The organism is Psychrobacter sp. AOP7-C1-14 (genome assembly GCF_052376135.1).
In the GTDB taxonomy this organism is placed as follows: domain Bacteria; phylum Pseudomonadota; class Gammaproteobacteria; order Pseudomonadales; family Moraxellaceae; genus Psychrobacter.
The window spans coordinates 115,344-162,758 of the sequence record NZ_JBQSVH010000005.1 but is presented as its reverse complement, the minus strand read 5'-3'; the positions used below and the strand labels follow the sequence as shown (position 1 = coordinate 162,758).

Below are 47,415 nucleotides of genomic sequence, written 5' to 3'. Positions count from 1 at the left end.
GCTAAAACGACTATGGCAAAAAATGCAGCTATTTCTGCACTGATAGCAGGTATCGTGTTAGCCGCCTCATCGGTCAATGCTGCCCCTGAGGTCGCTATTGGTTCATCTAACAGCGGTAGCACTACTATGGTCGAGCAATATTCTGATGGCAATACTGCTACTATTACGGCGACACCAAGCGGTATCACTATGCAAGACGGCATACCGTATGCGGTGACTCAGGTGACCACTGTCCTACGTTATGTCGTACATCAGTCTTCTGTTGTTTAAGGTATGGCGACCGTTACTAGCGTACCAGTGACCAATCGAACGACTAATCGCGTCACTAAAGTAGATGTGATTACCACACCTGCCAGTAGTGTGGTGCAAGTACTACCTGTCTCAACCAATGTCACCCCGCCAGTGATTATGCAGCAGCCAGTGACCAATCAAGTAACGACAACGACGACAACTTTAGATACGTTGCAACTGTCCCCTACTTTTAGTACACCTGACGTAGTCAATGCCAACACTAAAGTCATGAAAATTCTAAAAAATGCTGATGGACGTGAAATTGCCGGTCCTGCCAATCATATTACCTCAGGCGATGTGATCGAGTATCACACCACGTATACCAATACCACGGCACAGCCGGTCAACGATATCAACGCCATAATATCACTACCAAGTGGTGTCCAACTGGTCTCGTTGAACAGTCCTCTACCGACACTTGCCACCACTGACGGTAACAGCTATAAAACCATTCAACAAATTGGCAATACGGTGGCCATACAAGAAAACTACTCTGATCTGAAATGGAACTTAGCAAACCTTAACGCCAATGGTAGTCAAACCGTCGTAATACGTGCCAAGGTACAATAAAGCTGAGATTTCTGCGTATTATAATTCAATAGTTATTAGTATATGTAAAAGGTTTTGTGGACTAGCTATCTAGTCAGCAAGACCCTTTTTAAAAATAGTTCACTGATTATGATATAAATAAATGTGTGTTGATTTAACATTCACCTCGTACTGATATTGGTTAAAACATTTTATTACGTATGTTTATACCACTAAGGAAGATGAATAATGAGCATCCTATCTATTAGAATACTTTTATTCATCCTTATTCTTATCGGCATATTTGTTGTATTTAAAGCGATAAAATTGTTTAAGAATGCATTCAATGGCGTTAAATTATTGACGCTGCCGTACAATGATAACCTAGGCCTATTCACTGTTACAAAATCAGGCGTCTATGCAATCTGGCACAAAGGCCCTCTTTTCAAAAAAACGCCACTACCTCAGTTTAGACCACATATCCGCAATACCGCTACTGATAAAGAAGTTAAGCTTAACCACTCAATACTGTCTCCGCGCTCAAGCAATTTCCAAACTGGAAAAGTTGAGCTTTTCACTTTTAAGGCGGAAGTTGGTCATTACGAATTGACCCTGGTACCAGGATCAATTACTTCAAGATTTCAAGTAATGATAGGAGGCGCCATACCGTTGGCAGATATTGATTTAAGCCACTACTCTATTGAGATTCAAAAAAGCCAAGCACAGATACTCACGATACTATCCATTCCTCTCTTATTGCTTGGTATTACAAGTATTATTGGCGGTTTGGTCATTAGGTTATTGGCTGAAAAAGTATTCATATAACTTCAAATCATATCCAAAGATACAGACCCTTGTGACGACAACCGTTGTCGCATATCATTTTAACTTCACCTATAAATACAATGACTTAGCGATAATTTTGGTAAAATAACCCTTCATCAATTAATTGGTAAAACGCGACTTATGGCAAACATCAATTATGAAAGATTACAAGGCAAACTCAATATTTTGGCTGATGCTGCCAAGTATGATGTCTCTTGCTCATCCTCCGCTGGTACTCGTAAAAACCAAGGCGGCGGACTAGGCGATGCCTCAGCAACGGGGATCTGCCACAGCTATACCGAAGATGGCCGATGTGTCAGCCTGTTAAAGATTCTTTTGACCAATCACTGCATTTACGACTGTGCTTATTGCACCTCGCGTAAAAGCAATGAGACGCCGCGTGCCGCGTTTAGTGTCGAAGAAGTCGTCGATTTAACCATGCAGTTTTATCGCCGCAACTATATTGAAGGGCTCTTCCTCAGCTCTGGTATCTTTAAAAGTGGTGACTATACCATGGAGCGACTGGTCGAAGTCGCCAAGCTCTTACGTACGCGCGAACGTTTTAATGGTTATATCCATCTAAAGACCATACCAGGCGCGTCAAAAGAACTGCTGCTAGAAGCAGGGTTATACGCGGACCGTTTGAGCGTCAATATCGAGATTCCGACTAAATCAGGATTGGCTTTGCTTGCACCAGAAAAGTCACATGATCAATTAAAAGCACCGATGGAAACGGTAAAAGAAGAAATCATCACTATTCGTGAAAGTCGTAAAACCCATAAAAAAGCGCCTAAGTTCACGCCAGCAGGTCAGACTAGCCAAATGATCGTTGGTGCCAGTAACGAGACTGACTTGCAGGTGATTCAGCTATCGAGTCACTTCTACAAAACGTATGACCTCAAGCGTGTTTACTACTCAGGTTATGTACCGATGCTTTCTGATAATCGTCTGCCAGCGATTGGCACACCTGTGCCGATGGTGCGAGAGAACCGTCTGTATCAGGCGGATTGGTTAATGCGCTTTTATGGTTTTGGCGCGCATGAGATTGTAGAGCCAGAGTCGCCGTTTTTAGATTTAGACTGTGATCCAAAGCTTGCGTGGGCGATACGCCATCGTGAGCATTTCCCAGTTAACATCCAGACAGCGACTTATGAGATGATTGTGCGTATTCCTGGTATCGGTACAAAAACCGCCAAAAAAATCGTCAAAGCTCGTAAATTCAATCAGTTGACGATATACCATCTCAAAAAAATGGGCGCTGCGGTCAACCGCGCCAAATACTTCATCGCAACCACTGGCAAAAATGAACACCTTGCTCATTTGACGCGCGATAATTTCCGTCAGTATGTATTGGCTCAAACGCAGACTAAGTTTACAGATCAGCGTAGCGGGCAGTTGGCTTTATTTTAGAATTGTTCTAGATAGCCTGTGCTAGAGAAGATTGCCATCTCGCTACTATATCTATGCTAGAAATACAGGATAAAACATGTCAACACTTATGCAAAATGACTCTTACGCTGTCGGTCAACTGACGCCTAGCATTGTACTGTATGAGCCTAGCTTTGAAGGTTGGCTGAGTGCGGTGTTCTATGTCTATGCCAACCGCCTACAAAACGATATATCACTGAAGCTAACCGCTCAAGATTGCTATAGGCCCTCACTCATTGCTCAAGCAACCAGCGTAGCAACGGATAAAGATAAAGCCGAGCGCGTCCTCACAAAACTGAATAAGCTACTAGGACGCTCAGGTATGCGAAATATCTTGTGGGGGTTTTTGTCAGAGAAAGAGGATATCGGTACGACGTTATTCCACGTGGTCAAATACGCTATCGACTACCCTAGCCGCCATATCATGCAAGATCTTGGCAATTTAGATGTTCTCGAATTAGTACAAACAGTCAAATCCGTTGGCCGTGAAAAACATCGCATGGAGGCGTTTGTACGTTTTGAGCATACCACTGACGATATTTATTTTGCACGTGTAGAGCCTGATTTTAATGTACTGCCACTGATCGGAGAACACTTTCGTCAGCGTTATCAAGATCAGCATTGGGCAATCTATGATATCAGTCGCGGATTTGGCATTTATTATGATAAAAGTAATAGTACGTTGTCACGACCAGCAAAGCTACAAACCATCACCGATCTCGATGATGCAGTCTTGCGCAATCCTGCCAGCATCCATAGCGAGAACGAACAACGCTATCAAAAATTTTGGCAAGGGTACTTTACCAACGTCAATATCAAAGAGCGCAAAAACCCTAAACTACATAAACAATACTTGCCACAACGCTACTGGAAATACTTGAGTGAAAAGCAAATGCTGCCTAATGCTGAGCATTTACAAAAAAAGCGTTAGTGGTTTTTAGTATTCGTTAATCTATGTCTTACACTTATATATTCTAAAACCCTGCCTATCTGACCTCATCTTTTTATCTTGGTGGTTGAGTTTTAGTCGCTTTTCACTGACAATAGCAAATTGATATTACTAACTGGTGACCAACGCTATTATGAAAGTTATGCGCTTACTGTCGTCTCTAAAGCATGATGAATCCGAGCGCGGCATTTTTCATCTTGGGCGGGCATTGGTCAAAAATGAGCATACTTCTATTATTGTCTCGAGTGCCGATGAAGACAATGATTTGGTTAGACGTCTCAAGCGTGATGGCAATATATACCATCAGCTGCATGTGAATAAAAAGTCTTGGCTAGCATTGCTACAAGTCTCTGCACTGCGACATTTGATAGAAAAGCACGAACCTGATGTCATCCATATACACTCGCGTACACCTGCATGGATACTGCATTTGGCATTGCGCCGTGCACGCGTCAAACGCTTTCCCAAACTGGTCTCGACCATGTATGGTTTTTATCCTATTAATAAGTACTCTCAAGCCTTGCTCAACGTTGATACGATAATCACTGTATCTGATAGTGTCACTCAATACTTAAGAAAAGGACTACGCATCGAGGACCTAGAGGACGTAGACCCTAAAGTCATCACGCGTATTTATCGCGGCATCGATACTCGGCGCTACCCTTATCGTCATAACCCTTCCGTCTATTGGCTACGCCATACCTTCGCTGAGTATCCTGAGCTTGAGCACAAAAAATGGCTAGTATTTCCAACCGTCATCGGTAATGAGTATGGACAAGAATGGCTCATTGATATCTTGGGCAACCTGCAAGAACAGTTCCCCAATATTCATGTCATTATTATGGATGAAGACTATAAAGATGGTGATGTCGCTCATGAAGACTTTCGCCAACGTACCAACAGCTTGGGACTTGCTAAACGCATCACTTATGTAGGTAGCAAACGTAATGATATGCGGGAATGGCTATCGGCGGCCAATATTGTCATGGCACTGGCCAATGAGCCAGAGTCAATCGGTATCAACGCCCTACAGGCCATACATCTAGGTACGCCTGTCATTGGTTGGGATCAAGCAGCCTTTAGCGAGATTTTACAACCGCTTTATCCACAAGGACTGGTCAAAAAGTACAATGCCAATGCGCTTTGTAAAGCAGTTAGAAATCAGCTGGAGAGTGTGACTCGCCCTGAAATGACCAATAAATTTACCATGCGTGAGATGATTGATAAGACGCTTGAGGTATATGAAGGTTTACATAAGGCAGCACTAGCGGAAGAACAAGCGGAGGCAGATGCAATAGCAGTGCGAAGAATTAAAAAAAGCCTCAAGAAAGCGGCCAAACCCGCCCTGAATGTTGCTGTCAAAAATATTGAACCTGTTGCTAAAAATCCAAAAATAAAACTGACGAAAGAAAAACCGAGAAAAGCAGATACTACGACAGATTGAACGCAAAAAAAAAGGCTACTTTCATCGCTGAAAGTAGCCTTTATTAAAATGATCCTTCTAAATATTGAGTGTTGATGAGTACTCAAACCAATAAGCCAGTTTAGTAAGTCGCTGGAGTATGCGCGCTGATAATGCGAGTAATGGCATTAGTTGGGTTAATAAAAGTATGAGGCAGACAGGTTTTAATCACGTAGCTATCGCCTTCATTTAACAGGTAAGTAGTATCATCAATACGAATGATAATCTTGCCTTCGATCACGGTACCTATCTCCTCACCTTCATGAGAAATCCTATCTTCAGTCGAACTATTCGGCTGGTAAACCTCTATCAAAAACCCTAAATTCTTGATCGGACTACCATTAAATACTTGTTTGATAGAGACTCGACTGTTTGGCTCACTGATTTCTACCAAATCTTTTGGCGTAACAACGACTCTGTCTTTACGTTCTTTCCACTCGTCACTAAAAAAAGTATTTAGGTCAGAATCGAGCACTTCCAATATTGCTTTTAGCGTATTAACAGCAGGGCTAACCTTATTACGCTCGATAGCACTGATGGATGTATTGGTCAATCCTGCTAATCTCGCCAATTTACGCTGCGAGAAACCTTTAGTAAGACGCAATTGGTTAATCTTTTTACCAATATTCTCTTCAGGCTTTTCTAACTCTTGAGTATTTTCAAGCATATCCTGCTCTTCAGGAGAACACGCTTCTTCATCGTTGATGTCATCATCGATACTGGTATTAGTATCGATGTTGTTATCAGGATTTTGTTTGACTGGCATAATGAATAAATTCCGTAAATAAAAATTTGGAAAAACCATCTTGGGCATAATTTAGTTCAGGATGCCATTGTACACCAATCATAAACGGATGTTTTGCTAAGCTGATTGCCTCTACTAATCCATCACGTGCGACTGCCTCAACAAATAACCCCTCACCCACTTTATTGATTGCTTGCTTATGTAACGAGTTGACATGCCACTCCTCACCAAATGCTGCAAGCTTTCCTTCAGGCTGGATGATGACATCATGTACTGGCTGATATTGTACTTCGAGCGGTTGCGTGTTGTCTTCTAGATGCTGCTCATAAAACCCTTCTATTTCACGCCAATCTGGGTACAGTGTTCCAGCAAAATGCACGTTCATCTCTTGTAAGCCACGACACACTGCTAATAAAGGTGTGCCAGACCTGGCTGAATAATCTAATAGCTTAAAACTCAGCTCATCACGATTTAAATCTTGCTTTTCTTCTACGTGTGTCGCGCCATAACGTGTCGGCGCAACATTGCTATAACTTCCTGTCAATAATATACCATCTACTAGCGACATCAATGTCTCAAAGTTTGCTTCATCAGCAGCGGTATAAGGTAATAATACTGGGTTCCCGCCATAGTGTTGTATGGCATCGATATATTTTTGATATACCGCTTGTGCTGGTTGACCATCAACCATCTTATGGCATGACACGATAGCGATAATTGGCTTAGTAGTAGACATATTCTTTCCCTAGATATGATATCCGAACCTATATGTCCAGATGGTGTAAGTATTTACTTAACCAAAATTTAGCACAATATCTCATTAAATGTAAACTATAAACTTCACCAACAATTATTTAAGCCATTATGAGTTATATAAATTACTTTTAGATAAATAAAAATAAATATTGACAACTATAAACTTCATCCATATATTAAAAGACATATTTATGACACAAAACAATTTTTATACATTGTGCACATTAACAGATAGCTTTCTGAAATTCGCTAAGCACTGAATACTAAGTATTTAATATTGTTAGTTAAATTATAAAAGCCAACCAAAATCGTTTGAAACTGACAGGGATAGAAGAGATGACAACGAATAGTGAAACTATAAGTACGGCAACAAATAATACCGAGTATGTTTATATTGCGGCGGGTGATATCAACGGGTTACTTCGCGGTAAACGCATCCCATATAACCAAATGGGAAAAGCACAAAATGGCGATATTCGATTACCACTATCTATTTTAGGTGTCGATATTTGGGGTGCTGATGTTATTGAATCTTCCCAGTGTAATGGTGACATCGATGCCATTGCTCGCCCTACTGGTCGTGCTGCTTCTCCGCTTCTGAATACCAGTGCACCATCATCTCTGCTACCTGTTTGGCTTTATACCGAAGACAATGAGCCTTACTACGGTGATGCTCGCCACGTCCTGAATTTCATTAGCAACAAATTCAAAGCGCTTGGTTTGACACCTGTCATGGCAACCGAGCTAGAGTTTTATTTGGTTGACTATACTGAGGGAGAGACACCCAAGCCACCTATCCGTCCCAAGAGCGGCTTGAGATTGAACAAAACCTCTATTCTTAGTATCAATGATTTATTACAATTTGATGAGTTTTTAGACGAAGTCTATGCTCAGTGTGAGAAACTCGATATCCCTGTTGATGCTGCCTTGGCAGAAAACGGCTGTGGTCAGTTTGAGATCAACTTACTACATGTCGATGATCCACTAAAAGCCGCTGACGATGCGATACTATTCAAACAAGTCGTCAAAGCAGTCGCTGCTCGTCGCAAGCTTACCGCCACTTTCATGGCCAAACCGTTTGGTTTACAGTCAGGTAATGGCTTTCATGTACATTGCAGCTTGTTAGATAAAGACGGTAACAATATCTTTGACGATGGTTCAGATGAAGGCTCGGATATGCTACGTCATGCCGTCGCTGGACTACTGAAGACTATGTCAGACTGCACATTACTGTTTGCACCACACGTCAACTCTTATCGCCGCTTTGCACCAGGTACCTTGGCGCCAAATAATGTGTCATGGGGTTATGAAAACCGTACAGCAGCGGTACGTATCCCAGGTGGAGATTCAAGAGCACGCCGTATCGAACACCGTGTTTCAGGCGCTGATGCCAACCCTTACTTAGTCTGTAGTGCAGTACTAGCAGGCATGCTGTATGGTATCGAAAACAAACTAGAAGCCCCAGATCCAATCAACAGCATTACTTATAATGATGAAGACCTTAAAACCTTGCCATTAGATTGGTTATCAGCCATTCGTCAGTTTGAAAACAGCGACGTCATTGATGCACTATTCCCAAGCGAGATGATTGAACTTCTGATTGCCGTTAAAAAGCAAGAAGCCATGCGCTTTGCTCAGCAAGTCACCAATCTTGAATACCTCACCTATTTACAGGATGTCTAATATGTCAAATAGCAAGCCGTCTAACAACACGCGCAATATTCCACACTACTCAGACAATGGGCAATATCCTGATAGCTATTATGCTGCCAGTCGCAATCCTAAACCAGATAGACCGAAGCTAGAAAATGACATTCATGTTGAGATTTGCGTGGTCGGCGGTGGCTATAGTGGCTTATCAACGGCGCTGCATCTCATGGAGACAGATCACGAAGTGGTCGTACTTGAAGGCGCACAGATCGGTTGGGGTGCATCAGGTCGCAATGGCGGTCAGATTGTCAATGGTCTAAATGCCAGCTTGGAAAAAATCAAAAGCTCTTATGGTCAAGAGAATGCCGATTTTGTCGGTCAGCTTGTGACTCGCGGTGGCAAAATCATTCGCCGATTGATCAAAGACTACGATATCAGCTGTGATCTGAAAGAAAAAAACATCTTTGCCGCCTTAAACAACGGGCAGTTAAGAGACCTACAAAAAACGCATGCACTGTGGGAAAGCCATGGTATGCACGACCGTGAAATGCTCGACAAATACGGCATGCAAGAGCACATCAAATCAGATGCGTATGTGGGCGGCGTTATCGATCATTCAGGTGGACACTTTCATCCACTAAACCTTGCGCTTGGTGAAGCAGCTGCCATTGAATCACGTGGCGGTACTATTTACGAAAACACCTTAGTCGTTGATGTTGAATATGCTGATGACCATATCAAGGTCATTACTGAGTTTGGTACGGTCACTTGTAAACAAGCCGTTATGTGCGGTAATGCGTACTTAAACAAAGTCATTCCTAAACTGACTGATCGAGTTATGCCAGTATCAACGCAAATTATTGCCACCGAACCATTGGGTGATTTGGCCGATCAGCTGCTCCCTACTGATGTTTGTGTTGAAGATGTCCGCTATATCCTTGACTACTATCGTCTGTCAGCAGACAAGCGCATGTTGTTTGGCGGCGGTACGGTCTACGGCGGTCAAGATCCCTCTGATATCACTGCCAAAATCAGACCCAACATGAATAAAATCTTCCCAGAGCTGCGTGATGTAAAAATTGACTATGCATGGAGCGGTAACTTTGCGCTGTCTTTTTCACGTGTGCCGCAAATGGGCAAGCTACATGATCGAGTATATTTTGCCCATGGGTATAGTGGTCACGGTGTGACAGGCTCGCATCTGTTTGGACAGATACTAGCCGATGCTATCAATGGCAACACAAAAGAGTTTGATACATTTACGAAAATTCCTTGGATTCCTTTCCCTGGTGGTCGCGCACTACGAGTGCCCTACTCTATGATGGGGTCATGGTGGTACGCGCTAAAGGACAAGACTGGCATGTAAACACATGATCAACCTTGCATAAAAGCGGACGATATACTCAACGCTTTTCTCATAAAAACTACTGTTGCACTGACCTATCACAGTAATGGATTGCTGTGATAGGAAGCTTGATAGAAAGTTGTTTCGCTACTCTCTATCGAGCATCAACCACAAAATAGAGTTTGTTTTAAAAAATTATGTTCTATAGGGAGTGTAAACATGAACATGAAACTCAATGATGCTGTCGAAGGGCACTATCATAATAAGCGAGTCTTTCTCACCGTAGTAGTAGCCGCTGTTATTTATCTAGCCTTTGCTTGGCTTTCTATGAGTCGCGGCCCAGATGAATCTTGGGGTGCTTTGTCCTTATTACCCACCTTATTAGTATTAGTCACCGCTATCATCTCTAGGCGTCCTTTTGAATCTATGATCGCAGGCTGCGTCGCTGGCCTCGTTATGCTCAACCCATTCGATTTAGTTTCCCCTTTCGCAGATAATATCTCAGCCGTACTCGGTAACGAAACCATTATTTGGATCGTACTCGTTTGTGGTCTCATGGGTGGTCTTATCCAGCTCCTTGAAATCAGTGGATGCTTAAATGGTTTTAGTGAATGGCTACAAAAAATCATCAAGTCGCGTCGTCAGTCGTTATTGGCTACTTTTGCGTTGGGCGTTGTGGTATTTATTGATGATTACTTGAACTGCTTGGCGGTATCTACTTCCGTTAAAAAGCTCACTGACGTCTATAATGTCTCTCGCGAAAAGCTCGCCTATATTGTCGATTCAACCGCCGCTCCTATGTGTATCATCGTGCCTATCTCGACTTGGGCAGTTTACTTTGCAGGTCTACTAGAAGAAAATGGCGTAGCGGCAGATGGCGGCGGTATCGGACTTTATATCAGCGCTATTCCTTACATGGCCTATGCATGGTTTGCGCTACTCATCGTATTTTTAGTGGCTTACGGTATCCTAGGCGACTGGGGGCCAATGAAACGAGCTGAGAAACGCGCCAAAGCTGGCAACCCTGTTCCAGAGGCTTTCGTCGATGAGCAGTTAGTTTCAAATGTTAAAGCCAAACGCACGTTATCGTTCAAAGCCAATATCGCTAATTTTGCTTTTCCAATGATTCTGTTGATTGTCTCGACCATCTACTTTGAAGTTGACCTGTTACGCGGTGCACTATTAACCTGTTTTGTGACGGTTGTTATCTATTGGATGCAAGGTATTTTAAGCTTTGAGACACAAATGGAGTCTATCTTTAAAGGCTTTAAAGTCATGCTCTATCCTCTCTCGACCGTTATTGGTGGTTTCTTTTTGAAAGCCATTAACGACGAGCTTGGTATGACGATGTATGTCATTGACGCTATCTCACCGCACATGACGGTCATTATCTTCCCTGCGATTATTTTCGCTGTGATGGCTTTCTTAACTTTTGCGACCGCATCAAGCTGGGGTCTGTACGTGTTGGCGATGCCGATTGTATTCCCAATATCACTCGCCCTTGGCGTGAGCACACCACTTATGATTGGCGCCTTGTTATCGGCTTCATCGTTCGGTAGTCATGCGTGCTTCTTTAGTGACTCATCGTTACTTGCTGCGCAAGGTGCTGGCTGCTCTCCTATGCAGCATGCCTTTACCCAATTCCCTTACGCATTGTTAGGAGCAGTACTAACTGTCTTCACTTTCTTAGGATTGGGTTATATGATGGCTTAAGCGTATAAACTTGTCTAAAATTAGCTTAACTATGGTTACGCTATACACTAACGAATGATGGGAAATTGTTCGTTAGAAAATACAAATCACCATTTACCTATAGTATTACCTATCGATCAATAAAAGGATTCAAATCATGCGAAACGTTACTGTGGCAACCACTCAGATGACATGCGGTTGGGATATCCAGCAAAACATTGCAACCGCGACTGACTTAGTAAAAAAAGCGGCCAATGATGGTGCCAATATTATTTTGCTACAAGAGTTGTTTGAGACGCCCTACTTTTGCCAAGTTCATGATTTTGACTATTTCAAACTAGCAACCTCAGTCGAAGATAATGCCGCTATCAATCACTTTAAAAAACTGGCAAAAGAATTAGAAGTGGTATTACCCATTAGTTTCTATGAAAAATCAGGTAATACCTTTTTTAATAGCATCACTGTCATCGATGCCGATGGTGAGATATTGGGCACTTATCGCAAAACGCATATCCCAGATGGCATTCCTTATGCCGAAAAATTCTACTTTACCCCTGGCGATACAGGGTTCAAAGTTTGGCAAACCAAGTACGCTAAGATTGGCGTGGGTATCTGCTGGGATCAGTGGTTCCCTGAATGCGCTCGTAGCATGGCATTGATGGGTGCCGAGTTGCTGTTTTACCCGACTGCTATTGGCGATGAGCCAACGCTTGGCATCGACTCAAAAGGCCATTGGCAGCGCTGTATGCAAGGCCATTCTGCAGCCAACCTGATGCCAGTTATTGCTGCCAATCGCATTGGCACTGAAACTATCAGTCAAAATGGCAATGACAGCACGATGCAGTTCTATGGTAGCTCGTTCATTACCGACGGTCGCGGGGAGATTATAAAGGAAGCGTCAGCAGATACGAGTGAAGTAATGAGTATGACCTTTGACTTAGATCAACTGGCTATCGAACGTCAAGAATGGGGGGTGTTCCGTGATCGTCGTCCATCAATGTATGGCACGCTGCTCACTCACGGTTAACTCGATTTGCGTTTCTTTAGTTTACTCTCATTATTTTTATAGTCGCTCGTGTACGATAAGGTGATTTTATGTCTATATTACTGACAGACTCAACCCCGCAGCAAGATGGTTTTTATATGCCAGCAGAGTTTGAGCCCATACAAAAAGTCTGGATGGTCTGGCCATACCGTGCTGACAACTGGCGACAACAAGCTGTCCCTGCAAAAAAAGCTTATGCTGATGTAGCATTGGCGATTAACAATTTTTGTGAAGTCGGCGTGCTGGTCAATCCTGACGACTATCAGCAGTGCCGCGATAGCTTACCTGATGATATCAACGTCATCTCTATGCCTAGCAACGATGCGTGGGCACGTGATACCGTTCCGACGTTCTTAATCAATGACGCAGGTGAGCTACGTGCTTGTGATTGGACATTTAACGCATGGGGCGGAGACTATGACGGTCTCTACTCACCATGGGATGACGATGATAAGCTCGCAGAACGACTGTGCGAGCAGCTAGATATTCCGCGTTATCGAACGGATAACTTCGTTATGGAAGGCGGCGCGTTTCATGTTGATGGTGAAGGCACGGTTCTGACCACGCGTATGTGTCTGCTAAGTCCGGGGCGCAATCCACATCTTAACGAGCAGCAGATTGAGGACAAATTAAAAGCTTATCTTAATGTTCAAAAAGTGCTCTGGGTTGATGATGGTATTGACCCTGATGAAACTACAGGTCACATTGACGATATTGCCTGCTTTGCACGCCCGGGTGAAGTGGTTTGCTTGTTCACCGATGATCCTGAAAATCCGTTTTATGAAGCAACGCAAAAAGCCTATAAGCAGCTCTCAAATATGACCGATGCAAAAGGCAGAAATCTAAAAGTTCATAAGCTTTGCTGCACCCAGCAGCCAGTGACCTTGCCTGACGATTACGATATTGTCCAATCTGATGATGCCAAACCACGTCTGACAGGTGATGTCTGTATTGCCTCATATGCCAATTTTTTGATTTGTAATGACGCGGTCATCGTACCGCAATATGATGATATAAATGATGCACTCGCCATCGAACAGCTTGAAAAAGTCTTTCCTCAACATCAGGTAGTGGGAGTACGAACAAGAGAGATTGTATTTGGTGGCGGTAATATTCACTGTATTACGCAGCAGCAACCAAAACCATCAGTCAAAAGTAACAACTAAAACTATTCAGTAAAAGTGTTCGTATAAAAAGATAAACCCAAATGGACGATAAACTCAATAATATTTTAAAATAAAGGACACAATATGAGCGACTATCAGGTTAATAACCCAGCCACTGGCGAAGTAGAAGCCACTTACCCTACTGCCACTGAACAAGATATCCAACAGGTCATTGAGCAAGCCGACAGCGCTTATCAAGACTGGCGTCACGTCTCATTAGATGAGCGCAGTGCACTACTGCATAAAATCGCTGATATCTATCTTGAGCGTCAAGATGAACTATCACGCATCGTCGCCAATGAGATGGGTAAACCCGTTGCACAGGCAAAAGGCGAAATCGGTCTGGTTGCTGATATTTTTCGCTACTATGCAGACAACGCTGAGCAACTGCTAGCACCTAGCACTATTGACGTCGATAGCGGATCAGCATCGGTAGAAAAACACCCTGTAGGCGCGCTTTTAGGCATCATGCCGTGGAACTATCCACATTACCAAGTAGCCCGTTTTGTCGCGCCAAACTTTATGGCGGGTAACACGATTATCTTAAAACATGCACCGCAGTGTCCAAAAACCGCAGAAATTATCGTCGATATCTTTAAAGATGCTGGCGTACCTGAGGGTGTCTATAACAATATCTTTGCGACCAACGAGCAATCAGCGACCATCATCAACGACGCACGCGTACAAGGTGTCTCATTAACAGGTTCTGAACGTGCTGGTCAAGCCGTGGCAAAAGAAGCTGGTGGCGCACTCAAAAAAGTCGTTCTAGAATTGGGTGGTTCAGATGCCTTTATCGTTGCAGCTGATGCCGATATCGAGCAAGCGATACAAGGCGCTATCTCTGGTCGTTTCGGTAATACTGGACAAGCCTGTAACGCAGCCAAGCGTTTGATCGTTATCGAATCAGTCTATGATAAATTTGTTGAAGGCTTTACCAATGCAGTCAGTAACATGACTTTGGCTGACCCGCTTAAAGAAGATACGTTCATTGGCCCAATGTCGTCAAAAGCTGCTGCGGTCAATTTGCAGTCGCAGCTAGACAGCGCTATCCAAGCAGGGGCGACGGTATTGGTAGAAGGTGGCATGGAGAAAGACAAGCCTGGTGCTTGGTTTAAGCCTGCAGTACTGACAGATGTGACTGAATCAATGGACGTATATAGTGAGGAGCTGTTTGGTCCTGTAGCAGTCGTCTACAAAGCAAATGACATCGAACATGCTATCAAGATTGCCAACGATGTGCCTTTTGGTCTAGGTGCGTCTATCCAAACGCAAGATACAGCGCTGGCTGCTGAAATTGCTGACAAATTAGAAGTGGGTATGGTTACTATTAATGCACCTTCTGGTTCTGAGGCTAATACGCCATTTGGTGGTGTTAAACGTTCAGGTTTTGGCCGTGAACTTGGTACCCTTGGTATTACCGAGTTCTTAAACTATAAGCTTATCCGTGATAAGTCTTAATAGATTAAACTTAGTTGAATAAAAAAAGCCTAACGTTTGACGTTAGGCTTTTTTATGGGACGATAATTAAAGTAAGTTTACTTTTTATATGGATTTTCTTTTAACCATTGCTGATTAGCCGTTTTTAGCTCGCGCAGCTCATGGTCCATAATGTCTTTACTTTTGCCAGGATGCTTCATCGTAGCATAACCGTACAACACCCCGCCAAGTACGATCCAGCCAAGGAAAATCCACCACTCAATCGGGACGAGTGCTGATGGCATACCTGGTAAATAAAGCGTGAGCATACCAATACTTAGGATAATAGTGATAATACCCACCAGTTTACCTGCTGGTACTCTAAATGGACGTACCATATTAGGCTCACGGTAGCGCAGTACTAGGAATGACATAGCCACACAGGTATAGGCAATAACGATACCGAACCCACCAGCGTCTACAATCCATACCAGCATTTTACGACCAAACAATGGTGCAAGTGTCGCTAGACCACCGATCAATAAAATCGCATTGACGGGTGTGTTATATTTCGGATGCAGCTTGCACAAAAACTGTGGCAACATATGCGTTTTACCCATAGCATATAGCAGACGACTACCACCGATAAGAAACGCATTCCAACTTGATAGAATACCTAGCACACCACCAATAACCAGCAACGTACCAGCCCATTGACCATTCCAAGCGTTGGTCATCGCATCAGCCGTTGCCAATGTCGAATCTTGCGCTTGCAATAGCGGTAAAGTCTTACCCACACTCCAAGCGACAGCAACATACCATAGCACGGCAATGATGATAGAGACGATCAAAAACTTGCCGATGTTCGGGCGAGATAGGTTGATCTCTTCTGCTGCTTGAGGAATGACATCAAAGCCAACGAATAAGAACGGTACCATCACCATCACAGTCATAATGCCGCCCATACCGCCAATAAAGTTAGGCGCTTGTACAGAGTTAGAGGTTTCAGGACTAAATAGTAATGCACCCACGAACAGTAATACACCAACAAGAAAAATACCGACTACTGCTGTTTTTTGGAACCATGCACTGACTTCCATACCACGTATGTTCAGCCAAGTGACAATCACTGAGCCGAGCATACCGACGCCTACCCAAGTGGCATAAACATCCCAACCAGCAATATTCCAAAGATATCCTTGGCTATAATTAGGAATGATATATTCGACGACGGTGGGCAGCGCTACTGCCTCAAAAGCGACGACTGAGAAATAACCAAACAAAATACTCCACGAGCAAATAAAGGAAATATTAACCCCTAGCGCTCGATGGGTATAAGTATGCTCACCACCAGTAATTGGCATAGAAGCAGCAAGTTCAGCATACGTCACACCAATCAAAACAACTACCAGACCGCCTACCAAAAAGGCGCTAATTGCGCCCCATATACCTGCTGAGATGATCCAACTACCCGCCAGTACCACCCAGCCCCAACCAACCATAGCACCAAATGCCAGTGCAATGATATCGAACACCCCTAACGACTTTTTTAATTCAGACATAACCTACTCCTTGTCTGTGTTTCATCCGTGTAAACCTTTTATAGTTACACTATTTTTGTTAAATGGGATAATACCCATCATATTTGTTGTATCTGTCGCGTCGCCGTAAAATTTAGATTTGCCATCGGTATAGTATTCAAACAGCAAAAACAAAAACGGCGTCTTGACTTGCAAGGCGCCGTTAAAAATCTCACTCAAAGTGAGTGTCATAAGAAGAGCAACCTTGCCGTTATCTTTCATACAATCTTTTAACCAATATCGGTACCTGAAATAGCTGTACTTGGTTAAAAGCGGTCCATCGCTAAAATAAATGACACTCAATACTTTTTATGCAGTTAGAATACCTTTGATGATATCAAGGCCTTCTTGTAGCACTTCATCTTCAACTGTCAATGGCACCATCACACGGATCGCATTGCCATACATACCACAAGACGCTAATAACAAACCTTGCTCAAAAGATTTTTGTTTAAGGTTAGCAGTGGCAGCAGCATCTGGCTTGCCTTCGCTATCCACTAAATCAAATGCTAGCATGGCACCTTTATAGCGAACGTTGCCAATACTACTTAGGTTTAAGCCTTTTAAGAATTCGGCAATGGTATCGCCAATCACGACACTGCGTTCGAGCAAATTCTCTTCTTCAATCACTTCTATTACAGCCAATGCTGCCGCTAACGCAATCGGGCTACCAGAGTACGTACCACCCAAACCACCCATTTGCGGCGCATCCATAATATCAGCGCGACCAACCACTGCTGATACAGGGTAACCACCAGCCAAACTCTTAGCTGTGGTCATTAAGTCTGGCTCAACACCCAACTGCTCGCCTGCAAACAAAGTACCCGTTCTAGCAAAACCACATTGGACTTCATCAAAAATCAATACAATACCGTGCTCATCACAAATTTCACGTAATGCTTTAGCAAATGATGGCGTGACTTGATGGAAGCCACCCTCACCTTGAATAGGCTCAATAATTATTGCAGCCACTTCACTTGGGTCAATATCTGCCTGAAAAATCATATCAAGGCTATGTAGCGCTTGTGCTTCTGTGATGTTCAACTCTTCAGCAGGGAACAATGCGTGGAACACAGGACCAGGCATTGGGCCAAAGTTCTTTTTGTACGGTAATACTTTACCAGTCAAGCTCATGCACATTAGCGTGCGACCATGCCAGCCACCAACAAAAGAGATAACGCCTGGACGACCAGTTTTGGCACGAGCAATTTTGATCGTGTTCTCGACCGCTTCAGCACCAGTGGTCAAAAATAGCGCTTTGGTTGGACCGCTGATAGGTGCTTTTTCACACAGTTTTTCTGCAAGATCAACATAGCTTTCATAGCTAACAATTTGTGCAGCAGTGTGCGTGAATTTGTCAACTTGCTCATGTACACGTTGAGTGATTTTTGGATGACTATGACCCGTATTTAATACCGAGATACCACCGATAAAATCAATATAACGCTTGCCTTCAACATCCCAAATCTCTGAGTTTTTTGCTTTTTCTGCAAAGATAGGAAAGGCAACCCCAAGTCCTGTTGGTAAAACAGCTTTACGACGGGCAAGTAATGCTTCGTTAGTGGTTTGGGTGTTCGTAGTCATCAGAATGTCCTTTTTTCATGTGGTGTTGGTTGTATTAAATTCATTACTATCAGTATTGCTGTGATTGGTACTCGTATCATTAATACCAATCACAATGACTAGCTACTATTAAAATGTGCTTTGTACGTTAGCTATCGTTATATTAGCTAACGTCAGAACACCAATATTTGGTCGTAATATAATCTTCGATGCCATATTTTGAGCCTTCACGGCCAAAGCCAGACTGCTTCACACCACCAAATGGCGCAACTTCTGTAGAAATCAAACCAGTGTTGTGTCCAATGATGCCGTACTCTAAGCCTTCAGTCACACGCCATGAGCGAGCATAATCACCACTATAGAAGTAAGCGGCCAAGCCATAGATAGTATCGTTAGCAGCACGAATAACTTCTGCTTCGTCTTTGAAGGTAAAGATGGTCGCAATTGGTCCAAAGATTTCTTCAGAAGCGATGTCCATATCACTGCTAATATCTGTAATAACCGTTGGGTTATAAGTCAATTCTGAAGCGTCATTGACACTACCGCCAGTGACCAGTTTTGCGCCTTTATCCAGTGCGTCTTTTAATAAGGCTTGGACTTTATCTAACGCTTTTTGGTTGATAAGAGGACCGATATCTACGCCTTCTTCTAAACCGTTACCTACTTTTAACTCAGCGACTTTTTTGACAAAGACCTCTAAGAATTTATCTTTAATGCTGTCTTGAACGTATACGCGGTTAGCGCAAACACAAGTCTGACCAGCATTACGATATTTAGAAGCGATTAAGCCGGTAGCCGCTTTTTCTAGATCCGCATCATCAAAGACGATAAATGGCGCGTTGCCACCCAACTCTAATGACAGTTTCTTAATAGTTGGCGCACATTGTGCCATCAACGTACGACCTACTTCTGTAGAGCCTGTAAATGACAATTTATGAATGCGTGCATCACCCGTTAAGATGTCACCGATGGTTGATGATTTTCCTGTCACAACCTGAATAACACCAGCTGGGATGCCCGCTTGCTCTGCCAATACACCTAGTGCCAATGCAGAATATGGCGTTTCGGTAGCAGGTTTGACGATAATCGTACAGCCTGCTGCTAGTGCAGGAGCAACTTTACGCGTGATCATCGCAGCTGGGAAGTTCCAAGGTGTGATAGCTGCGCAAACACCAACTGGCTGCTTGAGAACAACATGACGTAGCTGTGCGCTATTAGCTGGAATCACATCGCCATAGACACGCTTGCCTTCTTCAGCAAACCAGCGAATAAAGCTATTAGCATAACCCACTTCACCACGTGATTCAGTAAGCGGTTTGCCTTGCTCAGCGGTCATAATGATGGCCAAATCTTCTTTATTGGCATCGATCAGATCAGCCCACTTTTGCAATAACTCTGCACGCTCTTTGGCTGTTTTTGCTGCCCAGTCTGCTTGGACATCATGAGCATAAGCAACTGCTTCGTTGACATCTTCTGTCGTGAGGCTTGGTACAGTACCAATAAGGTCGCCGTTAAAAGGATTATTTACATCAAGCACAGCGTCATCACTAGCAGCATGCCAGCCGTCTTTAATGAAGCAAGATTGTTTGAGTAAATCTGGATTTGATAACTGCAGCGCGTGTGACATGGTGACGCTCCTTGTCATATAGGATGTGTTTATAAGAATGGGTACAATGGTCAGTCGTAAATAGTTATTGATAATTTATTTTTTGTTCAATATACTGAACACGTATTCTATATACGAGACATCATTATAAGAACGATATGACGTGATTTGCAACCTTTAATCGCATTATTTTGAAAATTATCTTGTACTTTTTTATTTTATTTCACTTTATAGGTTATTTATGAGTTCGACTGCCGTGCCTGCGCTAGATAAAACGTTTCAGATTTTGGACTTGATTACCGATAGCTTACAGCCTTTGACAGCGGCTCATATCGCAAAAGAACTTGGGCTACCGCGTAGCTCCACTCACAATATTTTGCAAAGCCTACTCGCCAAGCATGTCATTTATAAGGATTCTGAAAGCCGCTTTTATTTAGGTTCGTATTTGATGTATTGGGCAGGCAAGTACGAGCAGCAGCAAGGCGTTGTGCAGTTGTTTAAAGATTTGATTGTGCAATATCCAGTACTGCTTCAGCACACCGTAACTTTATCGAAGCTTGATTTGGGAGAAGTGGTATTTTTGGCTTGTCATGAGTCGCCTGAGCCGCTTGGTTTTACTTTTCGTGCAGGCGTTCGCGTACCTGCGGTATTTTCTGCGACGGGTAAAGCCATGCTATCGACATTATCGATGGACGGTATCAAATCGTTGTATCAAGATACATTTCCAACGCCTATGACTCAGAATGGTGTCAGTAACTTTGCTGATTTGGCTACCGAGCTTGCAGCGATACAAGAAAGCCGCGTGTCTCTCGATGATGGACAGTTGCGCGATGGGATGTACTGCTTGGGCACCCATATCCGTAATGCCTCAGGCAATGCGGTCGCTGGTATGGCCGTGAGTTTTTTGCAAGGAGAGTATGAATCTAAGCGGGCTGAGGTCAGTGCGGTATTGATTGAATTGGCCGAACAAATCGAGCTGCATTTAGGCTTTACGGCGAACTGATAGCTGATAGAAAATAGGTCGCAGAGTTTTCTGCTGCATTCTGAGACCCGTTCTATCTGCTTTTCATTTTATTATTACTGAAGCTTTTAAGCTGTCAGCTGTCAGCTGTCAGCTGTCTTGATTATTTATAACACTTATCGTTGTAAATATACGGCTGTCAAAGCGCTTTCAAACAATCCCATCGGCTTTTAGCTTAGCAATCATCTTACTGTCATAACCCAAATCAGCAAGTGTGCTGTCAGTATGTTCACTCAACTGCGGTGGTGGTGAACGGTAGCTGACAGGTGATCCGGACAATTTGATAGGATTTCCGAGTGCGCGTACTGGACTGCCTTGCTCAGTGAAATTTACAATCATGTTGCGGGCTTGTGCTTGCGGCATGGCTAAGGCTTCCGCCACATTATGAATGGCTCCGCATGGTATGCCAGCCTGATCTAAAACCTTTAACCAATAGGTGCGAGACTGCTTAGCAAATTGCTTCGTTAGTTCGCCACACAGCAGTTCACGATTGGCAACGCGTTGTGGGTTGGTCGAAAAACGCTCATCAGTATGCCAATCAACTGCGAGCACGTCACACAGTTTGGCGAACTGATTGTCATTACCACAGGCTAAGATAAAGTGATGCTCGCCTTCACCGGCAAATACTTGATACGGCACAATATTAGGGTGCTGATTGCCCAATCTTGGCGGTATCTTATCGGATGCTAGATGATTCATACCAACGTTAGCGAGCATGGCAAGCGCACTATCAAGCAGTGCCACATCGACGTGTTGCCCAACACCAGTATGTTGACGTGCCAGCAGTGCCGCCTGAATACCAATCGTCAGTTGCAAACCTGCAAATAGATCAACAACTGCTACGCCAACCTTGTGTGGTTCGCCATCGCTTGGACCCGTGATACTCATCAGTCCTGATAAACCTTGGATAATATAATCATAACCAGGCCGCGCAGCATCAGGACCTGTTTGACCAAAACCTGTCAATGATGCATAAATCAGCCGCGGATTGTCTTGCTTTAGACTGTCGTAATCTAGACCGTATTTTTTCAGTCCGCCCACCTTAAAATTTTCGACCAAAATATCACTCTCGGCAATTAGCTGCTTGATAATAGTTTGCCCTATTGGCGTAGTGATATCTACCGTCAGTGATTTTTTATTGCGGTTAATGGTCGCATAATAAGCGGAGGTGTCGTCGCTAAACTTTGGCGGCGCCCAATGCCGCGTTTCATCACCGATATGCGGACGCTCAACTTTGATGACTTCAGCACCGAGGTCGGCCAATACTTGCGTACAAGAAGGCCCTGCCAACACTCTCGACAAATCGAGCACCTTGATACCATGCAATGCACTCTTTGGCATATTAGCCATATCTGTCATATCTGTCATGAGACTCCCTTACTCTGTCGCGTATTTTTTGACTTTTAATCATAAAATTGTTATTCAGGATGTAATTGCTAAGTAGTTACATCCTGAATAACAACTGAAAAACGTACGCTACTGTTTATGCTCTTTTAATAAAAAGCCAAGCAGTCACGTACGTCATAAAATACAGTTGTACCAAACACTATTAGCTAAAAACGCTTAAAAGAACGCTTGAATACCTGTCTGCGCGCGACCTAGGATAAGCGCATGGATATCATGTGTACCCTCATAAGTGTTGACCGCTTCTAAGTTCATCACATGACGGATGATATGGAACTCATCAGAGATACCGTTACCGCCATGCATATCACGAGCAATACGAGCGATATCAAGCGCTTTACCGCAGTTATTACGCTTAATGAGTGAAATCATCTCAGGCGCAGCGTTGTTTTCATCCATCAAGCGACCGACACGTAGTGCTGCTTGCAACCCTAAGCTGATTTCCGTTTGCATATTAGCTAGTTTTAACTGTACAAGCTGCGTTGCGGCGAGCGGACGACCAAACTGCTTACGGTCTAGCGTGTATTGACGAGCCGCTTTCCAGCAGAATTCAGCCGCGCCCATACTGCCCCAAGCGATACCATAACGGGCTTTATTCAAACAACCAAATGGTCCTTTTAGACCACGAATATCTGGGAAAGCATTGCCTTCAGGGACAAATACTTTGTCCATGACAATCTCACCCGTGACTGAGGCACGTAATGAGAACTTACCTTCGATTTTTGGTGCAGATAATCCTTTCATGCCTTTGTCTAACACAAAACCACGAATCTCACCCGCATCATCTTTTGCCCATACGACAAACACGTCGGCGATAGGACTGTTGGTAATCCACATTTTATTACCAGTCAGCTCGTAACCACCATCGACTGTGCGCGCACGTGTCGACATTGATGAAGGGTCAGATCCTGAATCTGGCTCAGTCAGACCGAAGCAGCCGACGTACTCACCTGTCGCAAGCTTTGGCAAATACTTTTCTCTTTGCTCTTCAGTACCGTACGCCCAAATAGGATGCATCACGAGGCTTGACTGCACACTCATCGCTGAGCGGTAGCCCGAATCAACGGCTTCTACTTCTTTTGCAATCAGACCATAAGCAACACTCGATAAGCCAGCACAGCCATAACCTTCAATCGTGACACCTAGCAGACCCATTTCACCCATTTGACGCATGATATTACGATCGAAATTTTCATTGCGGTTGGCTTCGATAATGCCAGGCATCAGCTCTTTTTGAAAAAACTGACGGGCGCTGTCTGTGACCATGCGCTCTTCTTCCGTGAGTTGGTCACGTAATAAGAAAGGATCTTCCCAATCAAAGCGTGGGCTGGTAGATGTTGCCATGTGGTTCTCCTTGGTATCAGTCATCCTGACTGACGAATAGTGATTGATGCGTCATTCGGCCTGACAGGTCATTGACTTTATTATTCCGCTATGCGAAACTTAGTTTCATAAATTAAAACTATTTAACCAAACTTTCGCCGCGCTGTAAACCTTTATTAAAAAAAGATGAGTATAAAATGACAAAACCCTTATCAACATCTACTCCACTATTAGAAAAAATACATGGAATCATGAATCAAAATAAAGGAGAAAGTGATCGACAGTTCGTCACAGCACTAGGTCGTGGACTGACGATACTCGCAGCGTTTGAACATGATGAACGGCTCACCCATCAACAGCTATGTCAGATGACAGCACTACCAAAGGCAACCGTTACTCGCCTTATTCATACCTTAACGACGCTTGGGTTTTTACGTATCACTGAGCACGGACAGTACCAATTAGGTAGTAGCGCTGTGCGCCTCAGTGCAACCGCATGGAGTCGTCACGATATGGTGGCAGCAGCTGAACCATTATTACGGCAGTTCGCTAGTGAAAATGAAGTATCCGTGAATCTAGCGACTGAAGTCGAAGGAGAAATGCGCTATCACGCTTGTTGCCGTAGTCCTGCTCGCCTATCGGTCAACTTACAGGTTGGCTCAGCGGTGCCCGTTGCACGCACTGCCATTGGACGGGCTTTTTATGCGGCAAGCTCGCAAGCTAGGCAGGCAGTCATCATTAGTAATCTGCAAGAGAATTTGTCTATTGAAGAATACGACCATGCACAAAGTTCTCTAGCCAGCGCGGCAGAGCATTATGAAAAGTATGGCTATACCGTGTCTGATGGGGATTTTTCTACTGACATATTGGCAGTCGCGGTTGGCGTGTTTGATGTCGCCACGGGGCAATATGCTTACTCGCTCAATGCCAGTGTGCCGAGTGCCAACTGGGAAGCGGATGAGTATGCTGCGATGATAGTGCCAAAATTGCAGGCATTGGCGGAGCGGATTGGTGGTGGGGTTTAGAAGAGAATAAACAATAAAGCTCTAGCACAGGTATTTTTACTTAGCAATATGGCAATGTGAACTAAAACTGGTTTGCCCTACACATAATCGTTATTTAAAAAGAGTAACTTTAATACCCCTAAGCGAATATAGATGCGGTAAACTAAAGTATGAGTGATAAATCACCTTTCACATTGAACCATTTAATAATTATTTTTGTATGAGGAAATACCAATGATAAACATGAACGATATGTTAGGCGCTGTAACTGGCGGTGATAATGCCGACAACAATGGCTTATCAGCATTGATTAATAGCGCAAAAGATATCAGTAGCGATGACATTCAAAGATATCAAAGCATGTCAAAGTCTGAGCTATTAGATGAGATTAAAAACTCTGAGCACAGCGCAACTGTTATTGCCTTTATTAAAGATCTGATAGCGAAGAAATTCAACAGTTAAGCCAGTGATAACTAAGTACTAAAGCATTAAGTACTTATCTATCAAGTACTTATCTATCAATAGCACCGTTTTATTGGGTTTAAAAAATATGCGCCATACGGTATTTTTTAAACCCTTTTATTTGGTATACAAGTGAATATCGATCGAATGCTTGCAAGCAGGCTTTGCGCCCGTCGGTGGTGGTGGCGAATTTACCACACGAATCATCAGCCAATATACCAAAACCCAAGCATGGCTGCTTGAGCAGTTTCTGCCCGCTCAAATTACTTTTGACACTATTAATAACAATCAAACTTTAGTGCGAATTATTTGCTAAAGCTTATAAAGGGACATCCTTATTTTATAAATAGTGATTAATAGGACTTTATTAGGATTAAGGTCACGCCCTAGTATTACTGCCCTGTTACCCATTGATACCGACGTAATGATGTCATACGTGTATGATGGACGCGATAAACGTAAGCATCTTATCTATATCAATCATTACTATTGAGCCTCGTTATGCCTGAATCTCGTACCAATCTAAACCCTGAACCCAAAACCAGTTCGCCGTATTTTATCGGATTATTGCTCCGCTACAGCACGTTTGGCGCGGCGATTTTAATTCTATTAGCGGGTTTATTATTGGCAAGTTGGTGGCTGATTGTGATCGGTGGTTTGGCTGTGGCACTTGGTATCTATGATTTGATTCAGTCTAAGCACGCGATATTAAGCAACTACCCTGTCGCTGGACATATTCGCTATGTATTGGAAGACTTCCGTCCTGAGATTCGCCAGTACTTGCTTGAAGACGATAAGGAACAAGTACCGTTTTCACGTCAGCAGCGCGCGCTAGTATATCAACGTGCTAAGAATGTCAGTGATACCAACGCCTTTGGTACGTTAGATAATCTCTATACTCATGGTAAAGAGTGGTTTTTGCAATCAGCCATCAGTGCACCACTAGAAAACAAAGACTTTCGTATTATGGTCGGCGGGGAGCGTTGCCAGCAGCCACATGATATGTCGGTATTTAATATCTCTGCGATGAGCTTCGGCAGCCTATCAGCAAACGCCATCATGGCACTTAATCAAGGCGCAAAATTGGGCGGCTTTACCCATGATACGGGCGAAGGCGCAATCAGTCCCTATCATCGCAAATTCGGTGGTGATTTAATTTGGGAGTTGGGTACAGGTTATTTTGGTTGCCGTGATAATGAGGGCAATTTTGATCCACAATCTTTTGCTGAAAAAGCCGTTGATCCTCAAGTTAAAATGATTGAAATCAAGCTTTCACAAGGTGCCAAGCCTGGTAAAGGTGGCGTCCTTCCCTCTAGCAAAATCACGCAAGAGATTGCCGACACACGCCAAGTGCCTACGGGTCAAGACTGCATCTCGCCCTCTTCGCATACTGCATTTAGCACCCCGCGCGAGCTGGTCGCTTTTTGGCAGCAGCTGCGTGACTTATCTGGTGGCAAGCCTGTTGGCTTTAAGCTATGTATTGGCCAGCCATGGCAGTTTATGGCGATTGTCAAAGCAATGATAGAGACAGATAACTATCCTGACTTTATTGTTATTGACGGTGCAGAAGGTGGCACAGGTGCAGCGCCCGTCGAGTTTATGGACAACGTCGGCATGCCAATGGTCGAAGGTTTTTTGCTGGTGCACAATACATTAGTTGGTGCAGGCATCCGTGACAAAATTAAGCTTGGTGTCAGTGGCAAGATCGTATCAGGCTTTGATATTGCACGGATGATTGCGCTAGGTGCAGACTGGTGTAATTCGGCACGTGGCTTTATGTTTGCAGTCGGCTGTATTCAATCGCGCTCTTGTCATACCAACACTTGTCCAACGGGTGTAGCTACTCAAGACCCTTACCGTCAAAAGGCGCTCGATGTTCCGAGTAAAGCTGAACGTGTTGCAAGCTTCCACAAAAACACGCTAAAATCGCTTGCCAGTATCGTAGGCTCGGTTGGCTTGCAACATCCTAGCCAATTGCAGCCATACCATATTGCACGCCGCTTAGACGACGGACAAATCAAGCTGTTATCCAAATTCTTCTATTTTGCTGATGAATGTGCTTTACTCGATCATAGCGCACGCGCCGACATCTTTAACCAAATGTGGGTCATGGCAAATCCTGATAGCTTTTTAGCCAATAATGATGCGCTTATTGCTTATAATAAGGACTCGCGTGACAAAGGCAAAGAGACAAATGCGCCAACAGAGCACAGTGCTGCTTATGGTTCTGAGCCATCAACTGCCAATGGTGGACATTTAATTGGTAATGTGAATAATACAATCCGTGACTTCCCGCCTACTAGTGACTGACTCAGTGCCTGAATCGTTGTCCTTAAAAAGTAGTGATGAATGTGCGATTGAGCAATAGATAGTACCCAACCTCAAATAACTTATACATTAAAAGACGCGTGATTGATGCCAAGTTCTACTTTTACCTTACCGTTAACGGCGATGGTGCTTACATTAGGCCTGAGCGCTTGCCAGCAGACAAACACTGAAGTAGTTAGTAGCGATACCGACAGTTGGTCATGTCAGACTGAAGACACGCCTTTTGCCTACAGCGTTTGCCGTGTGGATACTACTGCTTTAGCGAGCGAGCGTTATTCATTACAACTGTTTTGGCAATCTTCTGATAGTAACAAACCTCTGCTAACTTTTGATGCGTTATTGGCAACATTACCAAACAATGAGAGTCTGAACTTTGCGATGAATGCAGGCATGTATAATGAAAATTATGCGCCGATTGGCTATACCGTCATCGAAGGTAAAGAAGTTAAATCGCTAAATACAAAAGAAGGTGGCGGTAATTTTCATCTATTACCTAATGGGGTGATGTGGTGGGACAAAGCTGGTAAAGTGCAAATTACTGAAAGTAATGCGTTAAATGAGCAGCTGAACAATGGTGATGTGCAACCTTGGTATGCGACACAATCTGGCCCTATGTTGGTCATCGATAACGAAATACACCCACAGTTCAACCCCAATAGCAGCTCGGTCAAACTGCGCAATGGTGCAGGCGTTTGTCGTGACGGTAGTATACAGCTCGTTAATAGTGATGAGCCCGTGACCTTTTATCAGTTTGCAGAACTATTCAAAGATAAGCTAGGTTGTTCAAATGCGCTATTTTTGGATGGTGGTATTGCCTCAGCGCTGTATGCGCCTAGTATCGATAAGCAAGATAAAAAGGAGATGGGTGTGATGATCGGACTGGTCGAACATAAAGAGTAATACGTATCTATATTTTTAGCTTAATCTCTTTTTTCTCATAGTATGTTGCATAAAAAAGCACTGGAAATGACATTGTCATCCAAGTGCTTTTTTTATTACTGGCCATAAATAAAAATAAGCTAATTAAACAAAACTAAAAACTAGCCGCCCAAGCTCATTTTAGGGCCAAACGGTTCATAGTGAACACTATCGACTCCGTGCTCTAATGCTACCAACCCATCAATCATGTTCTCCATAAATGGCATCGACCCACACACATAGATATCAGCAGGGTTAGGCAAAGTAGCAAGCCATGTTTCATCTAATATTTGCCCAGACTCAAAGTAAAATATATATTTTTCTACATTCCCAGCCTGTCCGAGTAATTCGTTAACCTGATCTGCAAAGGCATGATGAGCGACGTTCTGACAGGCATAAACCCAGATAATAGGACGTTTAGGATTGGCTGATAATTGCGCCTCTAGCATAGATAGTATGGGCGTAACCCCGACTCCTGCACTCATTAATACTAAAGGCACATCATTTTGCTGTACCAACTCTTGATTGAGCGCAAAGTCACCAGCTGGAGCCGATAGTAAAACCGTATCACCGACTTCTAGTTGATCATGCATATAGTTAGAAACCAAACCATGATGCTCGTTACGGTTATCACATCGGACGGCGAACTGAATACCTGCATCGGTACTGACAGAATATAAAGAATAATGACGTAATGCTATATGGTCGCTGTTTTTTGGGTCTGTTTTCACTGTGATATATTGACCAGCAGTTAAGGTCAACTTGCTCAAATCAATATTTTGAGCATCTGCTAAATCATTAGCTGTATTGTGCGCACTCTTATCGACTGGTACCACGGTAAAAGCTGCGATATCTGTAGCAACCGCTTCCTTTTTAGTGATCTTAAAAGGTGCAAACCCCTGCCACATCGCTTCTTTATACATGCCATGTTCAATCTGGATGAATACCGAAGCAATTTCATCATAAGCTTCTGTCCAAGCGTCAATAATGTCATCAGTAGCCGCCTCACCTAATACTTCTTTTATCGCCCCAATCAAATGCTTGCCAACGATAGGATAATGTTCAGGCAATATTTGTAAAGCTCTATGCTTGTGGCTAATCTGAGTCACTTGTGGCAATAACGTAGCCAGTTTATCCAAGTGCTTGGCAGCAGCCAATACTGTCGTCGCTAGTGCCGTCTGCTGTCTTCCTAGTTTTTGATTGGTCTCATTAAAAATATCTAACAGCTCAGGGTGCTCGTTAAACATATTTTTATAAAACACCGTGGTAATCGCAACGCCATGCTCTTCGAGTACAGGAACGGTTGCGGTGACGATTTCTAACGTTTTTGGTGAGGCCATATTGTTTCTCTTAGTTGTTAACTACGTTGATAAATTGAGATGTTAAAAATGATTCGTCTAAACTGGCAACGATGATCAAACATTTTTACCGTCGTCATCGATACTTTTAGCTAGCCAATTCAGAAACACTTATAACATTCATTTTAAATGAATGTTAACACAATTTACTAGGCAGACCAATATAGTATTCATATAGAACTTATCTTCTTTAATAAAAAACAGCCGCTATGTCGTCATAACGGCTGTTATTATAGGGATTCAATCTGTATTAGCAGGCTTTATCAATCAGGCTGTATATTAAAATTACCTTGCCATATATTGGGTCATTTCCTCAACACCATGTAAGGTCATCGGATACATTTTGTTTTCAAACAGTTTTTTGATCTCAACGATGGTTTGCGTATATTGCCAGTAACTCGGGTTTTCAGGATTGAGCCAAGCGACTTTATCAAAGTGCTCAAGTACGCGCTTCAACCATACAACGCCCGCTTCATTATTCATATACTCTACGCTACCACCGACCGTCATCAGCTCATAGGGCGACATCGATGCGTCACCGACGAAGATAACACGATACTCTCGACCATATGTATTGAGTAGCTCAAACGTTGGCATTGGTGCACTATGGCGACGATTATTGTCCTTCCACACATAGTCATACAGGCAGTTATGGAAATAAAAGAATTCTAAGGTTTTAAATTCATTTTTTGCCGCAGAGAACAGTTTTTCAAGCGCTTCGACATGGATGTCCATACTGCCGCCCACATCAAACAGCATCAAAATCTTAACTCGGTTACGGCGCTCCGCTTGCATATGAATATCGAGCACACCTTTTTTTGCCGTGCGCTTAATCGTCTCATGAATATCTAGCTCGTCAGCACTGCCTGTCCGCGCAAACTGACGCAGATTACGCAGCGCCATTTGAATCTGACGAGTACCGAGTTGATTGTCGTCATCGAGATTGCGATATTTACGCTGCTCCCAGACTTTTGTCGCACTACGTTTACGAGATTCACCGCCGACACGCACGCCTTCTGGATGGTCGCCATAAACACCAAATGGCGAAGTGCCGCCCGTGCCTACCCATTTACTGCCACCTTGATGACGCTCTTTTTGCTCCTTTAACCGTTCCTCTAGCGCCTTCATCAGCTCCTCAAGCGAGCCGTACTTTTTCAATAGGCGTCTTTGCTCTTCCGTTAGGTTTTTTGGATCGAGCTTTAGATCTAGCCATTCTTTGGGCACATCCGTTAGCTTGGCTAATAGCTCATCCATATCGAGGCTATCGACACCTTCAAAATAATCTGCCATGGCCCGATCGAATTTATCAAAATGGCGCTCGTCTTTGACCATACACAGTCGAATCAGCCGATACATATCTTCGCGGCTGGCAAAAGTAGTCAACGCTGGATCTTCAGGATGCGACTGCATCATCAGCCCTTTATCTAGCGCGGCATTGAGATCAAGCAGCTCGCGCGTACTGACTGGCACGCCATAAGTACGCAAGGTATAGAATAGTTTGATAAACATAAGAGTCGTATCACTTATTGGCTGATATTATTATCTGGTGATATTGCTGATATCATTCATTGGTACCGTCATAGGCTAAACGCTTGCATTGGCTTTATATCAAACATCCAATATTGGACATAAGAAATTAACGTCAACGCAATCGGCAAACATTAGCGACGCATCATATTGGCAAAACGCTGTAATAAACTTACATCGGCTTCGTTTTTGAGCAATGCGCCATATAATGGCGGTATAGACTTTTCGCCGCGCAGATTTTCTTCTAGCTCGTCCTGAGCCATATCATCAGCAAGTAACAAGGTTAACCAATCGACCAACTCAGACGTTGATGGCGGCTTTTTAAGACCTTGAATACCGCGCAGCTTATAGAAAATATCCAATGCATCATTGACCAGTTTTTCTTGAATATCTGGAAAATGTACTTCGATGATTTGACGCATGGTTTCTTCTTCTGGGAAGTCAATATAATGGAAGAAGCAACGACGCAAAAACGCGTCTGGCAGCTCTTTTTCATTGTTTGAGGTAATAATAACCACTGGACGCTGCGCTGCTGTGATGGTCTCGCCCGTCTCATAGACATAAAAAGACATCTTATCAAGCTCATGTAGCAAGTCGTTTGGGAACTCGATATCGGCTTTATCAATCTCATCGATCAGTAGTACGCTACGCTCTGTACTGGTAAAAGCGTCCCACAACTTACCTGGCTTGATATAGTTGGCAATGTCATAAACCTTATCGTCACCCAATTGTGAATCTCGCAGGCGCGATACCGCATCGTATTCATACAGTCCTTGCTCAGCCTTAGTGGTCGATTTGACGTGCCAAGTAATCAGCGGCATACCCAAACTCTCAGCAACTTCTTCGGCGAGCAACGTCTTACCTGTGCCAGGCTCACCTTTGATCAATAATGGCTTTTGTAAAGTCATGGCAGCATTCACTGCCAGCTGCAAATCATCGGTAGCAATATAACTACTGGTACCAGTAAAGTTTTTCTTGGTATTATCAGCTGTGGTCATAATCATATCTCGATTGTTGTTATAGATGAGTTGTTATAAATGGATAGGTCTAAAACATAAATGATTAATACAAAATGAATTAGTAAAGAATAAATTAGATTAGCACAGCCTGATGCATTGCCAAAATACTCATGCGTTCGCATTTATTAACAATTGTTATGTGCAGGGGATAGTGAACAATTATTTATAGGCCCAATAAACAATCTGGCACAAAAAAAGACACGCAGTAGTGTCTTTTTATTGAGGCATCAAACAGTTTTTAAGACAATAATTTTGTCTCAACGCTTAGCCTATTTTTATCACTTATCAGATGTATTATTATCCGGTTTCTTAGCCAATGTACTGCTTTTTTTCAAGCTTACATTAGTGTCAGGCTGTTCAGTGACAGTAGCGTCTTCTGGTAAATAACTGCCTGTAGTCATTTGTAGTGTTGCCTGCGTATCTTCTGCGCTGCGGCTACGGGCTTTGTCCAAGCTCGATGCAAATGCGCTGCGTATCAGCTGCCATAAGAAACCAACAAAAAGCCCTGCGACCAGTATCACTAATATTGGCAGCATACTGGCAACCGCACCTGCGTAATCTTTCATCAGCACAGCGTAGACTACGCTAATGCTGGCTGGTGCAAGCTCGCTCGGATCACCAAGCGCTGTACCTGGTGCTACCAATACCGCAAACAAAACCATCCAGCTCATACCACCTAGCGGTTTTGGCATTACACGAGCAACGAGTATCCATAGTACTAATACCAAAACAACACCACCAAGATAAGCATACATTGGCAAATCTGCGGGCGGGACATCCTTCACCATTTGGCCCCACCAAATGGCAATCTCACCGAGAATGTCACTGATAGACTCTAGCGGTAAGCTATATAAAATACTTTTTAACCAGTCCATGCGTGTTTATTTACCTGCGTTTATCGCCGATGACACCATCTGTGTCTAGCGGTATATGTGCATTCTGTAGAACTAGAATGGGTCCAAATACATAATGAGCTTATGCATTATGTATGCTTGTTTGTACATTACGTAGGGTGTCAGTTTATCATGACTTTCTACCCAAATGCATGTGAGCAAATGTGTCATTGGTTTTTTATCGACGCTATTTTATAGGTAGCGTACTGATTTATAGGTAGCGTACTGATACTCCTCACCATACTTACTTGCCAACAAGCCTATTAATTGTAGATGCTGTCCTGCGATTCACGAGCACGCAGCTCTGCTTGGCGACGCATAACATCCTGCGGCGGCAACTGCACAAAGTAACCTTGAGACTGTAGTTTTGTCAGTACTTCTTCTTTATCAACACGAGCAAGCTTATCCGTTGTCGCCAAGTCCAAATGCATGACAAACTTACTACGACCTAAACCCGCACGAAAATCTTTTGGCAACACACCAAGCCAATCTTTGATTTCGTCAGTATCATCAGGATAATCAGGACGCGCAATGTAGATATACATGTCATCATGTTTGGGAAATTTGTAAATATCGCAATGCATAAAAATCACCTATCAGAAACTATGCGCGTAGGTTAGCATATTTCAGGCAAACACCAGTAGTCGCTTTGCGTTTTGCTATCGTAACTTTTGCCAAAAACACAGATAAAACGCTGATATAGAGAATAAAAAAACTATCATAAAATGTCGTCTATTTGCAGACTCCCCTATCAAAACATCGTTTTTGCCAAATTTATTCATTTTAATGGCTTTGATGACTTGTAAAAGCGCTTTGAACCTTTCATAATAAAAGCGTTTTTCAGGAGAGAGTTTGACGGCATCGATTTTGTATTGAACCCTATTGGTTATACAACACTCGCAATTGCTAGATAACCACCGAAGGCGCATCTACCCTGCCAATCGCTCAGGTAAAAGGACTGAAAAACGCATGCCACTATTGTTTGATAGCGCGTGGTAGCATCACGCTCATAGCACACTACTTTATCAAACATAAGGCATAACAAATCTGGAGAGTGGTAAGAACGGACGACGTCTTACCCACCGAAGGGGAGAAAATACGCTATTATCAATGATAGGGCTTATATAACTGCCCAAGATGATGATTCGTATTGAAAATCTCAGGTCACAGGACAGATAGGGCTCAGCTCAAACCGACGTTCAGCGTCTGTTTGGCTTACGTCTTTATCTTTGCTTTCTGTGTCACCCTTTGATGTAATATTTGCACCTTGCGATATTGCTTCTCGCTACTTTTACGTTGCGCATCACTCCTTACTCTGCCGAGTATGACTGATGTACACATAAGGATTTGTTATGACTGATACCCACTCTCAAGACATCACTTCTCAAAACGCCCAAAGCCAAGCCCCTCAGCGCACCCCTTTTTACCAGTCTCATATTGCTAGTGAGGGCAAACTGGTCGATTTTTCTGGTTGGGAACTGCCAATTCATTACGGTTCACAAATCGAAGAGCACGAAGCGGTACGTACAGATGCCGGTATGTTTGATGTCTCACATATGGTTGTGACCGATATCAAAGGCGCTGATACTAAAGCATGGCTACAAAAACTGCTCGCAAACGATGTTAATAAACTCACTACCGCTGGTAAAGCACTATACTCTGGCATGCTCAACGAGCAAGGCGGCGTCATCGATGATTTGATCGTCTACCTGATGAATACAGAAGAAACTGAGTACCGTATTGTCTCTAACGCAGCCACTCGTGACAAAGATTTAGCACAGTTTAATACAGTCGCTGAAGGTTTCGATATTGCAATTACCGAGCGTCCAGAGCTAGCTATGCTTGCCGTCCAAGGTCCAAATGCGATTGAAAAACTGGCTCAAGCCAAGCCAAATTGGGCAGATACCTTAGCAGGACTAAAACCTTTCGTTGGTGCTGACTTGACCGATATCGAAGGCACTGATTGGTTTGTGGCTCGTACTGGCTATACTGGTGAAGATGGCGTCGAAGTCATTATGAATGCCGATGATGCGCCTGCTTTCTTTGAGCAGCTAAAAGCGAATGGCATCAAACCTGCTGGTCTTGGTGCGCGTGATACATTGCGTATGGAAGCGGGCATGAACCTCTATGGTCATGATATGGACGAGACTATCAGTCCTTATGAGTGCAACATGGGTTGGACACTAGCACTCAAAGACGACCGCGCCTTTGTCGGCCGTGAAGCATTGGTCAGCAAACGTAAGCAGTCAAAAGAAGACAACACCGCTATGAAGCAAGTGGGTCTACTATTGACCACACGTGGCGTTTTGCGTGAAGGCATGACGGTGACTATCAATCAAGGCACAGACAACGAACAAACTGGTATTATCACCAGTGGTACATTCTCCCCTAGCCTAAAAAACTCAATCGCGATTGCCCGTGTACCTGCTAGCTTATCAGAAGATGACAGTGTACAAGTCGATCTACGCGGTAAAGGTAAATTCGTCGATGTACGTGTATTGAAGCTACCTTTTGTCCGTAACGGCAAGCAACAGTTTGACTCTTAGGTCTTATAAATTCTATCATTAGAGCGCGTTGTTATTTTACGAATAACTCTGAAAATAACGACACGCCTACCCTCCATTACTTTTGTTAATTAACCTCTATCACTTAGGAGAGAGACCATGAGCAACATCCCAGCAGAGCTAAAATATATTGCTAGTCACGAGTGGCTACGCCTAGAAGACGACGGTACGGTCACTGTTGGTATCACTGACCATGCTCAAGATCTATTGGGTGATGTGGTATTCGTTGAACTACCAGATGTAGGCGATATCATCGCTGTTGATGACGAAATCTCAGTTGTTGAATCAGTAAAAGCTGCTTCTGACGTTTATGCCCCTATTTCAGGTGAAGTTATCGCTATCAACGAAGCACTAGAAGATGATCCTGAAATCATCAACTCTGACCCGTATGGCGAAGGTTGGTTCTTCAGAATGAAGCCTGACAATATCGTTGACTACGAAGCACTAATGACTGCTGACGAGTACGAAAGCGACTTATAAGCTAAGCCTGCTCTAGTAAGACCTTAGCTAGAACAAAGTATTAGCCCCGACTAAACATCATAGATACTGGCGGCAGTTAGTATCTATACTCTCTATTTAAACGATTTAAAAGTCTTTCTAATTAAAAGTATTGGCTCATTGACCATGCTTGTTATTTGAAAGTAGCTCTATATGTAGATCTCCAACAATCATTATCGTTCGATGTTATTGCTTCCAAGCGTTATCTCATTGACTCGTATTGATCACTTATTCGAATCCTAATGAATACGTGCCATCAATAACGACTCAAACTGATAACCCAATTTTCAGCATGGATCCTAATATGAATGCCAACACCGATAATAAAGACCTCATCGCTACGCCAAATCATACGCCGCAGCTACAAGCGTTTCGCGATATCGTAGAATCACGCCGTTCAGTGCGCCGTTTTACTGACACGCCCATCCCTGACGACGTATTGGCAGACTGTCTGCGTTTGGCCATGCTAGCGCCAAACTCTAGCAATCTACAGCCGTGGGAATTTTATGTTATCGATGACGCTGACAATCGCAAACGTGCCGTCAAAAACTGTATGAATCAAAACGCAGCCAAAACATCGGCTCGTTTGATTGCCATCGTTGCTCGTACTGATGTTTGGCACGATCATGCTAAGCAAATATTACGCGAATACCCTGATCAACCAGTTCCAAAAAAAGTGAAAGACTACTATAACAAAGTCGTCACGATGGACTTTTTGCGCGGCCCAGCCAACGTAGTTTCGGCTGCAAAATGGGGTGCAACTCAGGTAGTTAGACGCGTAAAAGGTCCAATTAAGTCACCTTATTATACGTTTGAGGATACCAAAAACTGGGCAACCAATAACACCGCACTTGCCGCCGAAAACCTTATGCTAGCATTGCGTGCTCATGGGTTTGACAGCTGTGCAATGGGCGGCTTTGATGAGCCTGCTATGAAGCGATTGCTAGGCTTGGGTGACGATCAGCATATCATTATGATGATTGGCGCAGGTGAACGTGCTGACAATGGCGTTTACAACACCCAGTTCCGTTTTGATCAAACACAGTTTGTGCATTACGTATAACGTACCGCTCACACTATTCCTTTAATTGCTATTTTGTTTATTACTCCCTTAACCAAGGATTGTCATGACTATCTCTCAAAACCCATCGTTTGATACCTTTCAAGGATTGTTCAACGAAGCTGAATTTGTCTATCGCCACTTAGGTTCGAATGAGACCAAGCAAGCTGACCTACTCAGCGCTGTTGGTTATAAAGATATGCCAAGCTTTATCAATGACACTGTGCCTGAGCCAGTACGTTTGCACAAAGAGTTGGATTTGCCAGTAGCGATGAGTGAGCACGCTGCGCTTGCCAAATTGCGTACGATGGCAGACGATATCACTGTTAACAAAAGCTATATCGGTCAAGGCTACTCTCCAGTTCGTATGCCAGCTGTCATTCAGCGCAACGTTCTCGAAAATCCAGGCTGGTATACCGCTTATACACCTTACCAAGCGGAAATCGCTCAAGGTCGTCTAGAAGCATTGCTCAACTTCCAACAAGTATGTATCGATTTGACTGGTCTTGAGCTGGCTGGTGCGTCACTGCTTGATGAAGCGACGGCAGCAGCAGAAGCCATGGCGATGTCAAAGCGTGTGAGTAAAAGCAAATCAACGCAGTATTTCGTCGATGAGCGTGTCTATCCACAAACGCTAGATGTTATTAATACTCGTGCTAAATACTTCGGTTGGGAAGTCGTCGTTGGTGATTTTGAAACCGCTAAATCTGGCGACTATTTCGGTGCGCTATTCCAGTATGTCGGTGCTGAAGGCGATGTTAAAGACTTAACAGACGTCATCAGTGCAGTAAAAGAAAACAAAACCTACGTGAGTGTCGTCAGTGACATTATGAGCTTGGTGTTATTAAAATCACCAGCAGATATGGGTGCTGATGTAGCACTAGGTAGTACTCAGCGTTTTGGTATCCCAATGGGCTTCGGCGGTCCACATGCCGCTTATTTTGCATTCTCTGACAAGGCTAAGCGTTCAGCGCCTGGTCGTATCATTGGCGTATCAAAAGACGCACAAGGCAATACAGCACTACGTATGGCCCTACAAACGCGTGAACAGCATATCCGCCGCGAAAAAGCCAACTCAAACATCTGTACCTCACAAGTATTGCTAGCTAACCTCGCTGGTATGTATGCGGTGTATCACGGACCAGGCGGCGTGAAGCGTATTGCCACTCGTATTCATGCTTTTGCTACTGCTTTTGCTGATGCCATCACAGAATCTAATGATAGTAGCTTGAGCGTGGTACATGATCAATTCTTCGATACAGTCGTGGTTGATTGTGGTTCAGAGAAATTGGCTACGCAAATCTTCAAAAACGCAGACAATGTCGGCTACAATTTATGGCGTCTAAGCGATACCAAACTGAGCGTTGCTTTCAGTGAGACCAGCGATCAGCAAGATTTCAACACGTTGACTCAATTGTTCGTTAATAAGTCACGTGACCTACCTGAAACTGCTCGTATTTCTTTGGATAGCGCACACCTACGTACAGATGATATCTTGACCCATCCAGTATTCAACTCGCATCACACCGAGCATGAAATGCTACGCTACCTAAAGTCGCTTGAAGACAAAGATCTAGCGATGAACCGCAGCATGATTTCACTGGGTAGCTGTACCATGAAGTTGAATGCTACCAGTGAGATGCTACCAATCACTTGGCCTGAGTTTGCCAATGTGCATCCTTTTGCACCGCGTGACCAAGTCACTGGCTATATCGCAATGATCGATAGCCTACAGGATCAATTGAAAGCCATTACTGGTTTCGATGATGTTTCTATGCAACCAAACTCTGGTGCTTCTGGTGAATATGCGGGTCTGTTAGCGATTCGTCGTTATCATGAGTCATTAGGCGAGACCAATCGTGATGTTTGCTTGATCCCAATGTCGGCGCACGGTACCAACCCTGCTACTGCGATGATGATGGGCATGAAAGTGGTCGTGGTCAAAACGGATGAAAACGGTAACGTTGATATCGACGATTTAACGGCTAAATGTGAAGAATATAGCGATCGCCTAGGTGCGCTAATGATCACTTATCCATCGACGCACGGTGTATTTGAAGAAGGCATCCGTCATATCTGTGATTTGACTCACAAGCATGGTGGTCAGGTCTATATGGACGGCGCAAACATGAATGCTCAGGTAGGCATGATGCAGCCTGCAGACGTTGGTGCTGATGTATTGCACATGAACCTGCATAAAACATTCTGTATTCCACATGGCGGCGGTGGTCCGGGCATGGGCCCTATCGGTATGAAAGCGCATTTGGCAACGTTTATGGCCAACCATACCTTGAGTCCTGTGCACAATGCACAAAAAGACTGCTCAGCAGTATCAGCAGCACCTTATGGTTCAGCGAGTATCTTACCTATTTCATGGATGTATATTGCTATGATGGGCCGTGATGGTTTGCTAAAAGCGACGGAGCTAGCATTATTGAACGCCAACTACGTGGCAGCCGAGCTAAAAGATCACTACCCTGTCTTATATGCGGGCAAAAACGGCCGTGTGGCTCACGAATGTATCATCGATATTCGTCCATTGAAGGAAGAGACTGGCATCACGGAAAGCGATATCGCTAAGCGTTTGATGGACTACGGTTTCCACTCACCAACGATGAGCTTCCCAGTCGCTGGCACGCTTATGATTGAGCCAACAGAGTCTGAATCAAAAGAAGAGTTGGATCGCTTTATCAGTGCGTTAAAATCTATCAAAGCGGAAGCCATGAAAGCCAAAGCTGGTGAAAACGGCTGGACCTTAGAAGACAACCCATTAGTCAATGCACCGCATACTGCTGCTATGATTACTAGTGAAGAGTGGACGCATCCATACAGCCGTGATACCGCTGCGTTCCCACTGCCGTACATTCGTGCAAACAAGTTCTGGCCAAGTGTCGCGCGTGTCGATGATGCGTATGGTGATAAGAACCTAATGTGCTCTTGCCCAAGTATCGAAAACTATATGTAATTATCATTTTCGATAGCAGCTCATTTATTGTCAAAAAACCTCCAAGTCAGCAGCTGACTTGGAGGTTTTTATTTTGCTGACTTTTTATCTATTACATTAGTAGGTAATATTATAAATAAAATAAACGATAAGAACTCAATGCGATAAAAACACATATCAACAATAAGCTACTTATTTCAAATTTCTACAGTCATCATTTGGATTCTGCTATGTCACACAAAGCGCCTAAACAAAAAACTCGCGTCATCCTCATTCATGGGCTACATCAAACCCCGTGGATCATGCGACCATTAGCCAAGCGCCTGCAAGCAGCAGGATTTGATACCCATCAGTATGGCTATCGTAGTATGCGTGATGGTATCAAAACCAATAGCGCTCGCCTAAATAGCTGGCTAGAAACAAACCACCACCCAGATCATCCTGTAGACTTGGTTGGACACAGCTTGGGTGGTTTAATCATTCGTGATTTTATTGCTCAGTATCCAAAATGGAAAATTGGACGTTGCGTGACTTTAGGGACACCGCATGTAGGAAGTGTTTGTGCCGACTATATCTGGCGATTAACTCCTGCTGTCGTAGGTCGCTCATATGTCGACGCACTAGATGGCACAGTTGCGCCATTGCCCAAACATATAACGCTAGGTGTCATCGCTGGCAACCGTCCTTATGGTCTAGGTCAGCTGTTTTTGCAATATCACAATCGCAAACTGCGCAAATCTGACAAGCCGCCACTCAACGAGCAGCTTGCACATGACGGCACAGTTTATATAGAAGAAACAAAAATAGAAGCCGCAGCGGATCATATCGTCATGCCAGTTTCGCACACCGGCATGCTAGTGAACCCAGATGTCGCCGAGCAGACTCGATACTTTTTAGCGCATGGACGATTCAAACGCTAGCAGTGACATAGATGTTTTAATGTAAGCTCTCCCTCTTATCGAATATAGCCTTATTGAACGCTGCCTTATCGTATATGAATACCCATGCCCTGCTGTAGTTCAGTTTTATGTTTTTTAATAACTGAAATTAAAGTTTTAATAACCCAGTCGTTACGCCAGCCTTTTAGCCCTTGCGGCAGTTCGCTAACGTCTTTATCGAGAGCAACCACTTCATACAATTGCCCTAGCCATTTTTTACGCATCAATACGCTAGCAGGTATACCGATCGTGCGCGCATGTTCATCAATCGCCTTTTGTACTGCTTTTGATAACACTTTGTTTTTTGAGCGATACGGCGGTACAAGACAGTCTGGATGCTCAGCAGGCGGTAGACTCTTGGCATCCCTGATTACTTTCAGCAACTCTTCACCATATAGTCGCAACATACTACGGTGCATGGTCGTTTTATGTGCCAGCTCTCGCATACTTTTCGGTTTTTCGGTGACAATCTCACGTACCGCTTGTTTTTTTATTACAAAGGTGCGCGGTTGATTGGTCGCACGTGCCAGCTCTTCTCGCCACGTGGCCACCCCTTTTAGTATTGCCATTTCTTGCGAGTTATAACGATAATCTGCCATCGTGAGATACATCGCTTCATCTTCGACGTGCTGCGAGTCATATAGATCACTGGCATAGAGCTGACAATCAGCCCAGACATAATCGTATAACCCTTGCGCCTTAAGCGCATGCTCGATACTGAGATACAGCGCTGGCAAATAACGCACATCATCGATGGCATACTGCTCTTGCTCATCTGTCAACGGGCGCTGGAGCCAATCAGACTGGCTGTGTTCTTTATCGATATGCATGTCTAGCTGATCAGCCAATGCTTGCTGATACCCCATTTGCAATTGACCCGTTAAATAAGACAACGCAATTTGCGTATCAAAGATATTGGTCAATGGTGGACAGCCAGACAATAGATAAAAAATACCCAAATCTTCGCCGCAAGCATGCCAGATAGCCACATCTACTTTGCGTAGCGCTTCCCACAGTTCAGCCAATTTTAGCTGCGGTGCATCCAGTAGATAAACATGATTGCCAGTATTCAGTTGTACGAGTGCCAAGCGTGGATAATACGTGTCACGCTTGATAAACTCAGTATCTAATGCCACACGTCCGCAAGTCGCTAAGTCATCGATGACTTCTTCTAACTCGCTTTGTTTACGCACCCATGTAATAGCAACATCATCAGCAATATCCAGCAGTACATCAATATCTAATACTTCAGTACCTAGCACCTCAATATCAGGCACTTCAATATCAGACACTTCAACATCTGGAGTATTGGTAGCTGGCTCGGATGGTGTGACTACTGACATTGGCTCAGTATTAGCAGCTTCTTGCGATGAGCTATCATTGATATCAGAAGCATTTGATTGAGCTGATGGGTTTGAAACGTTGTTGGACACGGGCAGATACCTGCATTGATAGGAGAAAATAAAACGCTAAACCGCGCCTTAATAGAATTAAACGAGAAAACAATAATAAAGTAATTATAACAATTTCAAGAAATGAATTGGGTAAGACTTTGAGGCAATCAAAGCGTTATAAAAAAGAACGATTTTGCATAGCTTGACCGAGCGTCATACTATCCAGATATTCAAGCTCACCGCCCATCGGCACACCTTGTGCTAAACGCGTCACTTTATTGACATGACGACTGGCCGCTTCACTGATGAAATGTGCCGTAGTCTGACCTTCGACTGTCGTGCCCGTTGCTAATATCAGCTCTTCTATGGGTTCTTGCTTCACTCGCCATACCAGCTGATCAATATTTAAGTCATCAGCGCTAACACCATCAATAGGAGACAGATGCCCGCCCAACACAAAATAACGCCCACGATAGCCCGCTGTCTGCTCAATAGCCATGACATCTGCTGCCGTCTCGACCACGCATAATAGGCTGTCATCACGTCTAACATCTTGGCATAGCGGACATACAGCTTCATCACTAAAGCTATGGCAACGCTGACATTCGACGATATCACGCATGGCTTCATCTAGTGCTTGAGCGAGTGCCATGCCTTGTGGGCGTTTTTTGCTAAGCAGATGTAGCGCCATTCGTTGGGCACTTTTTTGACCGACGCCTGGCAATATACGCAGCTGTTTGACCAGCTGATCAAATTTGGCTGTAAGCAAAGTAGCTTCCTTTAGTTGACTTTATCTAACTGAATTTATAAACCGTAGCTATAAAAATGGGGTCGTATCATGTCGATAACAACCCCATTTTTGTCTTCAATACAACATATTTACCGCTTAAAACATGCCTTGCATACCTGGTGGCAGACCCATACCTGAAGTCGCTCCAGCCATAGTTTCTTCATACAAATCATCTGCTTGGCGAACCGCATCATTGATGGCAGCCGCAATCAAATCTTCGATCATATCTGGCTCGTCTTCTAGTAGACTAGGATCGATGGTCAAGCGCTTAACCACGTGACGACCTGTCATCGTTACTTTAACTAAGCCGCTGCCCGCTTCTGCTTGTACTTCTTTATTAGCAAGCTCTTTTTTAGCGTTTTCAACGTTCGTCTCTACTTTCTTTTGCATCGTTTGTGCTTGTTGCATCAATGCTTGAATGTTCATAACTACCTCTCTTGTTTTTTAATAATAAATGATTGATATTTTGCTAATATAAAGCGCTAACTGCAATTATACCGTTATCTTTACAAACTGTCTAAACCACGTGCTAAGTCTTTGATAATATCTTCCACATCTTCCAAACCTACCGACAGACGAATCAAACCATCTTTAACACCAGCTTCGGCGCGAGCCTCAGCAGTCAAACGGAAATGCGTAGTGGTTGCAGGATGGGTAATCGTAGTTTTGGCATCGCCCAAGTTATTGGTGATAGAGACCATTTGTGTCGAGTCAATCACGTGCCAAGCAGCTTCTTTTGTGTCACGGCTATCAGATGCTTTGACTTCAAAACCCATGATAGCACCGTAACCGTCTTTCATATGATGCTGACGTGTGGCAAGTTCGTGCGCAGGATGGTCACTCAGTCCTGAGAAGTGTACAGTACTCACATTAGGGTGATTGACCAAAAATTCTGCGACTTGGTTGGCATTTTGACAATGTGCTTGCATACGTAATTTAAGTGTCTCAAGCCCCTTGGTAAATACCCAAGCATTAAACGGGCTCATACTGATACCGCCTGAGCGCACCACGGTAAATGCTTCTTGCATCAGCTTGTCACTACCAACCAATGCACCACCCAACACTCGACCCTGACCATCTAAATACTTGGTCGCAGAGTGAATCACGACATCCGCACCTAGATCCAATGGGCGCTGCAACGCTGGTGTAGCAAAACAATTATCAACAACGAGTAATATATCGTTGGCTTTACATAATTGACTCAGATAACCAAGATCACAAATCTGCGCCAATGGATTACTTGGGCTTTCGCAATAAATCACCTTGGTATTTGATTGAATGGCATTGGCCCATGCCTCATTGTCAAAGCAATCCACATAGCTGACTTCCACACCAAATTTGGCCATATAGTTGTTGAACAGACCGATAGACGATCCAAATAACTGGTTGGCTGCTAGCAAGTGGTCGCCCGCTTTTAGGTATGCCAGACACATGGTCAAAATAGCACCCATACCAGAAGCCGTTGCAACCGCACGTTCACCGTTTTCTAATGCGGCTAAGCGACGTTCAAAGGTACGTACGCTTGGATTGGTATGACGAGAGTAGACATTGCCTGTTTTTGTACCGTCAAAATGAGCAGCAGCATCAGCGGCTGAGCGGTAAACATAAGAGCTGGTAGTAAAAATAGGTTCTGAGTGCTCGCCCTCGTCTGTACGATGTTGGCCTGCCCGCACGGCAATGGTCTGCATGCCATAATCAAGCCCTAAATCTAAGGCATCGTTACGCCAGTTTGGATCTAACCCATCGTTTGAATTTTTTTGGTTCAAACTGCTCTTATCATGGCTTTTCGACTGACTCATAAACGTTCCATTACTTTGATTGGTATGTTAATTGCTATTATGCTAATTGATATAAAGTGACTGCTTATTCTTCTGATTGTTGACCGAATTCATCAGCGTTATCATATCATGACGACTTATTCCGCACAGCTGGTTTCAAAGAGCAACTGAATATTATTTTTGAATACCAAAGATATACCAATTTGATTACTTAAAATTTGTCACATATACATTTAAACAATACTTAAAAAACAATGATTTCGTGCATCAAATCTAACAAAAATAACGTATTTGTAATAGGCAGATATCATAACAGCTGCTAAGCTTAGCGACGATTTGGATTTTGCCTCGCGTAATACAACAACAGTCTGGCAATTCAGCTAAAAAGAGTGAGTTGAACACTTAGAATGATTATTAATCAGTACATTTAGGCTCCTTAAGGTAAATTTGTTATGTCGATGTTCAGTATAGAACCAAGCAGCTTATCGTTGAGTCTAACACTAGGACTGACTTTAGGTCTTAGTGCTTGCCAAAGTTTGCCAAAAAAGCCGCATTTACCGGAAAGCCAAGCACTATCAGCACGTGTAGAAGCCCTATATTCAGAAGAGCAGACGACGCCAGATGAGACTATTAAAGCCAGCAGCACTGATCTAGTCTCGGCTATTAGTGCGCAAAAAGATATTCACCCTGATTTATCTGGTTATCATCCAATCGTAACAGGAGCGAATGCTTTTGCCGCTCGTAGCATCTTGACGGATATGGCCACGCGCAATATCGATGCACAGTACTATATTTGGCATAACGATCAGGCTGGACAGCTTCTGTTGAAAGACTTATGGGACGCGGCTGAGCGCGGCGTTATCGTGCGTTTATTGTTAGACGATTTTAATAATAGTGCCAAGTTCGATCAGCATTTATTACGCTTTGCCAGCCATCCTAACATTGCAGTACGTATCATAAATCCTTTGATGCATCGTAAGTTTCCAACGTTGAACTATGTGACTGGTCTGCCACGTATCAATCGCCGTATGCATAACAAAAGCATGACCTTTGATAAGCAGATTACCATCATCGGTGGCCGTAATATCGGCAACGAATATCTCAGCAACGACCAAAGCAGCCAATTTGCAGATTTGGATGTCTTACTAATTGGTAAAGTCGTCGCAGATATCGACAATAGTTTTGATAGCTACTGGTCATCGCCCTTATCATTCGACATCGAAACCTTAGCTAAGTTCGATAGCGATGTCACACCTGATTTTATAGAGGCATTAGATAAGCTCGGCCTAGATGAGAAAAACAACGAAGGTAGCAGCTTGACAGTTTATAAAGCTGCGATTCAAGACTCTACGATCGATAGTGACTTGGTTAATAAGCGTGTACCTTTTCGTTGGACAGATATGCAGTTTTTGAGTGATGATGTCGGTAAACTAAGTAAAACAGTTCCTGCCGATACTAACTTGGTTCATCAACTGCGCAATCTACTTGGTAGCCCAACCAAGAAGCTGACGATTATCTCTTCTTATTTCGTACCAACCAAAGATGGCGTTAACACATTGGTTAAGCTGGCTGAAAATGGTGTTGATATTAAGATATTGACTAACTCATTTGATGCGACTGATGTGACAGCCGTTCATTCTGGCTATAGCCAGTGGCGACCTCGTCTGCTTCGCTCAGGCGTCAAAATATACGAACTAAAATCAACCGCTGCTGAAGAAAAACGTGACAACAAACTGTGGCGAGCACGTAGTCAATCATCGACTAGCCTGCATGCGAAAACGTTCGCAGTAGATGACTATCAAGTCTTTATCGGTTCATACAATGTTGATCCACGCTCTGCCAACATCAATACCGAAATGGGTGTGATTATCAATGATGACGAGCTAGCGAGGCAGCTACACGGCGCGTTGAGCGATAACTTGTTAAACCAAGCGTATGAAGTCAAACTACTAGAAAATGGTTACTTGCAATGGCATACCATGGAAAACGGTAAAAAAGTAGTCTACGACTCAGAGCCACGAGTCGATATGAGTGACCATGTTTGGCTAACCATTATGTCTTGGTTACCTATTGACTGGCTGTTGTAGATACTCAGTTTTTTAATTTTAAAAACTCTAGAACATTTAATTTCGTAATTCAGTTGTA

Annotated in this window: 40 protein-coding genes, 1 pseudogene and 2 riboswitches; of the genes and pseudogenes, 24 read left to right on the top strand and 17 right to left on the bottom strand. The window is 43.6% G+C overall.

What is annotated here, in order from left to right; translation table 11 throughout:
- The 6 genes and pseudogenes from ACT3QN_RS06060 to ACT3QN_RS06035 all read left to right on the top strand — a co-directional run.
- Positions 1 to 270: pseudogene (locus tag ACT3QN_RS06060) on the top strand (hypothetical protein); the annotation flags it as partial.
- 3 nt (positions 271 to 273) lie between these two features.
- On the top strand, positions 274 to 861 hold the full coding sequence (locus ACT3QN_RS06055; protein ID WP_444523021.1) for a hypothetical protein: 588 nt from the start codon (positions 274 to 276) through the stop codon (positions 859 to 861).
- 207 nt (positions 862 to 1,068) lie between these two features.
- Positions 1,069 to 1,644 carry a hypothetical protein gene (locus tag ACT3QN_RS06050; RefSeq protein WP_444523022.1) on the top strand — a complete coding sequence of 192 codons (576 nt, stop codon included), beginning with the start codon at positions 1,069 to 1,071 and terminating at the stop codon, positions 1,642 to 1,644.
- A gap of 141 nt (positions 1,645 to 1,785) precedes the next feature.
- The gene (locus ACT3QN_RS06045) at positions 1,786 to 3,054 is read left to right on the top strand and encodes a putative DNA modification/repair radical SAM protein (RefSeq protein ID WP_444523023.1); all 1,269 of its coding nucleotides are present in this window, start codon (positions 1,786 to 1,788) and stop codon (positions 3,052 to 3,054) included.
- 76 nt (positions 3,055 to 3,130) lie between these two features.
- Entirely contained in the window at positions 3,131 to 4,003 is an 873-nt protein-coding gene (locus tag ACT3QN_RS06040; protein ID WP_444523024.1) for a TIGR03915 family putative DNA repair protein, read from the top strand.
- A 151-nt stretch (positions 4,004 to 4,154) separates the two neighbouring features.
- The gene (locus ACT3QN_RS06035) at positions 4,155 to 5,465 is read left to right on the top strand and encodes a glycosyltransferase (RefSeq protein ID WP_444523025.1); all 1,311 of its coding nucleotides are present in this window, start codon (positions 4,155 to 4,157) and stop codon (positions 5,463 to 5,465) included.
- A gap of 100 nt (positions 5,466 to 5,565) precedes the next feature.
- Here ACT3QN_RS06035 and ACT3QN_RS06030 read toward each other — a convergent pair whose 3' ends face one another.
- Together ACT3QN_RS06030 and ACT3QN_RS06025 are read right to left on the bottom strand one after the other, a co-directional pair.
- Positions 5,566 to 6,249 carry a cupin domain-containing protein gene (locus ACT3QN_RS06030; RefSeq protein ID WP_444523026.1) on the bottom strand — a complete coding sequence of 228 codons (684 nt, stop codon included), beginning with the start codon at positions 6,247 to 6,249 and terminating at the stop codon, positions 5,566 to 5,568.
- Positions 6,227 to 6,964 carry a gamma-glutamyl-gamma-aminobutyrate hydrolase family protein gene (locus ACT3QN_RS06025; RefSeq protein WP_444523027.1) on the bottom strand — a complete coding sequence of 246 codons (738 nt, stop codon included), beginning with the start codon at positions 6,962 to 6,964 and terminating at the stop codon, positions 6,227 to 6,229. The genes ACT3QN_RS06030 and ACT3QN_RS06025 overlap by 23 nt, the downstream gene beginning before the upstream one ends.
- A 356-nt stretch (positions 6,965 to 7,320) precedes the next feature.
- Here ACT3QN_RS06025 and ACT3QN_RS06020 point away from each other — a divergent pair, with 356 nt between their 5' ends.
- The 6 genes from ACT3QN_RS06020 (at position 7,321) to ACT3QN_RS05995 (ending at position 15,340) form a co-directional block, all read left to right on the top strand.
- Entirely contained in the window at positions 7,321 to 8,667 is a 1,347-nt protein-coding gene (locus tag ACT3QN_RS06020; protein WP_444521688.1) for a glutamine synthetase family protein, read from the top strand.
- A 1-nt stretch (position 8,668) separates the two neighbouring features.
- Complete coding sequence (locus ACT3QN_RS06015; protein ID WP_444523028.1) at positions 8,669 to 10,000, top strand: NAD(P)/FAD-dependent oxidoreductase; 1,332 nt, start codon at positions 8,669 to 8,671, stop codon at positions 9,998 to 10,000.
- Positions 10,001 to 10,198: 198 nt separating this feature from the next.
- Positions 10,199 to 11,692 carry a Na+/H+ antiporter NhaC family protein gene (locus ACT3QN_RS06010; RefSeq protein WP_444521686.1) on the top strand — a complete coding sequence of 498 codons (1,494 nt, stop codon included), beginning with the start codon at positions 10,199 to 10,201 and terminating at the stop codon, positions 11,690 to 11,692.
- Between the two features lie 136 nt (positions 11,693 to 11,828).
- Positions 11,829 to 12,698: an N-carbamoylputrescine amidase gene (gene aguB, locus ACT3QN_RS06005; RefSeq protein ID WP_444523029.1), complete on the top strand. Its 870-nt coding sequence runs from the start codon at positions 11,829 to 11,831 to the stop codon at positions 12,696 to 12,698.
- A 68-nt stretch (positions 12,699 to 12,766) separates the two neighbouring features.
- Positions 12,767 to 13,882 (top strand): agmatine deiminase, encoded by a 1,116-nt coding sequence (aguA, locus tag ACT3QN_RS06000; protein WP_444523030.1) that lies wholly within the window; start codon positions 12,767 to 12,769, stop codon positions 13,880 to 13,882.
- Positions 13,883 to 13,966: 84 nt separating this feature from the next.
- On the top strand, positions 13,967 to 15,340 hold the full coding sequence (locus ACT3QN_RS05995) for an NAD-dependent succinate-semialdehyde dehydrogenase (protein ID WP_444523031.1): 1,374 nt from the start codon (positions 13,967 to 13,969) through the stop codon (positions 15,338 to 15,340).
- Positions 15,341 to 15,417: 77 nt separating this feature from the next.
- On the opposite strand, the gene ACT3QN_RS05990 is transcribed toward ACT3QN_RS05995, so the two are convergent.
- The 4 genes from ACT3QN_RS05990 to ACT3QN_RS05975 all read right to left on the bottom strand — a co-directional run bounded on the left by ACT3QN_RS05990 (position 15,418) and on the right by ACT3QN_RS05975 (position 20,068).
- Positions 15,418 to 16,860 (bottom strand): APC family permease, encoded by a 1,443-nt coding sequence (locus ACT3QN_RS05990; protein WP_444523032.1) that lies wholly within the window; start codon positions 16,858 to 16,860, stop codon positions 15,418 to 15,420.
- 21 nt (positions 16,861 to 16,881) lie between these two features.
- Complete coding sequence (locus ACT3QN_RS05985) at positions 16,882 to 17,100, bottom strand: hypothetical protein (RefSeq protein ID WP_444523033.1); 219 nt, start codon at positions 17,098 to 17,100, stop codon at positions 16,882 to 16,884.
- A gap of 87 nt (positions 17,101 to 17,187) precedes the next feature.
- A complete protein-coding gene (gabT, locus tag ACT3QN_RS05980; RefSeq protein WP_444523034.1) occupies positions 17,188 to 18,462 on the bottom strand; it encodes a 4-aminobutyrate--2-oxoglutarate transaminase in 1,275 nt (424 codons plus the stop codon).
- A gap of 142 nt (positions 18,463 to 18,604) precedes the next feature.
- On the bottom strand, positions 18,605 to 20,068 hold the full coding sequence (locus ACT3QN_RS05975; protein ID WP_444523035.1) for an NAD-dependent succinate-semialdehyde dehydrogenase: 1,464 nt from the start codon (positions 20,066 to 20,068) through the stop codon (positions 18,605 to 18,607).
- A gap of 220 nt (positions 20,069 to 20,288) precedes the next feature.
- On the opposite strand from ACT3QN_RS05975, the gene ACT3QN_RS05970 reads away from it, so the two are divergent.
- A complete protein-coding gene (locus ACT3QN_RS05970; RefSeq protein ID WP_444523036.1) occupies positions 20,289 to 21,050 on the top strand; it encodes an IclR family transcriptional regulator in 762 nt (253 codons plus the stop codon).
- Positions 21,051 to 21,218: 168 nt separating this feature from the next.
- On the opposite strand, the gene ACT3QN_RS05965 is transcribed toward ACT3QN_RS05970, so the two are convergent.
- The gene (locus tag ACT3QN_RS05965) at positions 21,219 to 22,427 is read right to left on the bottom strand and encodes a CaiB/BaiF CoA transferase family protein (RefSeq protein WP_444523080.1); all 1,209 of its coding nucleotides are present in this window, start codon (positions 22,425 to 22,427) and stop codon (positions 21,219 to 21,221) included.
- A gap of 204 nt (positions 22,428 to 22,631) precedes the next feature.
- Positions 22,632 to 23,816: an acyl-CoA dehydrogenase gene (locus tag ACT3QN_RS05960; protein ID WP_444523037.1), complete on the bottom strand. Its 1,185-nt coding sequence runs from the start codon at positions 23,814 to 23,816 to the stop codon at positions 22,632 to 22,634.
- 176 nt (positions 23,817 to 23,992) lie between these two features.
- On the opposite strand from ACT3QN_RS05960, the gene ACT3QN_RS05955 reads away from it, so the two are divergent.
- From ACT3QN_RS05955 to ACT3QN_RS05935, 5 genes are all read left to right on the top strand, one after another.
- A complete protein-coding gene (locus ACT3QN_RS05955; RefSeq protein ID WP_444523038.1) occupies positions 23,993 to 24,820 on the top strand; it encodes an IclR family transcriptional regulator in 828 nt (275 codons plus the stop codon).
- Between the two features lie 213 nt (positions 24,821 to 25,033).
- The gene (locus tag ACT3QN_RS05950) at positions 25,034 to 25,261 is read left to right on the top strand and encodes a hypothetical protein (protein ID WP_444523039.1); all 228 of its coding nucleotides are present in this window, start codon (positions 25,034 to 25,036) and stop codon (positions 25,259 to 25,261) included.
- Positions 25,262 to 25,412: 151 nt separating this feature from the next.
- Positions 25,413 to 25,577 (top strand): hypothetical protein, encoded by a 165-nt coding sequence (locus ACT3QN_RS05945; RefSeq protein WP_444523040.1) that lies wholly within the window; start codon positions 25,413 to 25,415, stop codon positions 25,575 to 25,577.
- Positions 25,578 to 25,762: 185 nt separating this feature from the next.
- On the top strand, positions 25,763 to 27,571 hold the full coding sequence (locus ACT3QN_RS05940; RefSeq protein ID WP_444523041.1) for an FMN-binding glutamate synthase family protein: 1,809 nt from the start codon (positions 25,763 to 25,765) through the stop codon (positions 27,569 to 27,571).
- 105 nt (positions 27,572 to 27,676) lie between these two features.
- Entirely contained in the window at positions 27,677 to 28,489 is an 813-nt protein-coding gene (locus ACT3QN_RS05935; protein ID WP_444523042.1) for a phosphodiester glycosidase family protein, read from the top strand.
- A gap of 140 nt (positions 28,490 to 28,629) precedes the next feature.
- Here ACT3QN_RS05935 and ACT3QN_RS05930 read toward each other — a convergent pair whose 3' ends face one another.
- The 5 genes from ACT3QN_RS05930 to ACT3QN_RS05910 all read right to left on the bottom strand — a co-directional run bounded on the left by ACT3QN_RS05930 (position 28,630) and on the right by ACT3QN_RS05910 (position 33,888).
- Positions 28,630 to 29,847, bottom strand: coding sequence for a globin domain-containing protein (locus ACT3QN_RS05930; protein WP_444523043.1), 1,218 nt, complete (start codon positions 29,845 to 29,847; stop codon positions 28,630 to 28,632).
- Between the two features lie 303 nt (positions 29,848 to 30,150).
- Positions 30,151 to 31,374 (bottom strand): vWA domain-containing protein, encoded by a 1,224-nt coding sequence (locus ACT3QN_RS05925; protein WP_444523044.1) that lies wholly within the window; start codon positions 31,372 to 31,374, stop codon positions 30,151 to 30,153.
- Between the two features lie 152 nt (positions 31,375 to 31,526).
- Positions 31,527 to 32,390, bottom strand: coding sequence for an AAA family ATPase (locus ACT3QN_RS05920; protein ID WP_101205695.1), 864 nt, complete (start codon positions 32,388 to 32,390; stop codon positions 31,527 to 31,529).
- A 299-nt stretch (positions 32,391 to 32,689) separates the two neighbouring features.
- A complete protein-coding gene (locus ACT3QN_RS05915) occupies positions 32,690 to 33,286 on the bottom strand; it encodes a hypothetical protein (RefSeq protein ID WP_444523045.1) in 597 nt (198 codons plus the stop codon).
- 281 nt (positions 33,287 to 33,567) lie between these two features.
- On the bottom strand, positions 33,568 to 33,888 hold the full coding sequence (locus tag ACT3QN_RS05910) for a YcgL domain-containing protein (protein ID WP_444523046.1): 321 nt from the start codon (positions 33,886 to 33,888) through the stop codon (positions 33,568 to 33,570).
- Between the two features lie 247 nt (positions 33,889 to 34,135).
- Positions 34,136 to 34,275: riboswitch (glycine riboswitch) on the top strand.
- A 66-nt stretch (positions 34,276 to 34,341) separates the two neighbouring features.
- Positions 34,342 to 34,489: riboswitch (glycine riboswitch) on the top strand.
- A 167-nt stretch (positions 34,490 to 34,656) separates the two neighbouring features.
- On the opposite strand from ACT3QN_RS05910, the gene gcvT reads away from it, so the two are divergent.
- The 5 genes from gcvT to ACT3QN_RS05885 all read left to right on the top strand — a co-directional run bounded on the left by gcvT (position 34,657) and on the right by ACT3QN_RS05885 (position 41,290).
- On the top strand, positions 34,657 to 35,850 hold the full coding sequence (gene gcvT, locus ACT3QN_RS05905; RefSeq protein WP_444523047.1) for a glycine cleavage system aminomethyltransferase GcvT: 1,194 nt from the start codon (positions 34,657 to 34,659) through the stop codon (positions 35,848 to 35,850).
- 117 nt (positions 35,851 to 35,967) lie between these two features.
- Positions 35,968 to 36,348 carry a glycine cleavage system protein GcvH gene (gene gcvH, locus ACT3QN_RS05900; RefSeq protein WP_444523048.1) on the top strand — a complete coding sequence of 127 codons (381 nt, stop codon included), beginning with the start codon at positions 35,968 to 35,970 and terminating at the stop codon, positions 36,346 to 36,348.
- Between the two features lie 322 nt (positions 36,349 to 36,670).
- The gene (locus ACT3QN_RS05895) at positions 36,671 to 37,429 is read left to right on the top strand and encodes a nitroreductase family protein (protein WP_444523049.1); all 759 of its coding nucleotides are present in this window, start codon (positions 36,671 to 36,673) and stop codon (positions 37,427 to 37,429) included.
- Positions 37,430 to 37,493: 64 nt separating this feature from the next.
- Positions 37,494 to 40,391, top strand: a complete 2,898-nt coding sequence (gcvP, locus tag ACT3QN_RS05890; RefSeq protein ID WP_444523050.1) for an aminomethyl-transferring glycine dehydrogenase — start codon at positions 37,494 to 37,496, stop codon at positions 40,389 to 40,391.
- 209 nt (positions 40,392 to 40,600) lie between these two features.
- The gene (locus ACT3QN_RS05885; protein ID WP_444523051.1) at positions 40,601 to 41,290 is read left to right on the top strand and encodes an esterase/lipase family protein; all 690 of its coding nucleotides are present in this window, start codon (positions 40,601 to 40,603) and stop codon (positions 41,288 to 41,290) included.
- 65 nt (positions 41,291 to 41,355) lie between these two features.
- On the opposite strand, the gene ACT3QN_RS05880 is transcribed toward ACT3QN_RS05885, so the two are convergent.
- From ACT3QN_RS05880 to ACT3QN_RS05865, 4 genes are all read right to left on the bottom strand, one after another.
- Positions 41,356 to 42,741, bottom strand: a complete 1,386-nt coding sequence (locus ACT3QN_RS05880) for a ribonuclease D (RefSeq protein WP_444523052.1) — start codon at positions 42,739 to 42,741, stop codon at positions 41,356 to 41,358.
- A 136-nt stretch (positions 42,742 to 42,877) separates the two neighbouring features.
- Complete coding sequence (recR, locus tag ACT3QN_RS05875; protein WP_444523053.1) at positions 42,878 to 43,471, bottom strand: recombination mediator RecR; 594 nt, start codon at positions 43,469 to 43,471, stop codon at positions 42,878 to 42,880.
- Positions 43,472 to 43,588: 117 nt separating this feature from the next.
- Positions 43,589 to 43,918, bottom strand: coding sequence for a YbaB/EbfC family nucleoid-associated protein (locus tag ACT3QN_RS05870; protein ID WP_444523054.1), 330 nt, complete (start codon positions 43,916 to 43,918; stop codon positions 43,589 to 43,591).
- A gap of 80 nt (positions 43,919 to 43,998) precedes the next feature.
- Positions 43,999 to 45,291 (bottom strand): O-succinylhomoserine sulfhydrylase, encoded by a 1,293-nt coding sequence (locus tag ACT3QN_RS05865; RefSeq protein WP_444523055.1) that lies wholly within the window; start codon positions 45,289 to 45,291, stop codon positions 43,999 to 44,001.
- A 431-nt stretch (positions 45,292 to 45,722) separates the two neighbouring features.
- Here ACT3QN_RS05865 and ACT3QN_RS05860 point away from each other — a divergent pair, with 431 nt between their 5' ends.
- Positions 45,723 to 47,357, top strand: a complete 1,635-nt coding sequence (locus tag ACT3QN_RS05860; protein ID WP_444523056.1) for a phospholipase D family protein — start codon at positions 45,723 to 45,725, stop codon at positions 47,355 to 47,357.
- Positions 47,358 to 47,415: the final 58 nt, after the last annotated feature.

What these genes read in the sequence shown, in the direction of transcription:
- ACT3QN_RS06055 (WP_444523021.1), top strand. Translation starts at nt 274, where the DNA reads ATGGCGACCGTTACTAGCGTACCAGTGACCAATCGAACGACTAATCGC.
- ACT3QN_RS06050 (WP_444523022.1), top strand. Translation starts at nt 1,069, where the DNA reads ATGAGCATCCTATCTATTAGAATACTTTTATTCATCCTTATTCTTATC.
- ACT3QN_RS06045 (WP_444523023.1), top strand. Translation starts at nt 1,786, where the DNA reads ATGGCAAACATCAATTATGAAAGATTACAAGGCAAACTCAATATTTTG.
- ACT3QN_RS06040 (WP_444523024.1), top strand. Translation starts at nt 3,131, where the DNA reads ATGTCAACACTTATGCAAAATGACTCTTACGCTGTCGGTCAACTGACG.
- ACT3QN_RS06035 (WP_444523025.1), top strand. Translation starts at nt 4,155, where the DNA reads ATGAAAGTTATGCGCTTACTGTCGTCTCTAAAGCATGATGAATCCGAG.
- ACT3QN_RS06030 (WP_444523026.1), bottom strand. Translation starts at nt 6,249, where the DNA reads ATGCCAGTCAAACAAAATCCTGATAACAACATCGATACTAATACCAGT.
- ACT3QN_RS06025 (WP_444523027.1), bottom strand. Translation starts at nt 6,964, where the DNA reads ATGTCTACTACTAAGCCAATTATCGCTATCGTGTCATGCCATAAGATG.
- ACT3QN_RS06020 (WP_444521688.1), top strand. Translation starts at nt 7,321, where the DNA reads ATGACAACGAATAGTGAAACTATAAGTACGGCAACAAATAATACCGAG.
- ACT3QN_RS06015 (WP_444523028.1), top strand. Translation starts at nt 8,669, where the DNA reads ATGTCAAATAGCAAGCCGTCTAACAACACGCGCAATATTCCACACTAC.
- ACT3QN_RS06010 (WP_444521686.1), top strand. Translation starts at nt 10,199, where the DNA reads ATGAACATGAAACTCAATGATGCTGTCGAAGGGCACTATCATAATAAG.
- aguB (WP_444523029.1), top strand. Translation starts at nt 11,829, where the DNA reads ATGCGAAACGTTACTGTGGCAACCACTCAGATGACATGCGGTTGGGAT.
- aguA (WP_444523030.1), top strand. Translation starts at nt 12,767, where the DNA reads ATGTCTATATTACTGACAGACTCAACCCCGCAGCAAGATGGTTTTTAT.
- ACT3QN_RS05995 (WP_444523031.1), top strand. Translation starts at nt 13,967, where the DNA reads ATGAGCGACTATCAGGTTAATAACCCAGCCACTGGCGAAGTAGAAGCC.
- ACT3QN_RS05990 (WP_444523032.1), bottom strand. Translation starts at nt 16,860, where the DNA reads ATGTCTGAATTAAAAAAGTCGTTAGGGGTGTTCGATATCATTGCACTG.
- ACT3QN_RS05985 (WP_444523033.1), bottom strand. Translation starts at nt 17,100, where the DNA reads ATGAAAGATAACGGCAAGGTTGCTCTTCTTATGACACTCACTTTGAGT.
- gabT (WP_444523034.1), bottom strand. Translation starts at nt 18,462, where the DNA reads ATGACTACGAACACCCAAACCACTAACGAAGCATTACTTGCCCGTCGT.
- ACT3QN_RS05975 (WP_444523035.1), bottom strand. Translation starts at nt 20,068, where the DNA reads ATGTCACACGCGCTGCAGTTATCAAATCCAGATTTACTCAAACAATCT.
- ACT3QN_RS05970 (WP_444523036.1), top strand. Translation starts at nt 20,289, where the DNA reads ATGAGTTCGACTGCCGTGCCTGCGCTAGATAAAACGTTTCAGATTTTG.
- ACT3QN_RS05965 (WP_444523080.1), bottom strand. Translation starts at nt 22,427, where the DNA reads ATGACAGATATGGCTAATATGCCAAAGAGTGCATTGCATGGTATCAAG.
- ACT3QN_RS05960 (WP_444523037.1), bottom strand. Translation starts at nt 23,816, where the DNA reads ATGGCAACATCTACCAGCCCACGCTTTGATTGGGAAGATCCTTTCTTA.
- ACT3QN_RS05955 (WP_444523038.1), top strand. Translation starts at nt 23,993, where the DNA reads ATGACAAAACCCTTATCAACATCTACTCCACTATTAGAAAAAATACAT.
- ACT3QN_RS05950 (WP_444523039.1), top strand. Translation starts at nt 25,034, where the DNA reads ATGATAAACATGAACGATATGTTAGGCGCTGTAACTGGCGGTGATAAT.
- ACT3QN_RS05940 (WP_444523041.1), top strand. Translation starts at nt 25,763, where the DNA reads ATGCCTGAATCTCGTACCAATCTAAACCCTGAACCCAAAACCAGTTCG.
- ACT3QN_RS05935 (WP_444523042.1), top strand. Translation starts at nt 27,677, where the DNA reads ATGCCAAGTTCTACTTTTACCTTACCGTTAACGGCGATGGTGCTTACA.
- ACT3QN_RS05930 (WP_444523043.1), bottom strand. Translation starts at nt 29,847, where the DNA reads ATGGCCTCACCAAAAACGTTAGAAATCGTCACCGCAACCGTTCCTGTA.
- ACT3QN_RS05925 (WP_444523044.1), bottom strand. Translation starts at nt 31,374, where the DNA reads ATGTTTATCAAACTATTCTATACCTTGCGTACTTATGGCGTGCCAGTC.
- ACT3QN_RS05920 (WP_101205695.1), bottom strand. Translation starts at nt 32,390, where the DNA reads ATGACCACAGCTGATAATACCAAGAAAAACTTTACTGGTACCAGTAGT.
- ACT3QN_RS05915 (WP_444523045.1), bottom strand. Translation starts at nt 33,286, where the DNA reads ATGGACTGGTTAAAAAGTATTTTATATAGCTTACCGCTAGAGTCTATC.
- ACT3QN_RS05910 (WP_444523046.1), bottom strand. Translation starts at nt 33,888, where the DNA reads ATGCATTGCGATATTTACAAATTTCCCAAACATGATGACATGTATATC.
- gcvT (WP_444523047.1), top strand. Translation starts at nt 34,657, where the DNA reads ATGACTGATACCCACTCTCAAGACATCACTTCTCAAAACGCCCAAAGC.
- gcvH (WP_444523048.1), top strand. Translation starts at nt 35,968, where the DNA reads ATGAGCAACATCCCAGCAGAGCTAAAATATATTGCTAGTCACGAGTGG.
- ACT3QN_RS05895 (WP_444523049.1), top strand. Translation starts at nt 36,671, where the DNA reads ATGAATGCCAACACCGATAATAAAGACCTCATCGCTACGCCAAATCAT.
- gcvP (WP_444523050.1), top strand. Translation starts at nt 37,494, where the DNA reads ATGACTATCTCTCAAAACCCATCGTTTGATACCTTTCAAGGATTGTTC.
- ACT3QN_RS05885 (WP_444523051.1), top strand. Translation starts at nt 40,601, where the DNA reads ATGTCACACAAAGCGCCTAAACAAAAAACTCGCGTCATCCTCATTCAT.
- ACT3QN_RS05870 (WP_444523054.1), bottom strand. Translation starts at nt 43,918, where the DNA reads ATGAACATTCAAGCATTGATGCAACAAGCACAAACGATGCAAAAGAAA.
- ACT3QN_RS05865 (WP_444523055.1), bottom strand. Translation starts at nt 45,291, where the DNA reads ATGAGTCAGTCGAAAAGCCATGATAAGAGCAGTTTGAACCAAAAAAAT.
- ACT3QN_RS05860 (WP_444523056.1), top strand. Translation starts at nt 45,723, where the DNA reads ATGTCGATGTTCAGTATAGAACCAAGCAGCTTATCGTTGAGTCTAACA.